53 protein-coding genes, 4 pseudogenes and 1 riboswitch (1 of these 58 cut by a window edge) are annotated in these 56269 nt (G+C 73.0%); of the genes and pseudogenes, 28 read left to right on the top strand and 29 right to left on the bottom strand.

Annotated features, from left to right (window positions below; all coding sequences use genetic code 11):
* Positions 1-426, top strand: partial view of a DedA family protein gene (locus ABTX62_RS03675; protein WP_352114629.1) — the 3' portion only. The gene continues 219 nt to the left of window position 1, outside the view; 426 of the gene's 645 nt are visible here — the last part of the coding sequence; its start codon lies off the left edge, out of view; the stop codon is at positions 424-426.
* Between the two features lie 13 nt (positions 427-439).
* Here the strand turns inward: ABTX62_RS03675 and ABTX62_RS03670 are convergent, their stop codons facing one another.
* Positions 440-967, bottom strand: coding sequence for a gamma carbonic anhydrase family protein (locus ABTX62_RS03670; RefSeq protein ID WP_352114628.1), 528 nt, complete (start codon positions 965-967; stop codon positions 440-442).
* A 111-nt stretch (positions 968-1078) separates the two neighbouring features.
* On the opposite strand from ABTX62_RS03670, the gene ABTX62_RS03665 reads away from it, so the two are divergent.
* Positions 1079-1879 (top strand): acyltransferase, encoded by an 801-nt coding sequence (locus tag ABTX62_RS03665; RefSeq protein ID WP_352114627.1) that lies wholly within the window; start codon positions 1079-1081, stop codon positions 1877-1879.
* A 67-nt stretch (positions 1880-1946) separates the two neighbouring features.
* On the opposite strand, the pseudogene ABTX62_RS03660 reads toward ABTX62_RS03665, so the two are convergent.
* Positions 1947-2803 (bottom strand): annotated as a pseudogene (locus ABTX62_RS03660) (EamA family transporter).
* 98 nt (positions 2804-2901) lie between these two features.
* Here ABTX62_RS03660 and ABTX62_RS03655 point away from each other — a divergent pair.
* Both ABTX62_RS03655 and ABTX62_RS03650 read left to right on the top strand, forming a co-directional pair.
* The gene (locus tag ABTX62_RS03655) at positions 2902-3474 is read left to right on the top strand and encodes a cupin domain-containing protein (RefSeq protein ID WP_352114626.1); all 573 of its coding nucleotides are present in this window, start codon (positions 2902-2904) and stop codon (positions 3472-3474) included.
* Between the two features lie 43 nt (positions 3475-3517).
* Complete coding sequence (locus ABTX62_RS03650; protein ID WP_352114625.1) at positions 3518-4075, top strand: YbaK/EbsC family protein; 558 nt, start codon at positions 3518-3520, stop codon at positions 4073-4075.
* A 1-nt stretch (position 4076) separates the two neighbouring features.
* Here the strand turns inward: ABTX62_RS03650 and ABTX62_RS03645 are convergent, their stop codons facing one another.
* Positions 4077-5123 carry a cation diffusion facilitator family transporter gene (locus ABTX62_RS03645; RefSeq protein WP_352114624.1) on the bottom strand — a complete coding sequence of 349 codons (1047 nt, stop codon included), beginning with the start codon at positions 5121-5123 and terminating at the stop codon, positions 4077-4079.
* A gap of 63 nt (positions 5124-5186) precedes the next feature.
* Between ABTX62_RS03645 and ABTX62_RS03640 the strand changes: the two genes are divergently transcribed.
* Entirely contained in the window at positions 5187-5546 is a 360-nt protein-coding gene (locus tag ABTX62_RS03640) for an ArsR/SmtB family transcription factor (protein ID WP_352114623.1), read from the top strand.
* A gap of 1 nt (position 5547) precedes the next feature.
* On the opposite strand, the gene ABTX62_RS03635 is transcribed toward ABTX62_RS03640, so the two are convergent.
* The gene (locus tag ABTX62_RS03635; RefSeq protein ID WP_352114622.1) at positions 5548-6771 is read right to left on the bottom strand and encodes a 4-hydroxybenzoate 3-monooxygenase; all 1224 of its coding nucleotides are present in this window, start codon (positions 6769-6771) and stop codon (positions 5548-5550) included.
* Between the two features lie 220 nt (positions 6772-6991).
* Positions 6992-7420 (bottom strand): CoA-binding protein, encoded by a 429-nt coding sequence (locus tag ABTX62_RS03630; protein ID WP_352114621.1) that lies wholly within the window; start codon positions 7418-7420, stop codon positions 6992-6994.
* A gap of 83 nt (positions 7421-7503) precedes the next feature.
* Positions 7504-7695, top strand: a riboswitch (cobalamin riboswitch).
* Here ABTX62_RS03630 and ABTX62_RS03625 point away from each other — a divergent pair.
* The 14 genes and pseudogenes from ABTX62_RS03625 to ABTX62_RS03560 form a co-directional block, all read left to right on the top strand.
* A pseudogene (locus ABTX62_RS03625) lies at positions 7680-8102 on the top strand (ABC transporter ATP-binding protein); the annotation flags it as partial. Its footprint overlaps the riboswitch before it by 16 nt.
* Before the next feature lie 170 nt (positions 8103-8272).
* The gene (locus ABTX62_RS03620; RefSeq protein WP_352114620.1) at positions 8273-8989 is read left to right on the top strand and encodes a hypothetical protein; all 717 of its coding nucleotides are present in this window, start codon (positions 8273-8275) and stop codon (positions 8987-8989) included.
* Positions 8986-9546: a SixA phosphatase family protein gene (locus tag ABTX62_RS03615; protein WP_352114619.1), complete on the top strand. Its 561-nt coding sequence runs from the start codon at positions 8986-8988 to the stop codon at positions 9544-9546. The genes ABTX62_RS03620 and ABTX62_RS03615 overlap by 4 nt, the downstream gene beginning before the upstream one ends.
* 9 nt (positions 9547-9555) lie before the next feature.
* Complete coding sequence (locus ABTX62_RS03610; RefSeq protein WP_352114618.1) at positions 9556-10182, top strand: YigZ family protein; 627 nt, start codon at positions 9556-9558, stop codon at positions 10180-10182.
* A gap of 204 nt (positions 10183-10386) precedes the next feature.
* On the top strand, positions 10387-11550 hold the full coding sequence (locus ABTX62_RS03605) for an exonuclease SbcCD subunit D (protein ID WP_352114617.1): 1164 nt from the start codon (positions 10387-10389) through the stop codon (positions 11548-11550).
* On the top strand, positions 11547-14543 hold the full coding sequence (locus ABTX62_RS03600; RefSeq protein ID WP_352114616.1) for an AAA family ATPase: 2997 nt from the start codon (positions 11547-11549) through the stop codon (positions 14541-14543). The genes ABTX62_RS03605 and ABTX62_RS03600 overlap by 4 nt, the downstream gene beginning before the upstream one ends.
* Before the next feature lie 827 nt (positions 14544-15370).
* Positions 15371-15772 (top strand): hypothetical protein, encoded by a 402-nt coding sequence (locus ABTX62_RS03595; protein WP_352114615.1) that lies wholly within the window; start codon positions 15371-15373, stop codon positions 15770-15772.
* Between the two features lie 136 nt (positions 15773-15908).
* Entirely contained in the window at positions 15909-17036 is a 1128-nt protein-coding gene (locus tag ABTX62_RS03590; RefSeq protein ID WP_352114614.1) for a PLP-dependent cysteine synthase family protein, read from the top strand.
* Positions 17033-18331: an MFS transporter gene (locus ABTX62_RS03585; protein WP_352114613.1), complete on the top strand. Its 1299-nt coding sequence runs from the start codon at positions 17033-17035 to the stop codon at positions 18329-18331. The genes ABTX62_RS03590 and ABTX62_RS03585 overlap by 4 nt, the downstream gene beginning before the upstream one ends.
* Positions 18332-18419: 88 nt before the next feature.
* Positions 18420-19640, top strand: a complete 1221-nt coding sequence (locus ABTX62_RS03580) for a DUF1015 family protein (RefSeq protein ID WP_352114612.1) — start codon at positions 18420-18422, stop codon at positions 19638-19640.
* A gap of 211 nt (positions 19641-19851) precedes the next feature.
* Positions 19852-20316, top strand: coding sequence for a hypothetical protein (locus ABTX62_RS03575; RefSeq protein ID WP_352114611.1), 465 nt, complete (start codon positions 19852-19854; stop codon positions 20314-20316).
* Positions 20317-20407: 91 nt separating this feature from the next.
* Positions 20408-21088 (top strand): DUF305 domain-containing protein, encoded by a 681-nt coding sequence (locus tag ABTX62_RS03570; protein WP_352114610.1) that lies wholly within the window; start codon positions 20408-20410, stop codon positions 21086-21088.
* Between the two features lie 132 nt (positions 21089-21220).
* Positions 21221-22084, top strand: coding sequence for a F510_1955 family glycosylhydrolase (locus ABTX62_RS03565; protein ID WP_352114609.1), 864 nt, complete (start codon positions 21221-21223; stop codon positions 22082-22084).
* 93 nt (positions 22085-22177) lie between these two features.
* Positions 22178-22696, top strand: a complete 519-nt coding sequence (locus ABTX62_RS03560; RefSeq protein ID WP_352114608.1) for an immunity 21 family protein — start codon at positions 22178-22180, stop codon at positions 22694-22696.
* 19 nt (positions 22697-22715) lie between these two features.
* Here ABTX62_RS03560 and ABTX62_RS03555 read toward each other — a convergent pair whose 3' ends face one another.
* Both ABTX62_RS03555 and ABTX62_RS03550 read right to left on the bottom strand, forming a co-directional pair.
* Complete coding sequence (locus tag ABTX62_RS03555) at positions 22716-24407, bottom strand: DUF885 domain-containing protein (protein WP_352114607.1); 1692 nt, start codon at positions 24405-24407, stop codon at positions 22716-22718.
* 31 nt (positions 24408-24438) lie between these two features.
* On the bottom strand, positions 24439-24930 hold the full coding sequence (locus tag ABTX62_RS03550) for an Lrp/AsnC family transcriptional regulator (protein WP_283970851.1): 492 nt from the start codon (positions 24928-24930) through the stop codon (positions 24439-24441).
* 66 nt (positions 24931-24996) lie between these two features.
* On the opposite strand from ABTX62_RS03550, the gene ABTX62_RS03545 reads away from it, so the two are divergent.
* Positions 24997-26214, top strand: coding sequence for a trans-sulfuration enzyme family protein (locus tag ABTX62_RS03545; RefSeq protein WP_352114671.1), 1218 nt, complete (start codon positions 24997-24999; stop codon positions 26212-26214).
* 9 nt (positions 26215-26223) lie between these two features.
* Here ABTX62_RS03545 and ABTX62_RS03540 read toward each other — a convergent pair whose 3' ends face one another.
* The 4 genes from ABTX62_RS03540 to ABTX62_RS03525 all read right to left on the bottom strand — a co-directional run bounded on the left by ABTX62_RS03540 (position 26224) and on the right by ABTX62_RS03525 (position 31581).
* A complete protein-coding gene (locus ABTX62_RS03540; RefSeq protein WP_352114606.1) occupies positions 26224-27480 on the bottom strand; it encodes a GNAT family N-acetyltransferase in 1257 nt (418 codons plus the stop codon).
* A gap of 108 nt (positions 27481-27588) precedes the next feature.
* The gene (locus ABTX62_RS03535; RefSeq protein ID WP_352114605.1) at positions 27589-29151 is read right to left on the bottom strand and encodes an alkaline phosphatase D family protein; all 1563 of its coding nucleotides are present in this window, start codon (positions 29149-29151) and stop codon (positions 27589-27591) included.
* A 126-nt stretch (positions 29152-29277) separates the two neighbouring features.
* The gene (gene pdxR, locus ABTX62_RS03530) at positions 29278-30717 is read right to left on the bottom strand and encodes a MocR-like pyridoxine biosynthesis transcription factor PdxR (protein WP_352114604.1); all 1440 of its coding nucleotides are present in this window, start codon (positions 30715-30717) and stop codon (positions 29278-29280) included.
* Between the two features lie 33 nt (positions 30718-30750).
* Positions 30751-31581: an alpha/beta fold hydrolase gene (locus ABTX62_RS03525; protein ID WP_352114603.1), complete on the bottom strand. Its 831-nt coding sequence runs from the start codon at positions 31579-31581 to the stop codon at positions 30751-30753.
* Between the two features lie 1052 nt (positions 31582-32633).
* On the opposite strand from ABTX62_RS03525, the gene ABTX62_RS03520 reads away from it, so the two are divergent.
* Together ABTX62_RS03520 and ABTX62_RS03515 are read left to right on the top strand one after the other, a co-directional pair.
* Complete coding sequence (locus ABTX62_RS03520) at positions 32634-33518, top strand: RNA polymerase sigma-70 factor (RefSeq protein WP_352114602.1); 885 nt, start codon at positions 32634-32636, stop codon at positions 33516-33518.
* A 167-nt stretch (positions 33519-33685) separates the two neighbouring features.
* Complete coding sequence (locus ABTX62_RS03515) at positions 33686-34447, top strand: GntR family transcriptional regulator (RefSeq protein WP_352114601.1); 762 nt, start codon at positions 33686-33688, stop codon at positions 34445-34447.
* 94 nt (positions 34448-34541) lie between these two features.
* On the opposite strand, the gene ABTX62_RS03510 is transcribed toward ABTX62_RS03515, so the two are convergent.
* Both ABTX62_RS03510 and ABTX62_RS03505 read right to left on the bottom strand, forming a co-directional pair.
* On the bottom strand, positions 34542-35684 hold the full coding sequence (locus tag ABTX62_RS03510) for an ROK family transcriptional regulator (RefSeq protein WP_283970859.1): 1143 nt from the start codon (positions 35682-35684) through the stop codon (positions 34542-34544).
* Between the two features lie 88 nt (positions 35685-35772).
* Positions 35773-36198: pseudogene (locus tag ABTX62_RS03505) on the bottom strand (LuxR C-terminal-related transcriptional regulator); the annotation flags it as partial.
* Positions 36199-36223: 25 nt separating this feature from the next.
* On the opposite strand from ABTX62_RS03505, the pseudogene ABTX62_RS03500 reads away from it, so the two are divergent.
* Both ABTX62_RS03500 and ABTX62_RS03495 read left to right on the top strand, forming a co-directional pair.
* A pseudogene (locus ABTX62_RS03500) lies at positions 36224-36331 on the top strand (ABC transporter permease); the annotation flags it as partial.
* A gap of 55 nt (positions 36332-36386) precedes the next feature.
* Complete coding sequence (locus ABTX62_RS03495) at positions 36387-36818, top strand: hypothetical protein (RefSeq protein ID WP_352114600.1); 432 nt, start codon at positions 36387-36389, stop codon at positions 36816-36818.
* Between the two features lie 4 nt (positions 36819-36822).
* Here the strand turns inward: ABTX62_RS03495 and mug are convergent, their stop codons facing one another.
* From mug to ABTX62_RS03455, 8 genes are all read right to left on the bottom strand, one after another.
* A complete protein-coding gene (gene mug / locus ABTX62_RS03490) occupies positions 36823-37371 on the bottom strand; it encodes a G/U mismatch-specific DNA glycosylase (RefSeq protein WP_352114599.1) in 549 nt (182 codons plus the stop codon).
* A 13-nt stretch (positions 37372-37384) separates the two neighbouring features.
* On the bottom strand, positions 37385-38827 hold the full coding sequence (gene purB / locus ABTX62_RS03485) for an adenylosuccinate lyase (protein ID WP_352114598.1): 1443 nt from the start codon (positions 38825-38827) through the stop codon (positions 37385-37387).
* A 92-nt stretch (positions 38828-38919) separates the two neighbouring features.
* Positions 38920-39699: an SGNH/GDSL hydrolase family protein gene (locus ABTX62_RS03480; protein WP_352114597.1), complete on the bottom strand. Its 780-nt coding sequence runs from the start codon at positions 39697-39699 to the stop codon at positions 38920-38922.
* A gap of 81 nt (positions 39700-39780) precedes the next feature.
* The gene (locus ABTX62_RS03475) at positions 39781-40794 is read right to left on the bottom strand and encodes a hemolysin family protein (protein WP_352114596.1); all 1014 of its coding nucleotides are present in this window, start codon (positions 40792-40794) and stop codon (positions 39781-39783) included.
* The gene (locus ABTX62_RS03470; protein WP_352114595.1) at positions 40791-42131 is read right to left on the bottom strand and encodes a hemolysin family protein; all 1341 of its coding nucleotides are present in this window, start codon (positions 42129-42131) and stop codon (positions 40791-40793) included. Before ABTX62_RS03470 ends, ABTX62_RS03475 begins: the two co-directional genes overlap by 4 nt.
* A gap of 153 nt (positions 42132-42284) precedes the next feature.
* Complete coding sequence (locus ABTX62_RS03465; protein WP_352114594.1) at positions 42285-42731, bottom strand: GNAT family N-acetyltransferase; 447 nt, start codon at positions 42729-42731, stop codon at positions 42285-42287.
* A 56-nt stretch (positions 42732-42787) separates the two neighbouring features.
* Complete coding sequence (locus tag ABTX62_RS03460; protein ID WP_352114593.1) at positions 42788-45355, bottom strand: ABC transporter permease; 2568 nt, start codon at positions 45353-45355, stop codon at positions 42788-42790.
* A gap of 4 nt (positions 45356-45359) precedes the next feature.
* Positions 45360-46175 carry an ABC transporter ATP-binding protein gene (locus ABTX62_RS03455; protein WP_352114592.1) on the bottom strand — a complete coding sequence of 272 codons (816 nt, stop codon included), beginning with the start codon at positions 46173-46175 and terminating at the stop codon, positions 45360-45362.
* Positions 46176-46310: 135 nt separating this feature from the next.
* Between ABTX62_RS03455 and ABTX62_RS03450 the strand changes: the two genes are divergently transcribed.
* Positions 46311-46550: a toxin-antitoxin system HicB family antitoxin gene (locus ABTX62_RS03450; protein ID WP_086560028.1), complete on the top strand. Its 240-nt coding sequence runs from the start codon at positions 46311-46313 to the stop codon at positions 46548-46550.
* 4 nt (positions 46551-46554) lie between these two features.
* The gene (locus ABTX62_RS03445) at positions 46555-46929 is read left to right on the top strand and encodes a fic family toxin-antitoxin system, toxin component (protein ID WP_352114591.1); all 375 of its coding nucleotides are present in this window, start codon (positions 46555-46557) and stop codon (positions 46927-46929) included.
* A gap of 1 nt (position 46930) precedes the next feature.
* Here ABTX62_RS03445 and ABTX62_RS03440 read toward each other — a convergent pair whose 3' ends face one another.
* The 6 genes from ABTX62_RS03440 to bioB form a co-directional block, all read right to left on the bottom strand.
* The gene (locus ABTX62_RS03440; protein ID WP_352114590.1) at positions 46931-47605 is read right to left on the bottom strand and encodes a class I SAM-dependent methyltransferase; all 675 of its coding nucleotides are present in this window, start codon (positions 47603-47605) and stop codon (positions 46931-46933) included.
* A gap of 69 nt (positions 47606-47674) precedes the next feature.
* Entirely contained in the window at positions 47675-48577 is a 903-nt protein-coding gene (locus tag ABTX62_RS03435) for an endonuclease/exonuclease/phosphatase family protein (protein ID WP_352114670.1), read from the bottom strand.
* A 40-nt stretch (positions 48578-48617) separates the two neighbouring features.
* Positions 48618-49517, bottom strand: coding sequence for a class A beta-lactamase (gene bla, locus ABTX62_RS03430; RefSeq protein WP_352114589.1), 900 nt, complete (start codon positions 49515-49517; stop codon positions 48618-48620).
* Positions 49518-49601: 84 nt separating this feature from the next.
* Positions 49602-50327: a dethiobiotin synthase gene (bioD, locus tag ABTX62_RS03425; RefSeq protein ID WP_352114588.1), complete on the bottom strand. Its 726-nt coding sequence runs from the start codon at positions 50325-50327 to the stop codon at positions 49602-49604.
* 1 nt (position 50328) lies between these two features.
* Positions 50329-51609 (bottom strand): adenosylmethionine--8-amino-7-oxononanoate transaminase, encoded by a 1281-nt coding sequence (locus ABTX62_RS03420; protein ID WP_352114587.1) that lies wholly within the window; start codon positions 51607-51609, stop codon positions 50329-50331.
* On the bottom strand, positions 51602-52777 hold the full coding sequence (gene bioB / locus ABTX62_RS03415; RefSeq protein ID WP_352114586.1) for a biotin synthase BioB: 1176 nt from the start codon (positions 52775-52777) through the stop codon (positions 51602-51604). Before bioB ends, ABTX62_RS03420 begins: the two co-directional genes overlap by 8 nt.
* 150 nt (positions 52778-52927) lie before the next feature.
* Here bioB and ABTX62_RS03410 point away from each other — a divergent pair, with 150 nt between their 5' ends.
* Positions 52928-54055 carry an 8-amino-7-oxononanoate synthase gene (locus tag ABTX62_RS03410; protein ID WP_352114585.1) on the top strand — a complete coding sequence of 376 codons (1128 nt, stop codon included), beginning with the start codon at positions 52928-52930 and terminating at the stop codon, positions 54053-54055.
* Between the two features lie 51 nt (positions 54056-54106).
* On the opposite strand, the gene ABTX62_RS03405 is transcribed toward ABTX62_RS03410, so the two are convergent.
* Positions 54107-54337 (bottom strand): DUF397 domain-containing protein, encoded by a 231-nt coding sequence (locus tag ABTX62_RS03405; protein WP_352114584.1) that lies wholly within the window; start codon positions 54335-54337, stop codon positions 54107-54109.
* 9 nt (positions 54338-54346) lie between these two features.
* On the bottom strand, positions 54347-55207 hold the full coding sequence (locus ABTX62_RS03400; RefSeq protein ID WP_352114583.1) for a helix-turn-helix domain-containing protein: 861 nt from the start codon (positions 55205-55207) through the stop codon (positions 54347-54349).
* A 213-nt stretch (positions 55208-55420) separates the two neighbouring features.
* On the opposite strand from ABTX62_RS03400, the gene ABTX62_RS03395 reads away from it, so the two are divergent.
* A complete protein-coding gene (locus tag ABTX62_RS03395; protein ID WP_352114582.1) occupies positions 55421-55879 on the top strand; it encodes an ATP-binding protein in 459 nt (152 codons plus the stop codon).
* Positions 55880-56269 lie beyond the last annotated feature (390 nt).

The following is a 56269-nucleotide window of genomic DNA, read 5'->3' as shown; positions in this document are numbered from 1 at the left end:
ATCGGCCGCAAGGGCGGGCGGCCCCTGCTGGCCTGGCTGGGCACCAAATTCCCCAAACACTTCAGCGAGGGCCACATCGCCACCGCCGAGCGCTCCTTCGAGAAGTGGGGCATGGGGGCCGTCTTCTTCGGCCGCTTCGTCGCCCTGCTCCGCATCTTCGCTGGCCCGCTCGCCGGTGTGCTCCGCATGCCGTACTGGAAGTTCCTCATCGCCAACGTCCTCGGCGGCATCGTCTGGGCGGGCGGCACGACGGCGGTCATCTACTACGTCGGCATCGTCGCGGAGTCCTGGCTGAAGCGCTTCTCGTGGCTGGGCCTGGTGGCGGCGGTCCTGCTGGGCCTCACGTCCATGCTCGTGCTCAAGCGCAAGGCGAAGCAGGCTCAGCAGCAGACCCAGCAGGCCGGGACCGTGGCCGCCGCCGAGTAGCACGGCCCTCCTGCTACGCGTGCACCTCGCGGTGCGCCTGGGCGAGCTCGGCGTACATCGTGCCGTTGAGGGTGACCCCCTGCCGCTCCTCCTCCGACAGCTCCCGCCGCACCTTCGCGGGAACCCCCGCCACCAGCGAACCCGGCGGCACCACCATGCCCTGGGGCACCAGGGCCTGCGCGGCGACGAGCGACCCGGCCCCGATCACGGCGCCGTTCAGCACGGTCGCCCCCATGCCGATCAGGCAGTCGTCCTCCACGGTCGCCCCGTGCACCACCGCGTTGTGCCCGATGCTCACGCGCTCACCCACGCTCACGGGAAACCCCGGGTCGGCGTGGAGGGTGCAGTTGTCCTGGACGTTGCTGCTCGCCCCGACGGAGATCGCCTCGACATCGCCGCGCACCACGGCCCCGTACCAGACGCTCGCGCCCGCCCCGAGTGCGACGCTCCCGATCACCGACGCCGTCGGCGCCACGAACGCGGTCTCGTCGATCTCCGGCTCCCTGCCGCCGATGCCCGTGATCATCGCCCGCTGACCCATGTCCGCCTCCCGAACGTCGTAGACAACGCGCACACCGTACGTCACCCGGTAGGGCGAAGATCACAGGCAGGGGACACCGCGGGGTGAGCGGCCGCTGAGTACGGTGAGCGGGTGCCGAAGCGCAAGAACACGTTCTCATCCTGGCGGCGCGGCCTCACACAGCGCGCCGTCCACGCGGGCTGGGCCTGGCTGCAACGGACGGCCTCCGTGACCGCCGAGCACCCCGGCCGGTACCGGTTCGGTGCGATGGGAACAGGTACCAGGCTCGCCTTCCCGCTCGGTACGGTCTTCGGTGAACCGTGGATCCACCTGGGCTCTCACTGCATCATCGGCGAGCAGGTCACCCTGACCGCGGGCCTCATGCCCGACCTCGACCTGGGCCCGGACCCGATCCTGCGCCTCGGCGACGGCGTCGTCCTGGGCCGCGGCAGCCACGTCATCGCTGACACCACCGTCACGATCGGCAGCGACTGCTATTTCGGCCCGTACGTCTACGTCACCTCCACGAACCACTCCTACGACGATCCGCACGAGCCGATCGGCAGGCAGTGGCCGCGGATGGAGCCGGTGGAGATCGGGCCCGGCTGCTGGATCGGCACCGGAGCGGTGATTCTTCCGGGCGCCCGGATCGGGCGGAACGTGGTGGTGGCCGCGGGCGCCGTCGTCCGGGGCGCCGTGCCCGATCATGCCGTGGTGGCGGGCGCGCCGGCCCGTGTCGTGAGGCGGTGGACCCCGGCCGACGGCTGGCAGCCCCCGCTGCGCACCCCGGCGCCCGTCCCGATACCGGAGGGCGTCACCTCCGAGCAGTTGTGTGCGCTGTCGGACCTGGACGAGGAGGCGGCGGCCAGACTGGCCGAGCTGGACGAGGAGGCGGCGGCGGGTCTCGCGGAGCTGGAGCCGGGGTCGTCCTGACCTCCATGAGGGGACCCCTCGGGCGCCCGGACGCAGAGGCGCGCCGCCCCTGGGGTCTGAGCCGGGATCAACCCGAGGCCAGCAGCACCGTGCCCACCAGGGCCAGTCCCGCCCCCGCGGTCTGAACCGCCCGGAGCCGTTCGCGCAGCACGCCCCGTGCCGCCACGGCCGTCACCACCGGGTACAGGGAGGCCAGCACGGCGGCGACCGTCACCGGGCCGTGCTGCGCGGCGATCGAGTACGTGCCGTTCGCGGCGACGTCCGCGAGGCCGATGAAGGCGAGGGCGGGCAGGGAGTGCCAGGGGAAGCCGTTCGCCGGGAGTGCGGGCGTCCCGCGCCGCACCGAGACGTACAGCGCCAGGCCGCCGGCGGCGACATTCGTCACCCGCTGCACGAACAGTGCCAGGAACAGCCCGGTCAGTGTGGTCGACGCCTCGGCGATCAGAGCCATGACCGCGCCGAAGCCGAACGCCGCGAGCAGGGTGAGGGCGATGGCCTGGCGCTGGACGGGAGCGCCGCGGAACTGGGGGCCGCCGGCCAGGCACACACCCGCGACGGCGACCAGGATGCCGAGGAACTGCACCAGGCCGGGGCGTTCGCCCAGCACCAGGCCCACCCCGACCGGCACGGCCACGCCGATCGACCCCAGCGGCGAGAGACGCCCATCGGGCCCAGCGCGAGCGCCTTGTAGAAGGCGAGCATCGCCACCGGCCCGACCAGCCCGGCCGCCACGGCGAACCACAGCTGCGGCCCCGCCTCGCTCCAGCCGCCGGTCGCCACCACGACCGCGCCCAGCACGGCCACCGCGATCGACTGCGAGACGACGACCACCGTGAGCGCGGGCGTGCGCCGGGACAGCAGGCCGCCGCCTAAGTCGGCCAGCCCCCAGAGCAGGCTGGTGGCCAGGGCGAAGAGCGCTGTCATGGGGCGGACACCTCGCAGTACAGTTCAGTGGACGATCAGGTGCAACCACACCATAGTGCAGTTCGCTGTACTGTGTAACACAGAATATTGGACGGAATGTGTCGGACCTCGACCTGCTGACCCAGTCCCTGGCGCGGAGCGTCAAGCACTGGCGCGCGGTGCGCGGCTTCACCCTGGACGTGCTCGCCGCCCGGGCGGGGGTCAGCCGCGGCATGCTCATCCAGATCGAGCAGGCCCGCACCAACCCCAGCCTCGGCACCGTCGTCAAGATCGGGGACGCGCTCGGCGTCAGCATCACCACCCTGCTCGAGCACGGGCAGGCCCCGAACGTCCGCGTCGTCCCGGCCGAGCAGGCCGTACGGCTGTGGCACACCGACGCCGGCAGCTACAACCGGCTCCTCGCGGGCACCGAGGCGCCCGGCCCGCTGGAGATGTGGGACTGGCGGCTCATGCCCGGCGAGAGCAGCCCCTCGGATCCGCACCCGGCCGGCACGACCGAACTGCTCCACGTCACGGCGGGCGAGCTGACCCTCACCGTCGATGGCGTCGAACACCGCGTGCCCGCCGGCGCCAGCGTCCACTTCGAGGCCAACGTCCCGCACACCTACGGCAACACCGGCGACGCGCCCATGGAGATGGTCATGGCAGTCTCGGTGCCGCCCGTGACCTGAGACGCCCGGCCCGCCGCCGGTCCGCTGTTGTTAGCGTGCGCTCATGCGCGCACCCATCGGACACTTCGACAACGCCCGCCCGGCCCCCGCCTGCCTCGACGAACTCACCGCCCCGGTGGCCGACGCCGTACGCCACTGGCGGGGCGGCGTCCCCGCCGAGCACATCGTCTACGTCGACACCGACCCGGAGTGGGCCGACACCGCCACCTTCGTGGAGCACTACGGGCAGGACCTGCTGGAGCGTTCGGCGAACTGCGTGGTCGTCGCGGGCAAGCGCGGCGGGGAGTCCACGCTCGCCGCGTGTGTCGTGCTGTCCACCACCCGGGTCGACGTGAACGGCGCCGTGCGCCGCCGGCTCGGTGCCCGCAAGGCGTCCTTCGCCTCGATGGACACGGCCACCGGCGAGACCGGCATGGAGTACGGCGGCATCACCCCGCTCGGACTGCCGGAGGGCTGGCCCGTCCTGGTGGACGCCGCCGTCGTCGACCTGCCCTATGTGCTGGTCGGCAGCGGCCGGCGGCGCGGCAAGCTGCTCGTCCCGGGCAAGGCGTTCGCGGAACTGCCGGGCGCCGTCGTACTGGAGGGCCTCGGGGTCCGCTGATCTACGCCGCGATGTGATGGGCCAGCCGAAGATGGGGATCGCTCTCGCCCGGGGCCGGCTCGGGATCCGCGTGCACCAGGGCCGTGGTCAGCCGCGGTACCGCGTGCAGCAGCGCGTGCTCGGCCTCCACGGCGACGCGGTGGGCCTCGCGCACCGTCACGTCGCCGTCCACCACGACCGCCACCTCGGCGCGCAGCCGGTGGCCGATCCAGCGCAGCCGGAGCTCACCCACCCCGCGCACCCCGGGTACCTCGGCCAAGGCCCGCTCGGCCCGGTCCACCAGAGCCGGGTCGACGGCGTCCATCACCCGGCGGAACACCTCACGGCCCGCGTCCCGCAGCACCAGCGCGATCGCCGCCGTGATCGCCAGTCCGACGATCGGATCGGCCAGGTGCCAGCCCAGGGCCGACCCTCCGGCGCCCAGCAGCACGGCCAGTGAGGTGAAGCCGTCCGTACGGGCGTGCAGTCCGTCGGCGACCAGGGCTGCCGAGCCGATCGAACGGCCGACGCGGATGCGGTAGCGGGCCACCCACTCGTTGCCGGCGAAGCCCACGAGAGCGGCCACGGCGACCGCCGGGACGTGCTGGACGGGGCGCGGATCCAGCAGCCGGTCCACCGCCGTCCAGCCCGCGAAGGCCGCGGACGCGGCGATCGTCAGCACGATCCCTAGCCCGGCCAGGTCCTCGGCCCGCCCGTAGCCGTAGGTGAAGCGGCGGGTGGCCGCGCGCCTGCCCAGCGCGAAGGCGATCCCGAGGGGCACGGCGGTCAGTGCGTCCGCGGTGTTGTGCACCGTGTCCCCGAGCAGTGCCACCGATCCGGACAGGGCCACCACGACCGCCTGGGCCAGCGCCGTCACGCCGAGGACGGCGAGCGAGACCCACAACGCACGCATCCCGCGCGCGGAGGACTCCAGCGCGGAGTCGACCTTGTCGGCCGTCTCGTGGGAATGCGGGGTGAGCAGATGGCTCAGCCGCCGGCGCAGGCCGTGCCGGTGGTCGTGGTCGTGGTCGTGGTCGTGCGGGTGGGAGTGTTCGTGCCGGTCGCTCACGTGGATCCCCTTTCGGTGCGCGCGAGAGTGGACGTACCCGTCCCGGGGCGCCATTATGTGCGTATGAGCGCACGCATGCACCTGTCATCTGCGCATGACGCGCATCCGCACAGTCCCGGCGACGAGCAGTTCGCGCTCGCCGCCGAACTCCTCGCCTTGTTGGGGGACCGGACCAGGCTCGCGCTGCTGCACGCGCTGACCGGGGGAGAGGCCGACGTCACGACCCTCACGGAAGCGTGCGGGGCGGCCAGACCGGCCGTCAGTCAGCACCTGGCGCGACTGCGCCTCGCGGGCCTGGTGAACACGCGCAAGGAAGGCCGCCGGGTGGTCTACTCACTCCGCGACGGCCATCTGCGCCGGCTCGTCGACGAGGCGCTGAACGTGGCCGACCACCGCCTCAGCGACCGGCCCCCGCACGACTGAGTCAGTACCGCGCCGCCGTTCCGAGGTACTGCTCGGCGAAGGCGGCGGCCGCCACGGGCGAGGTGAACAGGCGGCGCAGCCGGGCGAGCGCGGTGCCCGCGCGGAACGGGTCGCCCGCCGCCGTGCCGTGGTACACCTCGGACAGCCACTGCGAGAACTCCTGGTAGTCCCACACGCGCCGCAGACACGCCTCCGCGTAGCCCGCGAGCCCGCTGCCGTCGCCGGCGGTCAGCCGGGCGGCCAGCGCGTCGCCGAGCAGAAACGCGTCGTGCAGGGCGAGGCTCATGCCTTTGGCGGCGATGGGGGCGACCAGATGGGCCGCGTCGCCGGCGAGGAACAGCCGGCCGTGTGCCACCGGCTCGACCACGTAGTCGTGCATGTCCAGCACGCGCTTCTCGACCAGCCGCCCCTCGGTCAGAGGCGGCACACCGGCCGCCCCGAGGCGCTCCTGGAGCTCGGCCCAGACGCGCTCGTGCGGCCAGTTCGCCGGGTCGTCGCCCGGCGGGCACTGCAGGTAGTAGCGGGTCACCTCCGGGCTGCGGGGCATCTGGCCGGCGAACCCGCGCGCGTGGCATCCGAACAGCACGCAGTCGGCGGACGGCGGGGCCTCGGCGAGCAGGGCCAGCCAGCCGACACCGTAGTCGTGCCGCGCGATGCGGACCCGCTCGGGCGGGAGCGAGGCCCGGCTCACCCCGCGTGCCCCGTCGCAGCCGACGACGAAGTCGCAGTGCACCACGCGGCTTTCACCGGTCTCCGGGCAGGTGTACGACACCCGGGGCCGGTCGGTGTCGAGATCGTGGATCCGCACGTCCCGGACCCCGAAGCGGATCTCTCCGCCCCGGACGTCGGCGTACTCGCGCACCAGGTCCGTCACCAGCAACGGCTGCGGGTAGACGAAGTGGTGGCTGCCCGTCAGCTCGCCGTACGGGAACCGGTAGCGCTGCCCGTCGAAGCGGAACTCGCACGCGGTGTGCAGCTCGGCGCGGTCCAGCAGGTTGCGGGCGAGGCCCCGCTTCTCCAGGCCGCGCACGGCCCATTCCTCGATGACCCCGGCCCGGGGCCGCCGTTCGACGAACGCACGGGTCTCCGTCTCCAGCACCAGGCAGTCCACGGACGCGGCCCGCAGGATGTTGCCGACGGTCAGACCCGCGGGACCGGCGCCCACGACGACGACCGGGAAGCGTTGCGTCGCGCCGGATCCGGCGGACGGGAGGGCGTGGGTCATGCGCACATTATGGAGGCCGGTCCCGGGGGACGGGCACCCGCGCGACGGCCACCTCCTCGACGCCTCGCTCGATCTCCCCGGACCGGGAACCGAGGCGCGGGCCCGTCAGCAGATCGCCGGTGAGAAACGGCGACGACCAGCGACCGCGGCGGCGTACCAGGCGTAGCAGCCGACGAGTTGTGCACCCTTGACCGGGTGCGGGAATGTCGTGGGAAACGCTTCAGGATTCCTGTACGCGGTGATCAGACAGCCGTGGGATCTCGATCGCCGGGCAGCGGTCCATCACCATCTCCAGGCCCGCCGCCCGGGTCCGGTCGTACGCCGCTTCGTCGATGACGCCGAGCTGGAACCAGACGCCCTTGGCGCCCTTGGCGACCGCCTCGTCGGCGACGGCTCCGGCGAGGTCGCTGTTCACGAAGACGTCCACGACGTCCACGTCGAAGGGGATGTCCGCCAGGCTCGCGTACCCCCTTTCCCCGTGCACCGTCTCCGCCTTCGGGTGCACCGGCACCACGCGCTTGCCGAAGCGCTGGAGCACGGCGGCGACGCCGTACGCCGCGCGCCGCCGGTTCGACGACAGGCCCACCACGGCCCAGGTGTCGCCGAGCCCGGTGAGAATCCTGCGGACCGTTGCCTCGTCGCCGTACACCGGCGGCCTCCTCGGAAGTCGTGGACGAGCTGCTCCCGGGTTCAACGGCGCAGGGTGCGCGGTGATTCCCCGGACGGCCTCCGTGACAGCTTGCCGAGGCCAGTGAACCCATGTGCGTGGGCCAGTCAGGGAATCCGGTGCGAACCGGAACTGACGCGCAGCGGTGAGGGGGACGGGCGGGGCCTCGGCCACTGGACTTTCTCGTGGACGTCCGGGAAGGCGCTCCGATCCGGGGGAACCCGCGTCCGAAGACCTGCTGGAGGACGTCGTACGGCTGGGCCGCGTCCCGCACCGCCGGGCCTGGACACCCGCCTCCGCGGACGACGAGCGGGCCGTGCGCGCCGCCCTGGAGCGCACGGACCTCACCGGCCGTTCCGGCCAGCCCTGGCACACCCTCTCGGGCGGCGAACGCCAGCGGGTGCACATCGCCCGCGCGCTCGCCCAGGAATCCCGCGAACTCCTCCTCGACGAGCCCACCAACCACCTCGACATCCACCACCAGCTCGACCTGCTCACCCTCGTCACGGGCCTTCCGGTCACCACCGTCGTCGCCCTGCACGACCTCGACCTCGCGGCGATGTACTGCGATCAGGTCGTGGTGCTGTGCGCGGGGCGGGTCGTGGCCGGAGGCACTCCGGGGGACGTCCTCACGCAGGAGCTCATCGCCGAGGTGTACGGGGTGGCCGACGTCCGCCCTGGAGGGCACGAGGGGCGGCCGCATGTGTGCGGTTCCTGGGGACGCCGGCCTGAGAGGGGCGCCGCACAGGCCACCGGCGGGGGCGATCGCGCCACGGTGGCCCGAAAACGGCGAACCTGCCCGCGTGCGCGTGTCCGCCCGCCTACGCTCACCCCGTGCTGCGCATCATCGACGCCCGAAGCCATGAGCCGGTCGACGCCGCCCCGGCCCGCCGGGGCCTGACCCGTGTCGTGGTGCACGCGCACGGTTCCGACACGACGAACCTGCGGGTGCTGCTCGTCGGGGACCTCCTCGTCCGGGCCCTGGAACTCGGCGGCACACCGGTGTGGGCGCTGCTGACCGGCGGTCGCAGGCAGGCGGAACTGCGTGCGGACGCCGCGACCCTCGGCATGCACCCCTTCGAGGACAGTCCCGACGTCGGCGCCGGACTGGGCGAGGCCCAGGCCGTCCACGTCGTCGCCGAGGACGGGCCGCTGCCCGACGGGGTGCGGATCGCCGTCGCGCCGGTGGAGGTGGACACGCCGGACCACTCTGACCCCACCACCCTGCGCCTGGCGCTGCTCACCCGGCACCACAGCACGCCGGTCCGGCTGGAAAGGGCCTCCCTCGGCGACGCCCGCGACACCCTTGCCCGCTGGCGCACCGCGGTCGCCCGCTGGGCGCGGCAGCCCTCCCGGCCGATCCCCGACGACGTGCGGGGGCGGCTGCGCGACGCCTGGGAGGACGACCTGGACGTGCCCGGGGTGCTGGACGTCCTGCGCCACGTCGAGACCGGGCCGGACCTCGCGGACGGCGCACGCTTCGAGACGTACGCCTACGCCGACCGGCTCCTCGGCCTCGAACTCACCCGCGACCTGGGGTCACCGTCATGATCGAACGCTCCGGGGCGGGTCCGCTGCGCCGTCTGGTCGTGCTGCGGCACGCCAAGTCCTCCTGGCCCCTGGACGTCGCCGACCACGAACGTCCCCTCGCCCCGCGGGGCCGCCGGGACGCCCCGGCGGCCGGGCGGGTCCTGGCCGACGCCGACCTCCTGCCCGACCTCGCGCTGTGCTCCACCGCCGTCCGCGCCCGCCGGACCTGGGACCTGGCCGCGGCCGAGTGGGGCACGCCCCCGCCGGTCCGGCACGACCGCCGCATCTACGCCGCCGGCCCGTCCGGTCTGCTGGCCGTCGTGCACGAGGTGCCCGCCGAGGTGGAGACCCTGCTGCTGATCGGGCACAACCCGGGTGTGGAGGAACTGGTCCTGGCCCTCGCCGACGACGGCCTCGACGACACCCTGGAGCGGGTCCGGACGAAGTTCCCCACCTCGGCGATCGCCGTGCTGTCCTGGCGCGGCACGGCCTGGCGGGACCTCGCCCCCGGCACCGCGCTGCTCACCTCCGTGATCGTGCCCCGGGGCGCCAAGAAGCAGTCCGGGGGCCGCGCATAGGCTGGCCGGATGCAGGACGAATACCGCACGGTCACCGCCGCCGGCGTGCACGAGACCGAGGTCAACCGCTCCCGCTTCCTGTGCGCCCTCGCCCCTGCGGCCACCGAACAGGAGGCCCAGGCCTTCATCGCCGCGGTCCGCAAGGAGCACGCCGACGCGAGCCACAACTGCTGGGCCTACGTCATCGGCGCCGACGCCTCCGTCCAGAAGGCGAGCGACGACGGCGAACCGGGCGGCACGGCCGGAGTCCCCATGCTCCAGATGCTGCTGCGCCGGGACATGCGGTACGTCGTCGCCGTCGTCACCCGCTACTACGGCGGGGTCAAGCTCGGCGCCGGCGGGCTCATCCGGGCGTACGGCGGAGCGGTCGGCGAGGCGCTGGACAGCCTCGGCACCCGCACCCGCCGCAGGTTCCGGCTGGCCACGGTCACCGTCGACCACCAGCGCGCCGGCAAACTCGAGAACGACCTGCGCACCACCGGACGCGAGGTCCGCGACGTGCGCTACGCGGAGGCCGTCACGATCGAGATCGCGCTTCCGGACGCCGACGTGGAGGACTTCAGATCCTGGCTCGCCGACGCCACCGCCGGGACGGCCGGCTTCGAACCGGGCGGAGAGGCGTACGGCGACGCGTGACGCGCGGCCCCGTCCCGGCGGCGTTTTCTCAGTACACATACGGACATGTCCCTTGAATCGGCGCCGGGCGGGCGTGGCTTGCCGAGGTTCGTGGTGGAGCAGGGGCCCGCACGCGTTAGCGTGGTGGGTGCTGACAGCGAGCCGTACCGGCTCGCGCTGGCTGTGCGGGGAAGCAGGGGGAGACATGCGGGTCGGGGCGGGGTCGTGAGACTGCTGCACACGTCCGACTGGCACCTCGGCCGGGCCTTCCACCGGGTGAACATGCTCGGTGCCCAGGCCGAGTTCATCGGCCACCTCGTCATGACCGTCCGGGAGCGGGCCGTGAACGCGGTGGTGGTCTCGGGGGACGTGTACGACCGGGCGGTGCCGCCGCTCGCCGCGGTCGAACTGTTCGACGACGCCCTGCACCGCCTCGCCGACCTGGGCGTGCCGACGGTGATGATCTCCGGCAACCACGACTCGGCCCGCCGGCTCGGCGTCGGCGCCGGACTGATCGGGCGGGCCGGCATCCACCTGCGGACCGAGCCGTCGGCCGCAGGCACCCCGGTCGTACTGCCCGACGCCCACGGCGACGTCGCCTTCTACGGCCTGCCGTACCTCGAACCGGCCCTGGTGAAGGACGAGTTCGGGGTGGAGAAGGCCGGGCACGAGGCCGTGCTCGCCGCCGCCATGGACCGGGTCCGTGCCGACCTCGGCACCCGCCCGCCCGGCACCCGCTCCGTGGTCCTCGCGCACGCCTTCGTCACCGGCGGCGAACCCAGCGACAGCGAGCGGGACATCACCGTCGGCGGCGTCGCCGCGGTCCCCGCCGGGGTGTTCGACGGCGTCGACTACGTGGCGCTCGGGCATCTGCACGGCTGCCAGACCCTCACCGGTCGCGTCCGCTACTCCGGCTCCCCGCTGCCCTACTCCTTCTCGGAGGCCGCCCACCGCAAGAGCATGTGGCTGGTCGACCTGGCCGCGGACGGCTCCGTCGACGCCGAGCGCGTCGACTGCCCCGCGCCCCGCGCCCTGGCCCGGATCCGGGGCACCCTGGAGAACCTGCTCGCCGACCCGGACCTGGCACCGCACGAGGAGGCGTGGGTCGAGGCGACCCTCACCGACCCCGTCCGGCCGGCCGACCCGATGGCCCGGCTCGCCGAGCGGTTCCCGCACACGCTCAGCCTCGTCTTCGACCCCGACCGCGACGAGGACGAGTCCGAGGTGTCCTATGCCCGGCGTCTCGCCGGCCGCAGCGACCAGGAGATCGCGGAGGACTTCGTCGCCCATGTGCGCGGCGCCGGACCCGACCCGCACGAACAGGGCGTGCTGCGGGACGCCTTCGACGCGGTGCGGGCCGACGAGACCGTACGGGAGGTGGCCCGGTGAGGCTCCACCGGCTGGCTCTCACCGCCTTCGGGCCCTTCGGAGGCACCCAGACGGTCGACTTCGACGAACTGTCGACCGCCGGGCTGTTCCTGCTGCACGGACCCACCGGCGCGGGCAAGACGTCCGTCCTCGACGCCGTCTGCTACGCCCTGTACGGCTCGGTGCCCGGCGCCCGGCAGGGCGGCGGCCAGGGCACGACCCTGCGCAGCGACCACGCCGCGCCCGCGACCCGCACCGAGGTCGCCCTCGAACTCACCGTCGCCGGCCGCCGCCTGGAGCTCACCCGCCAGCCGCCCTGGGAGCGCCCCAAGAAGCGCGGCACCGGCACGACACTCGACAAGGCCCAGACCTGGCTGCGCGAGTACGACCCGACGGCCGGCGCCTGGAAGGACCTGAGCCGCTCCCACCAGGAGATCGGCGAGGAGATCACCCAGCTGCTCGGCATGAGCCGGGAGCAGTTCTGCCAGGTCGTGCTGCTGCCGCAGGGCGACTTCGCCCGGTTCCTGCGCGCCGACGCCGAGGCCCGCGGCAAACTGCTGGGCCGGCTGTTCGACACCCGCCGCTTCGCCGACGTCGAGAAGCGCCTCGCCGAGCGCCGCCGCGTCACCGAGGCCCGGGTGCGCGACGGGGACGCGGAACTGCTGGCCGACGCCCACCGCATGCAGCAGGCCGCGGGCGACGCCATGGAGCTGCCCGAACTCGCCCCCGGCGAACCGGGACTCGCCGAGGCTGTCCTGAGTGCCGCCGCCGTCGCCCGCAGCACCGCCCGTGAACAACTCACCGTCGCCGCGTGCACGCTCGGCGCGGCCGAGTCCGCCCAGGCCGCCGCCGGCCGCGCCCTGGACGACGTCCGCGAACTGGACCGCCTCCAGCGGCGGTTCGCGGAGGCGCGGGACCGGGCGGCACGCCTGGAGCACGGAGCCGAGGCCTACCGGCAGGCGCAGGCGCTCATGGAGCGGTCCCGCAAGGCCGAAGCGGTCGCGCCCGCCCTGGACCTGCGAGAATCCGCCGAAGCCGAACACCGCCGGGCCGTGACCGCCGAGGCGCGTGCCCGTGCCCTGCTCCCGGAGGCCTTCGCCGACGCGGGCGCGGCCGGACTCGCCGCCGCCGCACGCCGGGCCGCCGAGGAACTGGGCGGGCTCGACTCGGCCCGCCGCGCCGAGCGGCGGCTGGCCGAACTCCTCGACGAACGCGACGGTCTGAGCCGGCAGGAGCGTGCCGACGCGGACCTCCTCCAGGAGGCGGAGACCTGGCTCGACGGCTGGGAGGAGACGCGCACCCGACTCCAGGACCGGGTGGAGGCCGCGCAGCAGGCCGCGGCCCTGGCCGAGCAGCTCGCCGTGCGGCGCGAGCCCGCCCGGCAGCGGCTCCGGGCGGCCCGCCTGCGCGATCAGCTCGCCCAGGACACGGACCAGGCGGTCGACCGGGTCCGCACCGCGCGGGACGAGACGCTGGCGGCCCAGCAGCACTGGCTCGACCTCAAGGAACAGCGTCTGAACGGCATCGCCGCCGAACTGGCCGCACACCTCACCGGGGGCGAGCCCTGCGCCGTCTGCGGCGCCACCGAACACCCCGCCCCGGCCCGCAAGGTCGCCGGGCACGTCGACCGCGAGGCGGAGGAGCACGCCCTCACCGCCTACCAGCGCGCCGACGAACAGCGCGCCGAGGACGAACGGCGCCTCGGCGTCGTACGGGAGGCACTGGCCGCCGCCACCGCCGAGGCCGGTGACGCCCCCACCGACCGACTGGCCGAGGAAGTCGAGCAGGTGGAGGAGCAGTACGCGCGGGCCCGCGGCGCCGCCGCCGAACTGCACTCCGCGCGGGAGCGGCTGCGGCAGGCCGGGCAGGAGCACGAACGGCGCCTCGCCGCCCGGCAGGAGGCCGCCGTACGGACTGCCGCACGCGTCGGTCACCGCGAGCGGCTGGACAGCGAACGGGCCGCCCTGGAGGAGGAACTGGACCGGGCGCGGGGCTCCCTGGACAGTGTCGCCGCGCGAGCCGCACAGCTGGAGCGGCGGACCGCGCTGCTCACCGACGCCGCCGACGCCGCCCGCGTCGCCGAGGACACCGCCCAGCGGCTCAAGGACGCCGACGCCCGGCTCGCCGACGCCGCCTTCCGGGCCGGCTTCGACACCCCGCAGGCCGCGGCCGACGCCCTCCTCGACAACGCCGCCCACCGCGAACTGCAACGCCGACTGGACGCCTGGCAGCACGAGGAGGCCGCCGTACGGGCCGTCCTCGCCGAGGCCGACACGGCCGCGGCGGCCCGCGCGCCGCAGGCCGACCTGTCCGCGGCGCAACGGGCCGCCGACGAGGCGGCCCGGCGGCTGCGCGACGCCGCCTCCGCCCACGACGCCGCCGGCCGGCGCTGCGTGGAACTCGACCGGCTGTCCGCCCGGGCCACGACCGCCGTGCGGCGGCTGGCGCCGCTGCGCGAGGAGTACGACCGCGTCGCCCGGATGGCGGGCCTCGCCGCGGGTACGTCGGCGGACAACGAGCGCCGGATGCGCCTGGAGTCGTACGTCCTGGCGGCCCGGCTGGAGCAGGTCGCCGCCGCCGCGACCGTGCGGCTGCGCCGCATGTCGTCCGGCCGCTACACCCTCGTCCACTCCGACGACCGCACCGGGCGCGGCCGCAGCGGGCTCGGGCTGCACGTGGTCGACGCCTGGACCGGCCGCGAGCGGGACACGGCGACGCTGTCGGGCGGCGAGACGTTCTTCGCCTCGCTCGCGCTGGCCCTGGGCCTCGCGGACGTCGTCACCGACGAGGCGGGCGGGGTGCGCCTGGACACCCTCTTCATCGACGAGGGCTTCGGCAGCCTCGACGACCAGACTCTCGACGAGGTGCTCGACGTCCTCGACTCGCTGCGCGAACGCGACCGCAGCGTCGGCATCGTCAGCCATGTCCCCGACCTGCGGCGGCGCATCCACGCCCAGCTCGAAGTGGTCAAGAGCCGGTCCGGGTCGGCGCTGCGTCAGCGCGGCGCCGGTTAGTTCGGCGGCCCCGCGCGGTCCTCACCGAGTTCCGGTGCCGGCCGCTCCCGTACGGCGGCGGATCAGGCGGCCTGAGTACCAGCCGCAGCAAACAAGCCATTCATCCGGCGAGTTGACTCAGTGTTTCCGCACGGGTGGTCGATCACTTCCAGCGAGCCGCTAGGATTACGGCATGGTCACGGCTTGGTCGCCCCGGCGCATCGTCAGGACCCGCTCCGGTGCGGGTCCGTTGCCGCGCCTGCTGGCCATGGCCGTGCTCCTGTTCGGCGTCCTCATGACGCACGGCGTGCACGTGCAAAGCGTCACGGGGCACCTCTCCACCGGCGCAACAGCCTTCACCGCACCGCCGGACGGCGGCGTTCGCCCTGCGGGCGTCGAGCCGACGGTGCGGTCCGCCGCGGATGCCGACGATCACCATGGGGGCCACGGGCCGTCTCACCCTGGTGAGCACTGCGTGTCCGGACAGCCTCAGCAGGCTTCCGCCCTGGTACCGCCCTGCTTCGCAGCGTCGGTTCGTGAATCGACCGGTTCCTCCCACGCCTCGACCGTTCGAGGGCCGGCCGCTGGTGGTCCCAAGGACGGTGAGTCTTCCGTGGCTCTCAGAGCAGCCTCCGTGGTGCGGCAGGTCTAGAGGTACGCGGTTCCGCCAACCGGCCTGCCGGATGCCACCGGTTCGGCTGGTACCGCGCGACGAGCGTCCTGTCCCGTGCTGATGATGGGTCGCCACGTTCGTCGAAGCCGTCCTGCCCCACCCATGTCTGCGCCTCACTCCGTGCTCAACGGAGACGTGGCGGCAGCACGGAGGACCTGTGTCGACCCACTCCCGTATGCCCACGCACCCCCTATGGGTCCCCTGCGGCTCGTCGCTGTCGCGCCGATTCGTCTCGGCGATCCGCGGCGCCCTCGTGATGGCGCTCGTGCTCTGCGCCGTCCTGCACGGCGTGTCCGAAGAGGCGCACGCCTCGGTGTCCGCGCCTGTCACGTCCTCGGTGACGGCAGCGGGCATGGACCCTCATGGCCCCCACCTCCCCCACGGGGCCGAGGAGTGCGCCGCGGGCGTGATCGTGCGCGCCGCGGCCCAGCCGGCCACGGAACTCGCTCTGGCCGTCGTACTCCTTGCCGTGTCCGTGGTGGCCGGGAGACCCCTCCTGCGGCGTGGCCGCCGTAGCCGTCGCAGCGCACGCACCGGCCGCCTCGCGCTCGCTCGCACCTCGCGGTGGCGGATCTAGACCACTCGCTCGCAGCCGAAGGACTTCACGGCTGCCGCGCGCCCATGGCCTGAGCGCGGACGCATCGTCCGCTCGTGACCAGGACGCGCGAGATGAACCGCACAGGTATTCATCGAGCGAGAGTGAACACAAAGACATGCAGTCATTGACCAAGGCCGCGACCCCCTCCGGCCGGCCCGCCCTGTCCGGGCTGGTGGGCAACACCCCGCTGCTGCGGGTGTCGGAGCCGCTGGCCCCGGCCGGGCGGGGCTTCTGGGCGAAGCTCGAAGGCTTCAACCCCGGCGGCATCAAGGACCGTCCGGGGCTGCACATGGTGGAGCGGGCCCGTGCCCGTGGCGACCTGCGGCCCGGCGGGCGGATCATCGAGTCCACGAGCGGGACCCTGGGACTGGGGCTGGCTCTGGCCGGGATGGTGTACGGCCATCCGGTCACCCTGGTCACCGATCCGGGTCTTGAGCTGTCCATGACCCGGCTGCTGACCGCGTACGGAGCCCAGGTCAACGTCGTCTCCGAGCCGCACCCCACCGGAGGCTGGCAGCAGGCCCGCCGTGACCGCGTGCAGCGGCTGCTGGAGCAGCACCCCGGCTCCTGGTGCCCGGACCAGTACAACAACCCCGACAACGTCGCCGCCTACACACCGCTGGCTCTCGAACTCGCCTCCGAGATGGGCCACATCGACGTGCTGGTGTGCAGCGTCGGCACCGGAGGCCACTCGGCCGGCGTCTCCCGCGTCCTGCGCCAGCTCTACCCCGAGCTGACTGTCATCGGCGTGGACACCATCGGTTCCACGATCTTCGGCCAGCCCGCCCGGACCCGCCTGATGCGCGGCCTCGGCTCCAGCATCTACCCCCGCAACGTCGCCTACGAGAACTTCTCCGAGGTGCACTGGGTAGCCCCGCACGAGGCCGTGTGGACCTGCCGCCAACTGGCCACCTCCCACTACGCCACCGGCGGCTGGAGCGTCGGCGCGGTCGCGCTGGTGGCGGGCTGGCTGGCCCGCACGATGCCGGCCGACGCACGGATCGTCGCGGTCTTCCCCGACGGCCCGCAGCGATACCTGGGGACCGTCTACGACGACGACTACTGCGCCGCCCACGGCCTGCTGGAGTCGCCGCCGGCACCCGAACCGGAGCTGCTCGGCCGCCTGGACGAGAAGGAGGTCACCCGCTGGACCCGGTGCACCACCGTCGTCGACCCCCTCACGCTGCGAGACGCCCAGGGCGCACCGGCCGTCGAGGCCGGAGCCTCGGAGGAGGACCGGTGAAGGGGCTGCTCACCCAGGTCCGGTCGTACGAAGGCAGCGTCCAGTTGTTGATGGTCAACCAGTTCACCATCAACCTCGGCTTCTACATGCTGATGCCCTATCTGGCCGCCCACCTCTCCGGAACGCTCGGGCTCGCCGGCTGGATCGTCGGACTCGTCCTCGGCGTACGCAACTTCAGCCAGCAGGGCATGTTCCTGGTCGGCGGCACACTCGCCGACCGGCTCGGCTACAAACCGCTGATCGTCGCCGGATGCGTGCTGCGCACCCTCGGCTTCGCGACGCTCGGATTCGTCGACTCCCTGCCTGCCCTGCTCGCCGCTTCAGCGGCCACCGGGTTGGCCGGGGCGCTGTTCAACCCGGCCGTACGGGCCTACCTCGCGGCGGACGCGGGGGAGCGCAGGGTCGAGGCGTTCGCGCTGTTCAACGTGTTCTACCAGGCAGGCATCCTGCTGGGCCCGCTGGTCGGCATGGTGCTGACCGGGGTGGACTTCCGCGTCACCTGCCTGGTGTCGGCCGGGATCTTCGCGGTGCTGAGCGTCGTACAGATCCGCGCGCTGCCCGCCAGGACGCCGGAGGACACCGAGCGGAAGGACCCTCACGCCGGCCAGGGTGTGCTCGCCCAGTGGCGCGGCATCCTCGCCAACCGGCCGTTCGTGCTCTTCTCCATCGCCATGATCGGTTCGTACGTCCTGTCCTTCCAGGTCTATCTGGCGCTGCCGCTGGAGGTACGCCGGCTCGGCGGCGACGGGCAGTTCGGCACGGCGGCGGTCGCGCTGCTCTTCGCCGTCTCCGGACTGGCCACGATCCTCGGTCAGACGCGGGTGACGGCCTGGTGCAAGGCACGGTACGAGCCAGGACAGGCACTCGTGCGCGGACTGGCGGCGATGGGATCGGCCTTCGTGCCGCTGCTGCTCGCCACCGCCGTGCCGGTACCGGAGTCCGGGATCGGACTGTGGCTGCTCGCGGCGGTTCCGCCGACGCTCGCCGCGCTGCTGCTGGCCATCGGCACGATGATCGCCTACCCGTTCGAGATGGACACCATCGTCCGCCTCTCCGGTGACCGCCTCGTCGCCACCCACTACGGGCTGTACAACACGATCTGCGGCATCGGCATCACCGTCGGGAACCTCGGCACGGGCGCCGCGCTCGACACCGCCCGCGCGGCCGGGATGCCCGCGCTGCCGTGGATCACGCTGTGTGCGCTCGGGCTGGCCTGCGCGGCCGCCTTGTACGGCCTGTACCGCACCGGACGGCTGACGGCGCCGTCCTCCGAGCCGCTCGCCGCGACCGCCTGACCCACCCACCGGCCCACCGGCCCAGGGGCGGGGGCACCACACGGTGCCCCCGCCCCTACTGGGCCCTGCCCTTCTCCAGGAGTCCGCCATGCCCGCTCCCGCGGTGCCCTTCCCCGAGCCGACCCCCTTGCAGCTCCGCCCCTTCCGGGCAGTGCGCTATGACGCGGACCGTGTCGGCGACCCGTCCGAGCTCCTCTCCCCGCCCCACGACGACCTTCACCCAGCCCAGATCCGCGCGCTCCGGCGCCAACCGCACCACGTGGCGCGACTGCTGTACGCGGACGCGCCGCAGGACGCCGCCCGCGAACTGGGACGCTGGCTGCGGCGCGGCGTACTCCGCCGGGACGAGCGGCCCGCACTGTACGTCTACCAGCAGCAGCGTGGCGCCCGGATCCTCCAACGTGGCCTGGTCGGGGACCTGTTGCTGCCACGTCAGGCGGGACAACTGCTGCCGCACGAAGACGTGTCGGCTCATGCGGTCCGGCAGCGCGCCGCCCATATGTCGGGGCTCCGCGCCCAACTGGAACCACTGCTGCTGGCCCACCGGGGCACAGAGTCGACGTCGGCACGGCTCGTGGACCACATCACCCGCCGAACACCGGTCGCCGTCGCCCGGACCGGACAGATCACCCACATCATGTGGGCGTGCGACGATCCCGCGGAACTCGCGCTTCTGTCCGGCGGCCTGTCCGTCGGGCAGGCCCTCATCGCCGACGGCCACCACCGCCACGCCGCCTGCCTGCACCTGTGCGCGGACGCGGCAGGCCCGTGGACCAGCAGCCTCGCCCTCCTGGTCGATACCGTGACGTACCCTCTGCGGCTCTCCGCGATCCATCGAGTACTGCCGGCACTGGAACCGGAGAAGGCCGCACGCAGGGCGGCCGAAGTGGCCCGGGTACTCCCGTTGCCGGGAGGGCCGCGTCCGCCCGGGCCCGGTGAACTCGTACTCACCGGCGGGGGAGAGGCCTGGAGCATCACACATCCCGACCCTCGAACCCTGGAAGAAGCCCTGGTGGGTCATCCCCGCCAGTGGGCGCGGCTCCCCGCTGCCGTCAGCGACCACCTGCTGCTCCGTCACGCCTGGTCCGTCCCCGACCTGCCCGGTGCCGTGACGTACCTCCACGACATCCGCCAGGCCACGACCGCCGTGTCCGCAACGGGGAGTGGCAGCGCGCTCCTGTTGCCCGTGATCAGTCGGGACACGGTGTGGGAACTGGCCGGTGCCGGCGTGTTGTTGCCGCGGAAGTCCACCTCGTTCGGTCCCAAGCCGACGGCCGGTCTGGCCATGCGCGTGCTGGGCCTGTCGTAGTGCCGTTCCGGCGGTCTCGACGGGGATGTGCCGCCATGTCGAGATGTGGGATCACCGAGGCACGCGGACCGCACCCTGGGGAGAGACGGCCGATGAGGAGAGGCCTCCCGAAGCACCCTCCTGCCTGCGAGGGCCGGTGCGAGGGCCGGTGGGGGCGGATGAGCGACCGGTGGGGCGCCGGTCCGTGAATCGACTGAGTAGCATGTCCGGCATGTTGCGTGTGAGCAGTCGGCTGCGTGTGGGAGGGGCCCTCGGGTACCTCCTGCTGGTCGCCGCGCTCACCTTCGGCGTGTTCGCCATGCACACGATGGGTCATCCCGAGCACTCGTCCGGCTCAGGGGCAGGCGGCGCACCCCATGCGGTCGCCGGCGCGCACCAGGACGTCATGGCCCAGGAGACCGCCCGGACCGGTACGTCCACGGAGCCCGTGGCCATGGCGGACCACGGGGCGGTCGCGCCGCCCGAAGCGACCGCGGACGGGCCCATGACGGGCATGGACGTGCTGTCCGTTTGTGTGGCGGTGCTCACCGGATGGCTGCTGTGGTTGTTCCTGTGCGCGGCGGCCCGCCGTAAGGAGCGGCTGACGGCCCTGCTCGCCCGAGCGATGGCCGTGATGGGCCCCCTCCCGCCGCCACCCAGACCTCTCCTCGCTCAGCTGTCAGTCCTGCGGATATAGGCCGGAACCGCGGCGCGGGCTTCGCATGCCCACGCACACCGCGCGTACCAGCACCTTCACCGCAGAACTGATCAAGCGAGGTATTACGCACATGACCGCCCACAACCCTGCCCTGCGTCGTCGTCTTCGTCGTCGTTCGGCCATCGTGAGCACTGTCGTGGCAGGCGGGCTGCTGCTCGCCGCATGCGGCGGGGACGACACGGAGGGCATGGACCACGGGAGCGGCAGCTCCGCCTCCGCCACCTCCACCCCGACGGCGGGTGACAACCCGGCGCCCGGCGCCTTCAGCGACGCGGACGTCGTGTTCGCGCAGATGATGATCCCGCACCACGAGCAGGCCCTGGAGATGTCCGAGCTCGCGGACGGCCGTGCTGCCGACGCGGAGATCAAGACCCTGGCCGCGGACATCGAGAAGGCGCAAGACCCCGAGATCCGGACCATGAAGTCGTGGCTGAAGGCCTGGGGCAAGCCGGAGTCCGCCCAGGAGAGCATGCCGGGCATGAACCATGGGTCCGGTGGCATGGACCACGGCTCCGGGATGTCCGGGATGATGTCCGAAGAGGACATGAAGAAGCTCAAGGCCGCCAAGGGCACCGAGTTCGACCGGATGTTCGCGGAGATGATGATCGAGCACCACAAGGGTGCCATCACGATGGCGGAGGACGAGCAGAAGAAGGGCCGTAACGACCCGGCCAGGAAGCTCGCCGCCGACGTCGTGAAGACCCAGTCCGCCGAGGTCGAGACGTTCGAGAGGATCCTCGACCGGCTCTGATCCACATCCGGCCACTGACCGCCCGGGGCTCCCAGGCCCGCGCCCGGGGAGCCCGGGCGGTCATCCCCCCTTGTTACCGTCACCGTGATCGGCCGTCGCCGCTCCGGTGCGCCCGCACGCCTGCGAGGAATCATGAACAAGCGTTGTGCCGCCATGGCGGCCACGGCCCTGGCTCTCACCCTTTCCCTGGTTGCCTGCTCCGACCGGGGAGACGACACGGACTCGACCGGCTCCACCGCTTCCGGGAAGACCGTGAGCCACATCCACGGTCTCGGTCTGGACCCCGCCGACCAGCGCCTGTACGTCGCCACCCACGAAGGCGTCTACACCCCCGGCGCCGAGGCGGAGCCGGAGCTGGTCGGAAACAGCAAGGACGACTTCATGGGCTTCACCGTGGCGGGCGCGAAGACCTTCTATGCCAGCGGCCACCCGACCACCGGGGGCAACAAAGGGCTCATCAAGAGCACCGACGCGGGCAAGACCTGGACGTCCCTGTCCTTGTCCGGCGAGTCCGACTTCCACGCCTTGGAGTTCGCACACGGCACGGTCTACGGCTACGACTCCACCAACGGTCTGGTGCGCACCACCAAGGACGGCGTCTCCTGGAAGGACGGCGCGCGGGTGGAAGCCGCCGACATCGCGGTCAGCCCGCGGGAACCCGACCTCGTGCTCGCCACCACCGCCGACGGCGTAGCCCGCAGCGCCGATGGCGGCAGCACCTTCGCCAAGGGTGAGAAGCCGGTGATGGCCTTCCTCTCCTGGGCGGCGAAGGACGCCTTGTACGGCATCGACACCTCCGGCGCCGTACACCGCAGCAGTGACGGCGGCAGCACCTGGAAGAAGGCCGCCACCGTTCCGGGCGGCCGGCCCCAGGCTCTCACCGCCGTCGACGCCGAGCACATCCTGGCAGCCACCCAGAGCGGGGTGTACGAGTCGAAGGACGGCGGCAAGGCGTTCACGAAGCGCCTCGCCGTCGAGTCGAGCGGCGCCCACTGAGCGGTATCTCCCCACGCGGAGACTGCGCACCGGCTGGGCCGTCCGGGAAACCCCCGGTCGGGGGCCGGGTGTTGACCCTGTAGGTTCTGCGCCATGGTGCGATACGCGGAGCCGGGCGCGGTGGAATGGGTGGAGTCGGGCGGCGGGCCGCTGATAGCGGTACCGGAGCCCGTCCTGCCGTTCTGGGCGGGCGCCGACGGCGAGGAGACGGCCTCGGACTACGACCGGGCCTGCGAGGTGGACGGCCACGTCGGCCTCCTCCCGGTCGGCGACTGCACCGCCCTGGTCCTGGGTGACGAGCCCGCCTCGACCGCCTATCTGCCGGACCACGGCGTGTTCGTCCGGTGGTGCGCCGGCGACTCCGAGGACGAACTCCTGGCGAGCGTCCCGGCGGCGGCCGCCACGGCGCAATGGGGACCGGAGACGACCTGGAAGGTGCCCGGCCCCGTCCGCCTCTTCGACGCGGCCTGGCCCGGGACGGACCTCACGGGCACCGACCAGGTACGGGTGGTGCTGGAACCGGGGAGGTACGCGGTCCGCGCGGCGAGGGTCCAGCCGGGCCCGGAGACCTGGCTGGACCTGATCGAGCTGCGCCTCCAGGCGCCGCGGTAGCGACGCCCCGCAAGGGCGCCTACAGCCGGGACAGTTCGTCCACCAGGTCGTCCAGCCCCAGGGAGCCCTGGGACAGCGCCGCCATGTGCCACGCCTTCGGGTCGAAGGCGTCGCCGTGCCGCGTGCGGGCGTTCTCGCGGCCGAGCAGCCAGGCCCGCTCGCCGAGCTTGTAGCCGATCGCCTGGCCCGGCATGGACAGGTAGCGCGTCAGCTCGCTCTCCACGAAGTCGGCCGGGCGGCTGCTGTGCGAGCCGAAGAACTCCTGGGCCAGCTCGGGCGTCCAGCGCTCCCCGGGGTGGAAGGGGGAGTCGTCCGGGATCGTCAGCTCCAGGTGCATGCCGATGTCGATGATGACGCGCACCGCCCGCATCATCTGCGCGTCCAGGTAGCCGAGCCGGCGCTCCGGGTCCGTGAGGAAGCCCAGTTCGTCCATCAGCCGCTCCGCGTACAGCGCCCAGCCCTCGGCGTTGGCGCTCACCATGCCGACGCTCGCCTGGTAGCGGGAGAGGTCCTGCGCCACGTGCTTCCACTGGGCCAGCTGGAGGTGGTGGCCGGGAACGCCCTCGTGGTACCAGGTCGACACCAGGTCGTAGACCGGGAAGCGCGTCTCGCCCATGGTCGGCAGCCAGGTGCAGCCCGGCCGCGAGAAGTCGTCCGAGGGGGGCGTGTAGTAGGGAGCGGCGGCGCTGCCCGGAGGGGCGATGCGCGACTCCACCCGGCGCACCCGCTCGGCCAGGTCGAAGTGGGTCCCGTCGAGCGCGTCCATCGCCTCGTCCATGAGGCTCTGCAGCCAGTCGCGGACCTCGTCGACTCCCTCGATGTGCGTGCCCTGCGTGTCGAGGTGGGCCAGTGCCTCCCACGGTGTGCCCGCGCCCGGCAGGATCTTCTCGGCCTCTCTCCTCATCTCGCCGAGGAGGCGGTGGTACTCGGACCAGCCGTAGGCGTACGCCTCGTCCAGGTCGAGGTCGGTGCCGTTGAAGTAGCGCACCCAGCGCGCGTACCGCTCCCGGCCCACCACGTCGGGCGCGCCCTCGATCGCCGGCGTGTACACGTCCCGCATCCAGTCGCGCAGCCGGACGACGGCCTCGGTGGCCGAGCGGGCGGCGGCGTCCAGCTGTGAGTGCAGGGACTCGGGGCCGGCGGCGGCGTACTGCTCGAACCAGCCGTGGCCCTCGCCGTCGGCGTCGGCCCATTCGCCGAGCTGCCCCACGAAGGTGGCGGTGGCGCGGGGGCCGCCGTACAGCTTCCGCTCCAGGCCGAGCGCGAGGGACCGGCGGTATCCCTCCAGCGCGTCCGGGACCGCGCGCAGCCGCTCGGTGATCGCCGCCCAGTCCTCCTCCGACTGCGCCGGCGTCACGGTGAACACCTGCCGCACCGCATGGGCGACGGAGCTCAGGTTGCTGACGGAACGCAGGCTCTCGTCGGCCTCGTGCACCGCGAGTTCGGCGCCCAGCCGCTCGCGCAGCAGCCGCGCGCACCGGCGTTCGATGTCACGGTCCGCGCCGGGCAGCCGCTCGGCCTCGTCCAGCCGGGCCAGCGTCCGGCGTGCCAGCTCCGCGAGCGCCTCCTGGCCCGCGGGTGAGGTGTCGGGCAGCCTGCTCGAACTCTCCTTGTCGCCGAGGAACGTACCGGTGATCGGATCGAGGGCGACGAGCTCGTCGACGTACGCGTCGGCGACCTCACGGGGCAGCGGGCTCTTGATCTCAGACATGCGGCCATCCTCGTACGACGGACCGCACACGTCACGCGGATTGAGCCGAGGGCGAAGGCGGCAGCAGCGGCCCGCACTCCCACTGCTGGAAGATCAGCCGGGTCTCCACCCGCGCCACCTCCCGGCGCGAGGTGAACTCGTCCAGCACCAGCCGCTGGAGATCGGCCATGTCGGCGACCGCGACATGGACCAGATAGTCGTCCGGGCCGGTCAGGTGGAAGACCGTCCGCGACTCCGGCAGGGCCCGGATCCGCTCCACGAACGGCCCCACCAGCTCCCGCCGGTGCGGTCTGACCTGCACCGACAGCAGGGCCTCAAGTCCGCGCCCCAGCTTGGCCGGATCCAGCTCCAGCCGGTGACCGAGGATGACGCCCGAGCGGCGCAGCCGCGTCACCCGGTCCAGACAGGTCGACGGCGCCACCCCGACCTGCGCGGCGAGATCCCGGTACGTCGCCCGGGCGTCGTTCTGCAACAGCCGCAGCAGATGGAGATCCACCGGATCGAGTACGACGGATTCGGCCATGGGCCGAACGTAGCACGGGATATCGTGCCGACGACCCGGCCGATGTTCACCCTTGCCCCCATGGACATGGACACAACGAGCACGCGCGCCCACGACGACGTACGCACCGCACCGCGAGCCCTCGCCACCGAGGCCGTGCACGCCGGGCGGGACGACCTCGCCCGGCAGGGGCTGCACGCCCCGCCGATCGACCTGTCCACCACCTACCCGTCCTACGACAGCCGCGGCGAGGCGGCCCGTATCGACGCCTTCGCCACCACCGGCGCCGAGCCCGACGGCCCGCCGGTCTACGGACGGCTGGGCAACCCGACCGTCGCCCGCTTCGAGACGGCTCTGGCCCGCCTGGAGGGCACCGAGGCGGCGGTGGCGTTCGCCAGCGGCATGGCCGCGCTGAGCGCCGTCCTCCTCGTCCGTGGCTCGATGGGCCTGCGGCACGTCGTCGCCGTCCGTCCCCTCTACGGATGCAGCGACCATCTGCTGACCGCCGGGCTGCTCGGCTCGGAGGTGACCTGGACCGACCCGGCCGGGGTCGCGGACGCGCTGCGCCCCGACACCGGTCTGGTCCTGGTCGAGTCCCCGGCCAACCCCACCCTCGCCGAGGTCGACCTGCGGGCCGTCGCCCACGCCTGCGGCTCGGTGCCGCTGCTCGTGGACAACACCTTCGCCACACCCGTCCTGCAGCGCCCCGCGGAGCAGGGCGCCCGGCTGGTCCTGCACAGCGCCACCAAGTACCTCGGCGGGCACGGGGACGTGCTCGCGGGCGTCGTCGCCTGCGACGAGGAGTTCGCCGGCCGGCTGCGTCAGGTGCGTTTCGCCACGGGCGGCGTCCTGCACCCGCTGGCCGGATATCTGCTGCTGCGCGGTCTGTCCACCCTGCCCGTCCGGGTCCGGGCGGCCTCCGCCACCGCCGCCGAACTGGCCCGCCGCCTGGTCGCCGACCCGCGGATCGCCCGGGTGCACTACCCGCGCATCGGCGGCGCCATGGTCGCCTTCGAGGTGCACGGCGACCCGCACGAGGTCATCGCCGACGTCCGCCTGATCACCCCGGCGGTGAGTCTGGGCAGCGTGGACACCCTCATCCAGCACCCGGCCTCCATCAGCCACCGCATCGTCGACGCGGACGACCGCAGGGAAGCGGGGGTGAGCGACCGGCTGCTGCGCATGTCGGTGGGTCTGGAGGACGTGGAGGACCTGTGGTCGGATCTCGACCAGGCCCTCTCCGGCCCTCAGGGGGGCGGGCGGAACCGCGCGACGAGCCGCACCGCGCCCGCCCCCGTCGGCTGACGACGACGGCTACGGCGCCGAGGTGCTTCCCAGACCTTCCGCGCCCGACGCGACGACCTCGCCCAGCCGTGCCGTGATGACCAGCGTCCCCTCCTCGACCTGGTAGTCGAGAGGCAGCCCGAGCCCGCGCATCGCGGCCACCATCCCCGTGTTGGAGGCCTGCGTCACGGCATACACACTCGAGCAGCCCGCCTCGGCGGCCATCCCGGCCAGTCGCCCCAACAGCTGCGCGCCGACGCCCCGCCGCTGCCACGCGTCCTCGACGAGCAGCGCGACCTCCGTCTCGTCCCCGTCCCACAGGAGGTGACCGAGCCCGACGATCCGCCCGGAGGCCGTCTGCACGGCGAGGGTGCGGCCGTAGCGCGGACTGAGCAGGTGGTTGAGGTACCGGTCGGCGTCCCGCACGGGCCCGTGATAGCGCAGCCTCAACGTGTGCGGGGAGCACCGCTCGTGCATCGCCCTGGCCGCTTCGAGGTCGCGTGTGTCGGCCCGCCGCACGGTGATGTCGCTGCCCTCGGCGAGGGTGAGCTGGTCCCGCCCGTGCGGGAGACGCGGCCCGAGCCGGGCGTCCAGTTCCACCAGGGCCCTGGCCCGGGCGAACTCGGTCGGGGTGAACGGCAGATACGGCCGCTCCACGGTGATCACTCCGCCTTCGGGAGCGCGCAGCCGCATCACCGTGTCGTCGAGCGCCCCCTCCACCGGAAGGCCGCCCGGCGCCCGGCCGGCGCCGGCCCGAGCGGGCTGGGAACGGATCGTGCACCGGCCCAGCAACTGCCGCAGGGCGAGCGGGAGCTCCGCCGCGTCCAGGGCCGTGCGGGCGGCCAGCCCGAGGATGCGGGTCGGCGCGTCCACCAGGTCGTGGGCGTCGGCCCGCTCGATCCAGGTGTCGGCGCCACCGGCCGACTCGACGGCCGCGGTGATCCCGGCCGCCGGCAGACCGGCCGGGCCCCGCAGCAGGAACTCGTCGACCGTGCCTTCGGCCAGCGGGTGCGTCTGGAGGCTCAGGATGTCGACCCTCTGCCCGGCCAGGGCCGCGCAGAGGGTCGCCAGAGACCCCGGTTCGTCCTGCACCGTGGTCCGCATCCGCCACAGGGTGTTCGCCCCCGGCACCGGCTCCGGCGCCGGGGACCCGGTATCACGCGTCGGCGGTGCGTGTTCGTGGCGTCGTGTTCGCCAGGTCCGGAACGTCTCGGAGATCCGCTGCCACGGTGTGGCGGGGCGGGAGTCGGCGTCGTGGTGCGGCACATGAGTCACTTCTCGCGTCATGCACCCACTGTGAAGGAACGGTGTTGCGCGATCGAGAACGTTCTGTGACTGCCGGGTAAAGGGCGGGTTTTCCCTCTTTGTCGACGCTTCAAACTTTGCGTTCCGTACCTACTGGCCGACCCGGCCCGGCTGGAGCACCTGCGTGAACAACACCGTGCCGTCCTGCTCCCGCAGACGGACCGTCAGCTCTCCGCTGTGGCCGTCGACGTCCACCTCGCCGAAGAACTGGAAGCCCCCGGCGGGCGAGACGTTGGCGGTCGTCGGTGCCTTCACGAACACACGGTCCGGTCCGAAGGTTCCGTCCAGCGCGTTCGCCGGGAAGGCACCGGCGTTGAGCGGACCCGAGACGAACTCCCAGAACGGCTCGAAGTCGCTGAAGACCGCCTTCGACGGCTGGTAGTGCTGCGCCGAGGTGTGGTGCACATCGGCGGTCAGCCACACCGTGCCCGTGATCCGCCGGTGCTTGACGAACCGCAGCAGTTCGGCGATCTGCAGCTCACGGCCGAGCGGCTTGCCGGGGTCGCCCTGCGCGACCGCCTCGATGTTCGGCGCGTCCGGGACGACCAGGCCGATCGGCATGTCGGAGGCGATCACCTTCCACACGGCCCGGGAGCGGGACAGCTCGCGCTTGAGCCACTGAAGTTGCTCGTGGCCGAGAATGCCCTGCGGATCCACCGGCTGGTCGTTCGGCGAGTTGGCGTTGCGGTAGGTGCGCATGTCCAGGACGAAGACGTCCAGCAGCGGACCGTGATGCTGCACGCGGTGGACACGGCCGCCGGGGCGGCGCAGCGTGGAGATCGGGAAGTACTCCGAGAAGGCCCGGCGGGCACGGGCGGCGAGCACGTCGACGCGCTTCTCGGTGTACCGGGCGTCGGTGAGGATCTCGCCCGGGTACCAGTTGTTGGTGACCTCGTGGTCGTCCCACTGGACGATGGACGGGACCCGGGCGTTGAAGGCCCGCAGGTTCTCGTCGAGCAGGTTGTACCGGAAGTTGCCGCGGAACTCCCCGAGCGTCTCGGCGACCTTGGCCTTCTCCTCGGTGGTGACGTTCCGCCAGGTCCGGCCGCCGGGCAGGGCCACGGTCTCGGTGATCGGGCCGTCGGCGTAGACGGTGTCGCCGCTGCACAGGAAGAAGTCCGGGTCGAGGGCGGCCATCGCGTTGTAGATCGTGTAACCGCCGAACTCCGGGTTGATGCCCCAGCCCTGCCCGGCCAGGTCGCCGGACCAGACGAACCGCACACCGTCGCGGCGCTTGGCCGACGCCGTGCGGAAGGTGCCGGTGACCGGCTCGCCGGTGCGGCGCGGGTCGTCCGGGTCGGCCAGCAGCACGCGGTAGTGGATCTGCTCGCCGGACGGCAGGCCCCGCAGCCGGGTCGTGCCGGTGAAGTCGGTGCCCGGACCCAGCCGTGGGCCGTGCCATCTGCGGGCGGCGCGGAACGACTCGGTCGCCGACGTCTCGACGATCATCCGGGCCGGACGGTCGGAGCGCACCCACACCAGCCCGGAGTCGCAGGTCACGTCTCCCGCCTGCACACCCCACCCCGCCGTCGGGCGCCCGGAGCGCGCGAACGCGGGTGCCGCGCCGAGAGCGGTGGGCAGGGACAGGGCCGCCGACGCGGCGAGGGAGCCACGCAGGACGCTACGGCGCCCGGGCAACGGACGGTGTGACATGGATGTGCCTCCAGGGACTCGATCCGGCCAGTGTGCAGAGCCACACCTACTGGCACGCCGCAGCGCACACACGAACCCCGAGTGAACAACTGCCCGCGGGAGGAGGGAACCGGCGAACCGGCCGGATCATCCGGCCGCGGCCTCGGCCATCAGCCGTACGCCCTCGGCGATCCTGGCGGGCGGCACATGGGCGTACCCCAGGACGAGCCGAACCTCCTCGGCACCCTCCGGTTCGGTCCGCGGGTGGGCGTACGCCGACAACGGGCGTACCGCCACTCCCGCCTCCGCCACCCGCGCGAGGAAGTGCTCCTCCGGTCCGCACCGTTCCGGCAGTGTGGCGATCACATGCAGGCCCGCGGCGATCCCGGACACCCGGGATCCGGGGAAGTGCGCGTCCAGGGCGGCGACCAGCGCGTCACGCCGCTCGCGGTAGGCGCGCTGGCAGCGGCGCAGCTGGCGGTCGTAGTCGCCGCGTTCCAGGAACCGGGCGAACACCGCCTGGTCGAGGGCGGGGTGGCCGAGGTCCATGGTGCGTTTGCGTTCGACGATCTCCTGCGCCCAGGACTCCGGCACCAGCAGCCAGCCCAGCCGCAGGCCCGGGGCGAGGGACTTGCTGACCGAGCCCGTGTAGGCCACGCGGTCCGGGTCGAGGCCCTGGAGCGCGCCGACGGGAGCACGGTCGTAGCGGAAGTCGCCGTCGTAGTCGTCCTCCAGGACGATGCCGTCCACGGCCCGCGCCCAGTCCAGCAACTCGGCGCGACGCCGGGCCGAGTAGGCGATGCCGGTGGGGAACTGGTGGGCCGGGGTCGTCACCACGGCCCGTAGGCCCGACGCCCGCAGTGGCCCGGGGGCGACCCCCTCCTCGTCCACCGGCAGCGGTACGACGCCGACCCCGGCCGCGCCGTACAGCGCGTCGTGCTGGGGACTGCCCGGGTTCTCCACGCCGACCGCGCGCACCCCGCGCGCGTGCAGCGCGAAACCGAGCAGGGTCGTCGCCTGGGCCACCCCCGAGACGACCACGATCCGTTCCGGGTCGGCCACCACGCCCCGCCGCCGGGCGAGCAGTTCGGCCAGCGCGCCGCGCAGCCGCGGCAGCCCGCGCGGATCGGGGTAGCCCAACTCCTGGTGCGGCAGTTCCGCCAGCACACCGCGGTGCGCGGCGGCCCACGCCGCGCGCGGGAACAGGGCCAGGTCCGGTGTCCCGGGCACGAAGTCCGCCCGGGAGCCGGGCGATCGCGGAGCGAGGTCGTGCGCCCGCGGCCGTGCGGCCCGGACGGCCGCGCCCACCCACGTGCCGGCGCCCCGGCCGCTGCGCAAGTAGCCCTCCGCCGTCAGCTGCTCGTACGCCTCCGTGACCAGCCCGCGCGACACCCCGAGGTCCGCCGCGAGGTCCCGGCTCGACGGCAGCCGGGTGCCCGGCGTGAGCCGGCCCGAGCGGACCGCCTCGCGCAGCGCCGCCTGCAGGGAACGGCCCCGTGTGCGTGCCGGTGCCGACGCGGCGGGGAGCAGCAGTTCCCAGGCGGCGGACGCGCCACCGTCGCCCGGGACGCTCTGCGTTGGTCTCATGGGGGGAGACCTTAAGCCGTCCCCGGCGTGGGGTCAGCGGCTGCCGTCGAGCACCACCCGGGCCACCAGCGCCGGGTCGTCGTTCATCGGGACGTGGCCGCAGCCGGGCAGCCGCACCAGCCGGGCCCCGGGGATGACGCCCTTGGCACGCACGCCCTGACGGGGGATGAGCAGCCGGTCCCGGTTGCCCCACGCCACGGTGACCGGCGTGCCCACGATGTCGTCGGTGAACCGCACGGTCCGGCCGGAGCGCAGCGTCTCGGAGAACCCCTGGGCCCGGGCCAGCGCGAGCGTCTCGGCGACCACGGCCTCGGGGGACCGGCGGCCCGGGCGGGCGTAGATGGTGCTCGTCAGCAGGGTGCGGCCGATGGCCGGGCGGGCCAGTCGCTCCACCAGCGGCGGCGGCATCCGCCGGGCGATCTGCCGCATCGTCATCAGCACCGTGAAGGCGTAGCGGCGCTCGGCCGCGTTCCAGAACCCGGCGGGGGACAGGGCGGTGACCGAGCGGACGAGGCGCGTGCGGGCCAGGTCCAGGGCCAGCAGGCCGCCCAGCGAGTTTCCGGCCACGTGCGGCCGTTCGATCTCCAGCGCTTCGCACAGGGCCGTGAGGACCGCGCTCATCGTGGGCAGGTCGTGGGCCATGCCGTCCGGCAGCGCCGGCGACTCGCCGCAGCCGGGCAGGTCCACGGCGATCACATCACGCTCGGCCGCCAGCGCGGGGATCACCGGATCCCACACCTGGCGGTGGTGACCGATGCCGTGCAGCAGGAGGAGCGGCTCGCCGCTGCCCCGGCGCGTGTAGGACAGGGTCACGCTCTGCTCGCCCTGCGCGGAGGCGACGTTGAAGGAGACGGTGGCGGACATGGGGTGCTCCTCGGCTGTACTCGCTGACGGACGCCGTAGACAGCTTGTCAGCAATTACTACCCGCGGGTAGCCCCATGGTGGCGTCACCTTCACGGCCCTGGGCCGCTCAACGCGACCGGCGCGCTTCCCGGTTGAACTCACCGTGCCCGAACGGCCGGAACAGGCCGGCCCGCAGGGGGCAGCCACATGTCCACGCCGGGTGCAACGACCGATGTCGGCATGACAGCGCGCGGGGGCCCTCTGCCGCCCCGCGCGCGTGCCGCCCGGTTGCCCCCGAGATCGAGCACGCGCCCGGTTGGCGGCCCCAACTCCCCGGGCCGGGCCGTCACCTGCTCCTTGGCGCCCGGGCCCTCTCCGCACACGAAGACGTTGTGCTCTCCCGGCACACGGTCCGGTTCCGCCATCACCCGGCAGCCGGCCGTGTTGAGCGTCTTCACCACGCGTGCCCGTGCAAGCGCCCGCTGGTCTGCTCACCCCTGCTGTCCGACCCGACGGGGGCAGCCGCAGCTCACCCTCCGCGAACGCAGCGGATCGGCCACGTCCACGAGGACTTCCCGCCGAGGTTGTCCGTCCCTCCGCCTCCCGCGCGGTGAGCGCCACCCGTCCTCCGGCCGCGTTCACCACGACCTGCCCGAACTCCGCCGCCTCCGCGAACGCAGCGGATCGGCCACGTCCACGAGGACTTCCCGCCGAGGTTGTCCGTCCCTCCGCCTCCCGCGCGGTGAGCGCCACCCGCCCTCCGGCCGCGTTCACCACGACCTGCCCGAACTCCGCCGCCTCCGCGAACGTCCCCACGCCCGCACCGGGCCCGGCGGCGGACCACCGCACGGCGGCCGTGTCGTCCCTCGTGCGCGAGCCCGGCCGCACCTCCTGGCCCGGCTCCACCAGCGGTTCGCCGAGCGTGCGCCCGACCTGTCCCCGTGCCCGGCGCCGCGTACCGCATCGCCACCTCCCGGCCGTACCGCCGTTCACCGGTGTCCTATCGGCCAGTCTGTCCGGGAAGAGAAGGTTCCGCCTGGACAGGGCCGCAGCGGTGGGCTGGGATGGAGCCGTGACCACCGAGACCGCGACCGATGTCTTCGAAGCACACCGTCCCGTCCTGCTGGGCGTCGCCTACCGCATGCTGGGGCGCGTCGCCGACGCGGAGGACGTGGTCCAGGAAGCCTGGCTGCGCTGGTCCGGCGCCGCTCGCGACGACGTGCGCGAACCACGCGGCTACCTCGTGCGGATCACCACCCGGCTCGCCATCGACCGGCTGCGCCAGATCAAGGCCCGCGACGAGACGTACGTCGGCCCCTGGCTGCCCGAACCCTACGTCACCGACTTCGGCGACACCGTCCCGGACACCGCCGAGCGCGTCGTGCTCGCCGACTCCGTCTCCCTCGCCGTCCTCGTCGTACTGGAGTCGCTGTCGCCGCTGGAGCGGGCCGTGTTCGTGCTGCGCGAGGCCTTCGGCTTCCCCTACGCCGACATCGCCGCCATGCTCGACCGCGGCGAACCGGCGGTGCGCCAGCTGGCCGGGCGGGCCCGCAAGCACGTCGGGGAGCGGCGCCCGCGCTACGAGGTCGACCCCGCCCGGCGCCGCGACCTCACCGAGCGGTTTCTCGCCGCCGCCGCCGACGGCGACCTCGAAGGCCTGATGGCGCTGCTCGCCCCGGAGGTGCGGCTCGTCGGCGACAGCGGCGGCACGTCACGGGCGCCGCTGCGGGTCCTGCGGAGCGCCGACAAGGTGGGCCGCTTCCTCGTCGGCGCGGCGCGCAAGGGTGTCGCGGACTTCTCCGTCCGTTTCCTGGAGCTCAACGGCGGCCCGGCCGTCCTCGTCCTGTCCGGCGGCAGACCCGACTCCGTCTTCCAGATCGACGTCGCCGACGGCCGGGTCCAGGCCGTCTACATCATCCGCAACCCCGACAAGCTGCGGTCACTGGCCGCCGCGTGACCGGACGACCCGGGCCCGCCGAGGCCCCCGACCACGGGCCGTGAACGTTCCCGACCATTGGTCTTGACCAAGGATCAGGGCCGCCCTATGGTCGCAGAGAAGTGCAACAACCTTTAATAAACAAGGGCGCTGAAACGCCGCCGACCACGGCTATCGCGGAGGACAGGGTGGGGACCACGCAGCTGGAATCGGTGCAGGAACCGAAGTACTGGCATCTCAAGACGGTGCTCAGCCAAGCGCTCGACTCGGAGTTCTCGGTGGGGGAGATCCTTCCCAACGAGCGCGACCTCGCGGCCCGCTTCGGCGTCGCCCGCGCCACGCTCCGCCAGGCCCTGGAGCAGCTCGAACTCGAAGGCAGGCTGCAGCGCCGCCGCGGAGTCGGGACGACCGTCGCGCCGCCCCGCATGGGCGTCTCGCTCGGCACCGGCCCGCACACCTGGCCGGGCGGCCCCGAGGACGCCTGGCAGCCCGTCGACTGCACGGTGGCGGTGCCGCCCGCGGCGGTCGCCGAGGCGCTGGAGACCGGCGAGCAGGAGTCCGTGCACGTCGTGCGCCGCTCCCGTGTCTCGCACGGCCGGCCCGTGGCCGCGGAACTGCTCTACGTCCCGCGGTCCTCGGTACCCGACCTCTCCGGCATCGACGCGCCGTCCGCGGCGGCACACGCGCGTGCGGTGCTGCGCGAGCTGCAGCGGCTGGAGCCGGAGCGGCAGGAGAACGCGGTGGAGCTCGGCTCCGCCGGCGCCGACGAGGCCAAGGAACTGGACCGGCTGCCCGGAGCGCCCGTGCTGGTGGTGACCACGCGGTTCGTCGCCGAGGGGCGGACGGCCGCGTTGTCGGTGGCGACCTATCGCGCCGACACGTGCCGGTTGACCTTCGGCGACTCGGGAGACGTGGAGATTCACGCCGGGCTTCAGCGGCAGGCTTCCTGACCCGGACGCCGTGGGCCGTGCGGTGAGCGGGGCTGCGGGTCCGTCGTGGCCTGTCGCGCGGTTCTGCGCGCCCCCGGGGGGAGGGCGCGGCCGCTCAAGGACGTTCCACGGTGAACAGCTGTTCCTCCACGTGGTCCAGGGCCAGGCGCAGGGCGCCCGTCGCCACGGCCGCGTCTCCCAGGCTGGAAAGGGTCACCTCCGGGGGGCGCAGACAGTAGCGCGCGAGTTCCCGGCGCAGGGGTGGCAGGACGCCGTCCAGACCCGCCGCCCAGCCGCCGATGACGACCAGCTCCGGGTCCAGGGCGAGGACGAGGGCCGCCACGTCGTGGACCAGGCGCTGGATGAAGCGGTCGACGGCCGCGCGGGCCCGCTGGTCGCCGCCGCGGGCCTGGGCGAAGACCTCGGCGACGGCCTGCTCGTCGAGCGGGTGCAAGGGCTCGTCGGTGGTCGACAGGAGCGTCTCGGGCGTCACCCCCCGGCCCAGCAGATGCAGCGCGCCGATCTCGCCGGCCGCTCCGCCGTAACCCCGGTGCAGCCGGCCCCCGATCAGCGAACCGGCGCCCGGGCTGAGCCCCGCCAGCACGAACACCACGTCGTCCGACTCGGTGGCGGCGCCCTTCCAGTGTTCGGCGACGGCCGCGGCGTTGGCGTCGTTTTCGACCAGCACCGGGCACTTGAACGACCGGCTCAGCCGCTCGCCCAGCCGCAGCCCCGTCCAGCCCGGCAGCGCCGTGCCCAGCCGCACCGTGCCGTCCGCCTCGACGATCCCGGGCGTGGCCACGCCCACGGCCCGCAGCGAGCCGCGTGCGACACCGGCCCGCCGCAGCAGCTCCGCGACGGCCCCGCGCAGCCGCTCCAGTCGCTCGTCCGCCCCCGCCGTCTCGGGGACCTCCTTGGCCTGGGCGCCGATCACCCGGCCGTCCAGGTCGGACAGCAGCGCGGCCACCCGGTGCGCCCCGATCTCCAGCCCCAGCAGATGCCCGGCCTCCGCCCGGAAGCGGAACCGCCGCGCCGGGCGCCCCTGCCGCCGGGCGGCGCCCTCCTCGGCGGCCTTCTCGACGACGAGCCCCGCCTCGATGAGCCCCTCGACGACGCCCTCGACGGTCGGCCGGGACAGCCCCGTCACCCGGGTGATCTCGGTCAGCGTCGCGCAGTCCGTGGCACGCAACGCGTGCAGCACCACCGCGGAGTTGATCCGTCGCAGCAGCGAGGGGTCCCCGCCGGTCAGCCGCCCCACCGTCCGTCCTCCCAGGTCGTGCGCGTGTTGGCCGGATCGTACTTCGGTACGGCACACCCCGGCGAGGGGCAGGCGCCGGCTCTCGCGGTCAGCCCGGCGCCACGAAGCCCGACTCGTACGCCGCGATCACCGCCTGGGTGCGATCGCGCGCCCCCAGTTTCGCCAGCACCGAGCTGACGTGCGACTTCACGGTCTCGGTCCCCACGATCAGCCGGGCGGCGATCTCCGCGTTGGACAGGCCCCGCGCCATCAGCCGCAACACCTCGGTCTCGCGCTCGGTGAGCTGGGCCCGCTCCAGCAGCGCCCGAGCCGCACGGTTCCCTCCCGTGTCGCCGTACTCGGCGGCGAGCTGCCGCACCGAGGCCGGGAACAGCAGCGACTCGCCCTCGGCGATCAACCGCACCGCGTGCACGATCTCGGCGGGCCGGGCACGCTTCAGCAGGAACCCGTCGGCTCCCGCCCGCAGCGCCTCGTACACGTACTCGTCGTTCTCGAAGGTCGTCACCACGAGGATGGGTGCGTCGGCGGCCAGCTTGTCGAGCTACGACGGCACCCTCGGGCCGTGGTCGGGGCTCGCGGTGACCGGGCTGTGGACGGCCGCCGCCTTGCTGGCCGGGGCCTGGAGCCTGCGACGCAGGGACGCCTGACGGCCGACCGGATGACGGCCCGCCAAGTGTCAGTGGGGGCGGGTTTACTGGAGGCATGAACATCGCACGGCACATCGCCCTCATCGACGAGCTGTGCTGCCGCCCCTTTCCGGCGGAGCACGGCCCGTCGGACGTCGGTGTCTCGGGGCCCGGTCACCACATCGCGGTGTTAGAAGCCGCGACGGACGGCGACCCGGCGGCCCGCGCGATGACGATCGACCAGTACGAGAAGGACCGGGACGCCGTCTACGAGCTCCTCGCCTCCCGCTGGGGCGACACCGCCCCGTACAACCTGCAGACCGTCCTGCTGCGCACGGCGGGGGAGGAGATACCCCGCCCCTGGGCCGAGTTGAGCGCGCGGGCGAGCGTGGCCCACCTGTGGGAGGTGGAGGGCACGGGCCGCTGGGTCGCCGTGGCGGTCGCGGACCGGGACCCCTCGCGGGAGGTGCAGTTGCTCGCCCTGATCACGCAGACGGACCCGCCGTAGCGGATCAGTCCTCGGTGGCGGCCTCCCGCAGCCGTCCGAACTCCTCCGCCATCGTCTCCAGCGTCCAGTGCGCGTTCAGCCCGCTCGGATTGGGCAGCACCCACACGCGCGAGTGGCCGATCGTCCGCGGCTGCGGACCCACCCGCGCCGTGCGGTCGTCGAACGCGGCGCGGTAGGCGGTCACCCCCACGACGGCCAGCCAGCGCGGCCGCAGCCGTTCCACCTTCGTCGCGAGCAGCCGCCCGCCCTCCCGGTACTCCGCCGCGCTCAGCTCGTCGGCCCGGGCCGAGGCCCGCGCCACGACGTTGGTGATGCCGAGCCCGTACGACGGCAACTCCTGCTGCTCCGACGGCTTCAGCAGCCGCGGCGTGAACCCGGACCGGTGCAGCGCCGGCCAGAAGCGGTTGCCGGGGCGGGCGAAGTGATGACCCGTCGCGGCTGTCATCAGACCGGGGTTGATCCCGCAGAACAGGACACGCAGGCCCTCCGCGACCACGTCGGGCACGACGCGGTCGCGGGCGGCCTGAAGCTCCTCGGGCGTGAAACGCGCCATCACGGGCGGCGTGTCAGAGGATCGCCCCGGGCGTGTAGCCCGCGGCCCGGGGGTGCTGCTTCACGATCTCCTCGATCCGGGCGACGACGGCGGCGACCTGGTCGCCCGCGGCGCCGGTGAAGGACAGCTTGTCGGCCATCAGCGCGTCGAGCCGGTCGCGGTCCAGCGGGATGCGCGCGTCGGCGGCCAGCTTGTCGAGCAGTTCGTTGCGCTCGGCGCCCCGCTCGCGCATGGCGAGCGCGGAGGCGACGGCGTTCTCCTTGATCGCCTCGTGCGCCAGCTCCCGGCCGACGCCCGCGCGCACGGCGCCCATCAGCACCTTCGTGGTGGCGAGGAACGGCAGGTAGCGGTCCAGTTCCCGGGCGACGACCGCCGGGAACGCGCCGAACTCGTCGAGCACCGTCAGGAACGTCTCCAGCAGACCGTCCAGCGCGAAGAACGCGTCCGGCAGCGCGACCCGACGCACCACCGAGCAGGACACGTCGCCCTCGTTCCACTGGTCGCCCGCCAGCTCGCCGGTCATCGAGGCGTAGCCGCGCAGGATCACCATCAGGCCGTTGACCCGCTCGCAGGAGCGGGTGTTCATCTTGTGCGGCATCGCCGAGGAGCCGACCTGGCCGGGCTTGAAGCCCTCGGTGACCAGCTCGTGCCCGGCCATCAGCCGGATCGTCTTCGCCAGCGACGACGGGGCCGACGCCAGCTGCACCAGTGCCGTCACGACTTCGTAGTCCAGCGAGCGCGGGTAGACCTGGCCGACCGAGGTGAAGGCCTGCGAGAAGCCCAGGTGCGTGGCAATCCGCTGCTCCAGGTCCGCGAGCTTCGCGGCGTCCCCGCCCAGCAGGTCCAGCATGTCCTGTGCGGTGCCGACCGGCCCCTTGATGCCGCGCAACGGGTAGCGGCCCAGCAGCTCCTCGACGCGGCCGTGGGCGGCCAGCAGCTCGTCGGCGGCGGTGGCGAAGCGCTTGCCGAGGGTGGTGGCCTGCGCGGCCACGTTGTGCGAGCGGCCGGCCATGACCAGCTCGCCGTACTCGCCGGCCAGCTTGCCGAGCCGGGCCAGGACGGCCACCGTGCGGTCGCGCATCAGCTCCAGCGAGAGGCGGATCTGCAGCTGCTCGACGTTCTCGGTGAGGTCGCGGGAGGTCATGCCCTTGTGCACGTGCTCGTGCCCGGCGAGGTCGTTGAACTCCTCGATCCGTGCCTTCACGTCGTGCCGCGTGACCTTCTCGCGCTCGGCGATGGAGGTCAGGTCGACGGTGTCGAGGACACGCTCGTAGTCGGCGAGCGCCGCGTCCGGCACCTCGATCCCGAGGTCCTTCTGGGCCCGCAGCACGGCGAGCCAGAGCTGTCGCTCCAGCTTCACCTTGTGCTCGGGCGACCAGAGCGTGGCGAGCTCGGCGGAGGCGTAGCGTCCGGCGAGGACGTTCGGGATGCGGGGCTTGGCGGGAGCGGAAGTCACGTGCACGGATTCTACTGGCGATTCGTGCAGGCCAGCGCCCCGGGTGTCCTTGTCGGAACCTACGAGAGGGCCCCGGCCGCCTCCACCTGCGCCTACGCCCGGTCCTCGTACGGCAGCAGCTCCGGCCGCTTGGAGGGCAGGCCGTCGCCCGAGGAGCGGCCCGTCAGGCGGCGGGCTATCCACGGCAGGAGGTGCTGCCGGGCGAAGCGTGCGTCGGCCACGCGCCGCATGACCCAGCCGGGCGGCAGCGTCGCGGGCATCGGCGTGTGCCAGTCGGCGTCCTCGGGGTCGTAGCCCAGCGTCTGCCACACCGCCTCCGCGACCCGGCGGTGGCCCTCGGCCGTCAGGTGCAGCCGGTCCACGTCCCACATCCGCGGGTCGCTCAGGGACGGGGCTCCGTACAGGTCGACGACGATCGCGCTGTGCCGGGCGGCCAGCTCGTCGACGCAGGCGAACAGCTCCTCCATGCGCGGCCGGAACCGCTCCAGGACGGGACCCTGCCGGCCCGGGCTGCGCATCAGGACCAGCTGCCGGCACGCGGGGGCCAGCTTCTCCACGGCTTCCTCCAGCAGCCCGCGCACCCGGCCCATGTCGCACTTGGGCCGCAGCGTGTCGTTGAGCCCGCCGACCAGGGTGATCACGTCGGCGCCCATGGCCGCCGCGACGTCGACCTGCTCGTCGACGATCTGCCGGATCAGCTTGCCGCGCACGGCGAGGTTGGCGTACCGGAAGCCGGGCGTGCGGGCCGCCATCCGTGCGGCGAGCAGGTCGGCCCAGCCCCGGTAGGTGCCGTCGGGCATCAGGTCCGACATGCCCTCGGTGAAGGAGTCGCCGACCGCGACCAGGCTGCTGTAGGTGGGGTTCGTCTGCATGGCGACGGAAATGGTATCCCGTGCACATACCCAGCAGTCGGTCGGCCTCCAAGGCCCGGGCCGCGGGCTCCGCCGCCCGTCTCATGCCCGTCGGCCGAACAGCTCCCGCAGGACGTCCTCCATGCTCACCAGCCCTGCCATGCGCCCGTCCGCCCCGACGACGGCGGCGAGGTGCGTACGGCTGCCCCGCATCGCCGTCAGGACGTCGTCCAGTGGTGTGCGCTCCACCACGCGCGCGATGGGCCGCATGTCGCGCAGCCGGAACGGCACGTCACGCCCGAGGGCCTCCAGGGCGTCCTTCACATGGAGATAGCCCACGATCCGCCGCCCGTCGTCCACCACCGGGAAACGGGAGAACCCGGACTCCGCCGACAGCCGCTCCAGCTCCTCCGGTGTGACGCCGACGCGCGCGTACACCACGCGCTCCAGCGGCAGCACCACGTCCCGCACCGGACGGCGGCCGAGCTCCAGCGCGTCGCGCAGCCGCTCCCGGGCCCGTTCGTCGATCAGGCCGGCCTCGCTGGAGTCCTTCACGAGCTGCGCGATCTCCGCGTCCGAGTAGGAGGCGGTGACCTCCTCCCGGGCCTCCACGCGCAGCAGCCTCAGCAGCGCGTTGGCGAAGGCGTTCACGGTGAAGATCACCGGGCGCAGCGCCCGGGACAGCGCCACCAGCGGCGGTCCGAGCACCAGCGCGCTGCGCACCGGCTCGGCCAGCGCGATGTTCTTCGGCACCATCTCGCCGAGCAGCATGTGCAGATACGTCGCCAGGGCCAGCGCGATCACGAAGGACACCGCGTGGCCCGCCCCCTCGGGCACGCCCACCGCGTGGAACACCGGCTCCAGCAGATGCGCGATGGCCGGTTCGGCCACGACGCCCAGGACCAGCGTGCACAGGGTGATGCCGAGCTGGGCCGTCGCCATCAGCGCGGACACGTGCTCCAGGCCCCACAGCACGCTCTTGGCGCGTCGTTCGCCCCGGTCGACGTGGGGCTCGATCTGGCTGCGGCGCACCGAGATCAGTGCGAACTCGGCGCCGACGAAGAAGGCGTTGACGACCAGCGTCGCCAGTCCGATCAGCAGCTGGACGGCGGTCACAGCTCCACCCCCGTCTCGTCGGGCTTCCGGTCGCCGAGGGGGGCGCGCAACCGGACCCGGGCGGCCCGGCGTCCCGTGGCGTCGAGGACCTCCAGGTGCCAGTCGGCCACCTCGAGGGTGTCACCGGCGGCCGGTATCCGGCCGAGCACCGTGGCCACCAGCCCGGCGAGCGTCTCGTAGGGACCCTCCGGCGCGCGCAGCCCGACGCGTTCCAACTGGTCCATGCGCGCGGAGCCGTCGGCCGAGTACAGCGGGTGCCCGGCCTCGTCCCTGCCCGCCGGGGCCAGGTCCGGGGTCTCGTGCGGATCGTGTTCGTCGCGCACCTCGCCGACGACCTCCTCGACGATGTCCTCCAGCGTGGCCACGCCCGCCGTGCCGCCGTACTCGTCGATCACGACGGCCATCGTGCGCTTGCCGGAGAGCCGGTCCAGGAGCCGGTCGACGGTGAGCGTCTCCGGGACCAGCAGCGGCTCGCGCATCAGCTCGGAGACGTAGATCCGGGTGCGGCGCTCGGCCGGCACCGCCAGCACGTCCTTGACGTGCGCCGTCCCGACGACCGAGTCGAGCGTCCCGCGGTAGACGGGGAACCGTGACAGGCCGGTCGCGCGGGTCGCGTTGGCCACGTCCTCCAGGGTCGCCTGCACCTCCAGCGCGACGACCTGCACCCGGGGCGTCATCACGTTCTCCGCGGTCAGATCGGCGAGGTTCAGGGTCCGCACGAACAGCTCGGCGGTGTCGGGCTCCAGGGCGCCCTCCTTGGCGGAGTGGCGGGCGAGGGCCGCCAGCTCCTGCGGCCCGCGCGCCGAGGCGAGCTCCTCGGCGGGCTCGACACCGATCCGCCGCACCACCCGGTTCGCGGTGTTGTTGAGATGCGTGATGAAGGGCCGGAAGGCGGCGCTGAACCAGCGCTGCGCGTTGCCCACGGTCTTGGCGACCGCCAGCGGCGAGGAGATCGCCCAGTTCTTGGGCACCAGCTCGCCGACGACCATCAGGAACACCGTCGACGCGCCCGTGCCCAGCACCAGCGCGACACTGCGCGACGCCGAACGGGAGAGGCCGAGGTCCTCCATGGGCCCGGCGATCAGGGCGGCGATCGACGGCTCGGCGAGCATGCCGACGACCAGGTTCGTGACCGTGATGCCGAGCTGCGCGCCGGAGAGCTGGAACGTCAGATTCCGTACGGCCTTCAGGGCGCCTCGCGCACCTCGTTCGCCGCGCTCGGCGGCCCGCTCCAGCTCGCCGCGCTCGACCGTGGTGAGCGAGAACTCGGCCGCCACGAAGGCGCCGCAGGCGAGCGAGAGCAGGATCGCCGCCAGGAGGAGGAGCACTTCGGTCATCGGTTCACCCCTGTTCCATGGTTCTCCGGGAAGGGGCGGAACGCGCGGTGTCGCGCACGGGGAGGCTCGCCCATGGGCGGACGCTCACGACCTTTCATGCAGACCGAGTGGCCATTCAAGGGTAAAGGATGGATAAAACTCCTCCCCGGTCGATCACGAGGCCGGGGGCGGCGCCTGGCCGGTGAGCGGCTTCACCCAGCGCCGCCACTGCTCCTCGGGCCCGTAACCGGCGGCGCCCCACGCCCGGTGCGCGGTCGCGTTGCGGGTGAGCACCATCGCGTCCGCGCGGCGCCCGCCGAGCCGCACGAACCGCTCCTCCGCGGCGGTGAGCAGCGCGGACGCGATCCCCCGGCGGCGGTGGTCCGGGTGCACGGCCAGCCGGTACAGATGACAGCGCCAGCCGTCGAACCCGGCGATCACCGTGCCCACCGGCTCGCCGCCGCGCTCCGCGAGGATCAGCGCCTCGGGGTCCCGTGCGACCAGCCGCTCCACGCCGCCGCGGTCGTCACTGATGCTCGTGCCCTCGGCGGCCACCTTCCAGAAAGCCAGGACGGCGTCGAGGTCCCCGGGCGTCGCGGCCCGGATGCGCAAGTCGGTCATCCCGTGATCACACCACTCGCGCCGGCCCGGGTCGGCGCCGTTTCACCATCCGGACGTCACTGGTGCGCGATCGCCGCCAGTACGTTCATGCGGGACGCGCGCAGCGCCGGCAGCAGCGCCGCCACGACTCCGACCACCGCCGAGCCCACCACCACCAGCACGATCGTCAGCCACGGGACCGCCAGGGCCGTCATGCCCTGGAGCGCCAGGACCCGGTGCGTGCAGACACCCCACACCAGCCCCAGCACGAGCCCCAGGACCGCCCCGAACACGGCGATCACCACCGACTCCAGCCGGATCATCCGCCGCAGCTGACGCCGGGCCAGCCCGATCGCCCGCAACAGGCCGATCTCCCGGGTGCGTTCGACGACCGACAGCGCCAGGGTGTTGACCACGCCCAGCACCGCGATGATGATCGCCAGGCCCAGCAGCGCGTACACCAGGTACAGCAGCACGGCGATCTGGTCGTGGACCAGCTGCTTGTAGTCGGCCAGGTCCCGCACCTGCACCTGCGGATACGGGTCCAGGGTCTTCTCCAGGCTCGCGCGCAGGTCGTCGTCGCCGGTACCGCCCGAGGCGTTGACGTAGAGCGCGGAGTCCTGCCCGCCCGGCGCGTACCGCTCCAGGGTGCCCAGCCCGAAGTACAGCCCGCCCTGGGTGCCGAACCCCTCGGCGGAGTCCTGGTCGGTGAGCGCGCCGACCGTCAGCTCGGCCGAGCGTCCGCCCTGGAACTCCACCGGGAGGGTGCTGCCCACCCGCACGCCGTGGTCGCGCGCGAAGTCCCGGTCCATGGCCATGTGCCCGTCCGCCAGCGCGGCCGCGGAGTCTCCCCGCACATAGGTGATGTTGGCGACGTCGTCGAGCCGGGGGTCATAGCCCGCGGCGGTCGTCTCCACCCGGTCGCCGTCCGGGAGCCGCACCGCGACGGGCGTGAACCGCCCGCGCACCACGAGGCCCACGCCGTCGGTGCCGCGCACTTTGTCGGTGACCTCCCGCGGGAACGGCTGGAAGTTGGTGTTCTGGATGACGAAGTCGGCGCCCAGCGTCCTGTCGATCTGCCGGTCGAACGACGCGGTCATCGACTCACTGGCCACCGACATCCCGCCGACCAGGGCGATCCCCACCATCAGGGCGGCGGCGGTGGCACCGGTGCGGCGGGGGTTGCGCAGGGCGTTGCGCTGACTCATCCGGCCGATCGACCCGAACAGCGCGGGAAAGGCCGCGCCGAGCACCCGGATCACCGGCCGCACCAGCAGCGGCCCGGCGACCACGGTCGCGATCAGGGTGAGCACCACGCCGGACCCCAGCAGGGACGCCGCCGTCGCCGTCCGCTCCGAGACCGCGCAGCCCACGAGCGCCGCCGCACCGGCCGTACCGACGATCCCACCCGCCACCGCGCGCGTCCGCAGCGGCCGGCCCACCCCGGCGACCTCCGCGTCCGAGAGCGCGGCCATCGGTGAGACACCCGCGGCCCGCCGCGCCGGGAGGTAGGCGGCGACGAAGGTGACGCCGAGCCCGACGCCATACGCCGCCACCGGTGTCACCCAGCGGATCTCCATCTCGTCGGCGTCGATGTTCATGCCGAGCAGGCCCATCAGCGCGATCAGACCGGCGGCGAGTCCGATGCCCGCGGCCAGCCCCAGCGTGGAGCCGACCAGGCCGAGCAGCAGGGCCTCGGTGAGGACCGAGCGCCGGACCTGGCGCCGGTCGGCGCCGAGCGCGCGCAACAGCCCCAGCTCCCGGGTGCGCTGGGCGATCAGCATGGAGAAGGTGTTGACGATCAGGAACACGCCCACCAGCACGGCGATCCCGGCGAAGCCGAGCATCACGTACTTGATGACGTCAAGGAACCCGCCCAGTTGCTCGACATCCGACTGTGCCTGCTCGCCGGCCGTCCGGTAGTCGTAGGCCTGCGCCCCGAGCGCGTCCGCCACCCGCTGCTTGAGCTGAGCGTCGCTGACGCCCTCCGCCGCGTCGACCGAGATGCCGGTGGCCGTCCCCGGCCGGCCGAGCAGCCTGGTCTGCGCGGTGGGGGTGTCGACGTAGATCAGCGCGGAGCCGGGGTTGGTGGTCGTGAACGTGACGATGCCGACCACCCGCACCTCGAACGACCCCGGCGGCGCGATGACGGTGAGGGTGTCGCCGATGCGCACGTCCCTGCGGCCGGCGGTCTCGGAGTCGAGCAGCGCCTCGGCGGGGCCGTGCGGGGCGTGGCCCGAGGTCAGCTCCACGGGGCTGCGCTCGTACGGGTTCCAGGCGTACCCGAGCGTCGGCGCCCCGGTGGTCGGGCCCACCGGCTCGTTCTGCTCGTCGACGACCGTGAGGCCGTTCACCTTCACGTCGGCGCGGGCCGCCGCGACCCCGTCCACCTGCCGGACCCGTTCGGCGAGCGCGGCCGGCAGGGTGGCCGTCCGGCCGGAGGGCACCGCCTCGTCGAGGCCCTCCTTCGGGCTGACCGTCACATCGGCCGCCGTGGAGGCGAACAGCCGGTCGAAGGTGCGGCTGACGGTGTCCGAGAAGATCAGGCTCCCCGTGACGAACGCGACGGACAGCAGGACGGCGAGCGCCGAGAGCAGCAGCCGCCCCTTGTGCGCCAGGAAGCTCCTCAGGGTCGCCTTGAGCACGGGCTCAGTTCTCCTCGGACGACGCCGGGGCGTCCTCGTACCGGGTGCGGATCACGTCGAACCTCTTCATCCGCTCCAGGACCGCCTCCGCCGTCGGGCGGCGCATCTCGTCGACGATCCGGCCGTCCCCGAGGAAGAGCACCAGGTCGGAGTGGGCGGCGGCGCCCGGGTCGTGGGTGACCATGACGACGGTCTGCCCGAGCCGGTCCACCGCCTCGCGCAGGAAGGCGAGCACCTCCAGGCCGGCGCGCGAGTCCAGGTTGCCGGTCGGCTCGTCCGCGAAGATCAGCTCGGGCCGGGAGGCCAGGGCCCGGGCACAGGCCACGCGCTGCTGCTGACCGCCGGAGAGCTGCGACGGCCGGTGCCCGAGCCGGTCCCTCAGCCCGAGGGTGTCGATCACCTGGTCCAGCCACTTCTCGTCGGGCTTGCGGCCCGCGATGTCCATGGGCAGGGTGATGTTCTCCAGCGCGTTCAGGGTCGGGATGAGGTTGAACGACTGGAACATGAACCCGATCCGGTCGCGGCGAAGCCGCGTCAGCTCACGGTCCCGCAGCCCCGTGATCTCCGTGTCGCCCAGCCACACCTGACCGGCCGAGACGGTGTCGAGCCCCGCCAGACAGTGCATCAGCGTGGACTTCCCGGAGCCCGAGGGCCCCATGACCGCGGTGAACCGGCCCCGGACGACGTCCACATCCACCGAGTCGAGCGCGAGCACGGCCGTCTCGCCCGCGCCGTACGCCTTGGTCAGACCGCGGGCGCGGGCCGCGATCCCGTCGGCCGGCGCGAGGCCGGGAACGTGCTCCGCAGCAGGTGTGGACAAGGCCGCCTCCTCTGGGTGGACGTCAGGACCTCCTGGCCCTGACCGAGGGTAATGTGATCCGGCCCACACTCGGTATCCTCCGCGGGTCGGACTCCGCCCTTGCCGGTGCTAGCACCCGCGCGCTAGCGTCGTGGTATGGCCAAGACCCAGCTGAACGTGCGCGTCGACGAGGGCACCGCCCGAGCCGCGCGAGAACGCGCCCTGGCCCGCGGGATGAGCGTCAACCGCTACATCGAGGAGCTGGTCCGCCAGGACACCGGCGAGGTGGGCCACACCTTCGTGGAGGCCGCCGCGGACTTCATGAAGCAGTACGAGTCCGTCTTCGCCGAGGAGTTCGGCGGGGACCGTGAGGGCACGCGCGAAGGACGCCACTGAACCGTTGGACAACCTCGAGATCGACCTCGCCTGGCTGCTGATGCTCGCCGAGCAGAAAACCCCCGGAGACCCGCAGGTCACCGACTGGGGAGCCCTCGTCGCCGCCGTCGCCCGGCACCGCGCCGCCGTGTTCGACGTCCCCGTCTACGACAGCCCGCACGCCCGCGCCGCCGCCCTGCTCCAGCTCCTCCTCCACGTCCCCGCGCTGGAACGCTCCAACGCCCTGTTCGCCTCCGCCGTCGCCTACGCGTACCTCGTGGCCAGCGGCGCCAAGGTCGTCACCTCACCCGAGCAGGTCCGCGACCTCGCCCGGCTGGTCAAGAGCGGCGTGGCCTCCGTACGGGAGATCGAGCAGGAGCTGCGCCGATGGAGCCTGTGACTCACCCCTCGGCAGGGCGCCACGCCGTGCCGAGCACGCAGTAGGAGGTGGGCAGCGTCGGCCCCTGTTCGGGCATGAGCACCCGCCGGTAGGGGCCGAGTTCGAACCCGGCGTCCCGCAGGGCCCGCACCGGCTCCCGCGCCACATGGCAGCCCCCGCTCAGCACCGGCCACACCGTCCGGTCCAGGGCCTGCTGGGTGAAGGTCATCGCCCGGCCGCCGCCCCGGCCGTGCTCGAAGAACCGCACCTCGCCGCCCGGCCGCAGCACCCGCCGCAGCTCCCCGAGCGCCCGGGGCACGGCCCGCACACTGCACAGCACCAGCGACACCACGGCGGCGTCGAAGCCCTCGCTCTTGACCGGCAGCGCCTCGGCCACCCCCGGCGCCACGTCCACCGGCACCTCGGCGCGCAGCGCGGCCTCCACGGCCAGCTGCCGCAGCCGCCGCTCCGGTTCGATGGCCACGACCTCCGCGACGGTGCCCGGGTAGTGGGCGAAGTTCAGCCCGTTGCCCGCGCCGATCTCGATCACCCGCCCGGACAGCCCGCCGAGCAGTCTCCCGCGGATCCGGCCCATGCCCATCCGGGTCTCGGCGGCCACACTGGCCCGGGCGTAGCAGCGGGCGAACAGCGGATGGTGCACGGCGTCCCGTGGCACCGCGGCGGAACGGAACGGCATGGCGACCTCCCTGACGATGCCGGGCCTACCCCGATTCTCCCCGTGACCGGCCCGGCGCACCCCTGCCGTCTACCGCAGGCGTACGCGGCCCAGGACCGGACGGTGGTCGCTTCCGGTCGCCGCCAGTGCCGACACCTCCGCCACCTCCACCCCTCTCCCCAGCACCTGATCGATCCTCGCCACCGGCAGGGCGGCCGGCCAGCTGAACGCGAACCCCGAGGGCGGGGCGTTCAGCCGGGAGGTGAGCGGCCCGAGACCGCGGTCCCGCACCGTGCCGTTGAGGTCGCCCACCACCAGGAGCCGGTCGGCCGGATCGTCGGCTACCAGGGCTCCGAGCAGGGCCGCGCTCTCGTCACGGGCCGCCGACGCCAGGCCCGCCGGGCCGAGCCGGACGGACGGCAGGTGGACCACGTACACCGTGATGCTCCCGCCCGGCGCGGACACCGTGGCCCGCAGGCCCCGCTGCCAGCTCGCCGGGAAGCCCTCGGGCCGGATGTCCACGGGCCGCACGTCCGACAGGGGATGGGCCGACCAGAGCCCGACCGTGCCGTGGACGGCCCGGTGCGGGTGCGAGTCGCCCAGGACGTTCTGGTAGACGGGTCGCGCGGCGGGCGTCAGTTCCTGCACGGCCACCAGCCCCGCACGGGCGGCGCGCAGCGCCCGCGCGGTGCCGGAGGGGTCGGCGTTGTCGTCGGCCACGTTGTGCTGGACGACGGTCAGGTCGTACGGGCCCGGGGCCCGGGTGGGGGAGAACCACATCCCGCCGAACATCCAGAGCCAGACGGCCAGGGGCGCCAGGCAGGCGAGGAGTCCCGCCCACGACCGCTTGAGCAGCGCGAGGCAGCCGAGCACGGGCACGCTCAGCCCGAGCCATGGCAGGAACGTCTCCAGCAGGCTCCCCGGCCGCCCGGCCCCGTTGGGTACGGCGAAGTGCAGCGCCTGGAGCGCGGCGGCACCGGCCGCACCGCACATCAGCCGCACGTCCCACCGCGACCTGCCGCCGACGGTCACGCTAGGCGAGTTCCGCCGCCACCAGCGCGGCCGTCCGGGCCACCAGCGGGTTGTCGGCCACGGCCTCCTCCTCCGGCTGGGTGGTCAGGACGGACAGCGCGATCGGCGGGCCGTCCGGCGGCCGGACGACGCCCACGTCGTTGTTGGTGCCGTACCGCCCGCCGCCGGTCTTGTCGGCGATCAGCCAGTCGGCGGGCAGGGCCTTGCGGAACTTCTCGGTGCTGGTGGTGTTGCGCAGCAGCCAGTCCGTGAGCCGTGCCCGGTCCCGGGGCTCCAGCGCGGTGCCGAGCACCAACCGGGCGTAGGTCGTGCCGACGGCACGCGGGGAGGTCGTGTCGGTCACGCGCCACGGCTCCGCCGAGTTGAGCTCGGGCTCCCACCGGTCGAGCCGGGTGACCCGGTCACCGATCGAGCGGCAGAAGCGCGTGACGGCCGTCGGCCCGCCGAGTTCCTTCAGGAGCAGGTTGCCCGCGGTGTTGTCGCTGAAGCGGATGGTGGCGTCGCACAGTTCGCCGACGGTCATGCCGGTCGCGACGTTCTTCTCGGTGATCGGGGAGTACCCGGACTTCGTGACGTAGTCCTGCGTGTAGCGGACACGGCGCGCCAGGAACTCGCCGTCGTGGTCGAGGTCGCGCAGGACGGCCGCGGCGGCCAGGGTCTTGAACACCGAGGCCATCGGGAAGCGTTCGTCCGCCCGGTACGCCACCGTCCGGCCGGTGCGCAGGTTGCGGGCGTACACGCCCAGCCGGGCGGTGTGCTCCCGCTCCAGTTCCCGCAGCCTCGCGGTGACAGCGCCGGTGCCGGATGACGCGTGGGCCGTGCCGCCGCCCAGCGAGAGAGCGGCGGCCGTGCCCAGCGCGAGAGCCGTGCGGCGGGACGGGCGTGATCTGTTCGTGTGCAAGGTGGTCCCTTCGGAGGCGATCACGTACGTAGGTCAACACGCGATCACGTCCGGTCCGGTTTCACCGCGTGCCCGAACGGGCCCTCACCACGCCTCGGGTGCCTCCCGTACCCGGAACGCCTCCGCGTCCCACGAGCCGTCCAGCCGGGGGGCCAGCCAGTGCGGCGCGGATGCCCGGAAGGCGGCGGGGGAGAGGGCGGCCGACCCCGCCGGAACGGCACCCAGCAGCGGCGCTCCGGCCACGTCCGGCAGGTCCGCGAGATTGCAGCGCGCGGCGAGGCCGGGGGCGGCCGGCCAGCTCCCGATCACGATCCCGGCCATCTCCAGGCCCCGAGAGCGCAGTTCACGCGCCGTCAGCTCCGTCGTGTTCAGGGTGCCGAGTCCCGCCGGCGCCACGACCAGCACCGGCGCCGACAGCAGCCGGGCGGCGTCCGCCAGGGTCCCACCGGCCGCGTCGAACCGTACGAGGAGTCCGCCGGCCCCCTCGACCAGCACCAAATCGTGCTCGGTGGCCAGCTTGGCGGCGGCCTCCGCGACCTCGTGCGGATGCACCGGGGCCCGGCCCGCCCGGCGTGCGGCCGTGGCGGGGGCCAACGGCTCGGGATACCGGGCCAGTTCGGCCGTGGTCAGCGGCCCCGCCAGGCGCGCCACCTCGGCGGCGTCGCCCGGCTCGTCCGGCCGTACGCCCGTCTGGGCGGCCTTGAGCACGGCCACCGACCGGCCGGCCGCCAGCGCCGTCGCGGCGACGGCGGCGGTCACGACCGTCTTGCCGACCTCCGTGCCCGTGCCCGTGATCACCAGTACCGGCATGTCATCCCTCCCGCGCCGCCGCGCACACGGCCCGGGCGATCCGCGCGAGGTCCGCGTCGCCCGTCACGTACGGCGGCATGGTGTAGATCAGATCGCGGAACGGCCGCAGCCACACGCCTTCGTGCACGGCCGCCTCGGTCGCCGCCCGCATGTCCACCGCGTGATCCAGCTCTACGACCCCGATCGCGCCGAGGACCCGGACGTCCTTCACCCCCGGCAGGTCCGAGGCGGCCGAGAGTCCGTCCCGCAGCCCCGCCTCGATCCGCTTGACCTCCGCGGTCCAGTCCTGCCCGAGCAGCAGCTCGATCGAGGCGCAGGCCACGGCGGCCGCCAGCGGGTTGCCCATGAAGGTGGGGCCGTGCGCGAGCACCGGCACCTCGCCCCGCGAGATGCCGTCGGCCACCCGCGCGGTGCACAGCGCCGCCGCCATCGTCAGGTACCCGCCGGTCAGGGCCTTGCCCACGCACATCACGTCGGGCGTCACGGCCGCGTGTTCCGCCGCGAACATCGTGCCCGTACGGCCGAAACCGGTCGCGATCTCGTCGAACACCAGCAGTACGCCGTGCGCGTCGCACGCATCGCGCAGCACCCGCAGATACGCGGGGGAGTGGAACCGCATCCCGCCCGCGCCCTGAACCACCGGCTCGACGACCACCGCGGCCAGCTCACCGGCGTGCCGCTCGATCAGCGATCGCAGGTGCTCGGCGTACGCCTCCTCGTACTCCACCGGGGGCGGGTCGGCGAACACCTGGCGTTGCAGCACCCCGGTCCACAGGTCGTGCATCCCGCCGTCCGGATCGCACACCGACATGGGCTGCCAGGTGTCGCCGTGGTAGCCGCCGCGCCAGGTCAGCAGCCGCTGCTTGCCGGGGCGGCCCAGCGAGCGCCAGTACTGCAGGCACATCTTGACCGCGACCTCGACCGACACCGACCCGGAGTCGGCGAGGAAGACATGCTCCAGGCCTTCGGGCGACATGTCGACAAGGAGCTTCGCCAGGCGTACGGCGGGCTCGTGGGTGAGCCCCCCGAACATCACGTGGCTCATCCGCCCCAGCTGCTCGCGCGCGGCCTCGTTGAGCACGGGGTGGTTGTAGCCGTGGATCGCCGACCACCAGGACGACATCCCGTCGACCAGCTCCCCCGAACCGTCGGCGAGCCGCAGCCGCACTCCGCTCGCCGACTCCACGACGAGCGGTTCCTGCCGCCCGGGCATCGGGCCGTAGGGATGCCACACGTGCCGCCGGTCGAGTTCCAGCAGCTCGGCGACCGTGCGCTCAGGCATTGGGCGCGAGGTCGGTCCCGGCGCCCCGGCGGCGCACGGCGACCAGGTCGGTCCGGGGGTCGGCGCCGGTACGGGCGTCGGCGACCTGCGGTTCCTCGCCGGATCCGCACGCCCCGCCACCCCCGGAACCGCACACTCCGCCACCGTCGTGGCAGCCGCCGGCGGCCCGGTGCTCCGGAAGCGTCACCCGGTCGGTGCCCTCCACCTCGAACCCGGCGTCCGCGATCATCTCCAGGTCGGCCTTGCCGGCCTGGCCCTCACTGGTGAGGTAGTCGCCCAGGAAGATCGAGTTGGCCAGGTGCAGGGCGAGCGGCTGCACCGTGCGCAGATGGACCTCACGTCCACCGGCGATCCGCACCTCGACGTCCGGGCAGACGAACCGCGTCATCGCCAGGATCCGCAGGCATCGCTGCGGGGTCAGGTTCCACTCCTTGCCGAGCGGAGTGCCCTCGAACGGGATCAGGAAGTTGACCGGAACCGAGTCCGGGTCCAGCTCACGCAGCGAGAAGACGACGTCCACGAGGTCCTCGTCCGTCTCGCCCATGCCGGCGATCAGCCCGGAGCAGGCGGACAGACCGGCCGCGTGCGCCTTGTGCACGGTGTCGACGCGGTCCTCGTAGGTGTGCGTGGTGGTGATCTCCCCGTACGTCGCCTCGGACGTGTTGAGGTTGTGGTTGTAGGCGTCGGCGCCCGCCTCGCGCAGCCGCTCCGCCTGGCCGTCGGAGAGCAGACCGAGGCAGGCGCACACCTCGACGCCCTCGTTGTTCTCCTTGATCGCCCTGATCGTCTCGGAGACCCGGTCCACGTCCCGGTCGGTCGGGCCGCGCCCGCTGGCCACCAGGCACACCCGCTTGGCCCCTCCGGCCACACCGGCCGCCGCCGCGTCGGACGCCTGGCCGGGCTTGAGCCAGGTGTACTTCAGGATCCCGGCCGTCGAGCCGAGCCGCTGCGAACAGTACGAGCAGTCCTCGGGGCACAGGCCGGACTTGAGGTTGACGAGATAGTTCAGTTTCACCCGCCGGCCGAACCAGTGCCGCCGCACCTTTCCGGCCGCGGCCACCACATCGAGCAGGTCGTCGTCGGACGTCGCGAGGACGGCCAGTGCTTCGTCGCGGGTCGGCAGCTCGCGCCGAAGCCCCTTGTCCACCAGCGTGTTCAGCAGGTCCATGGAAGCCGATCCTGTCCTACGGAGGCACCCGGGGCCAAGGAGGCTTCGTACAACAGAGTCGCTACGAGGTGTGGGTATCGCCACACACTGACCTGCTGGTCGTCCCGCTAGTGTCTGTGCACTGCCTACAAATTCCCCGGAGGACCACCCATGGCGTTCGGCTGGATCGACGAGCAGGCCCAGCGGCGCCGCCGCGCCGGACTCGTACGGATTCTGCGCCCCCGTCCGGCCGCTTCGCCGCTCCTCGACCTGGCGAGCAACGACTACCTGGGGCTGGCCCGTCACCCCGAGATCACCGAGGGCGCGGCCCGGGCCGCGCGGACCTGGGGCGGCGGCTCGACCGGCTCCCGGCTCGTCACCGGCACCACCGAACTGCACACGGAGCTGGAACGGGAACTGGCCGACTTCTGCGGTTTCGAGGCAGCCCTGGTCTTCTCCTCCGGTTACGCCGCCAACCTCGCCGCCGTCACCGCGCTGGCCCCGCACGGCTCCCTGATCGTCTCCGACGCGGGCAACCACGCCTCGCTCATCGACGGCTGCCGGCTGGCCCGCGGCACCACCCAGGTCGTGGCGCACGCCGAGCCCGACGCCGTGCGCAAGGCACTGTCGGCGCACGAGGGCACGGCGATCGCCGTGTCCGACACGGTCTTCTCGGTCGACGGCGACGCCGCCCCCCTCACCGCGCTGGCCGAGGCCTGCCGGGAGCGCGGCGCCGGACTGGTCGTCGACGACGCCCACGGCCTGGGCGTCCTGGGCGACGGCGGCCGGGGCGCCCCGTACGCGGCGGGACTCGCGGGCGCCGACGACGTCGTAGCGACGGTCACCCTGTCCAAGTCGCTCGGCAGCCAGGGCGGAGCCGTCCTCGGCCCCGCCCGGGTCATCGACCACCTGGTCAACGCGGCCCGGACGTTCATCTTCGACACCGGACTCGCCCCCGCCGCGGCGGGGGCGGCCCTGTCGGCCCTCCGGCTGCTGCGCCGCGAGCCGGAACGGGCCGCACGGGCCCGCGCGGTGGCGGCCGAACTGCACGCACGCCTGACCGCCGCGGGACTGGAAGCGGTACGTCCGGACGCCGCGGTGGTCTCGGTGCGGGCGCCCTCTGCCGAGGACGCGGTGAACTGGGCGGCGAAGTGCCGCGCGGCGGGCCTGGCCGTGGGCTGTTTCCGTCCTCCCTCCGTGCCCGACGGCATCTCACGGCTCAGGCTGACCGCCCGCGCTGACCTGACCGGTCAGCAGATCGCACGCGCTGTACGGCTGATCGGCGAGACGCGACCATGAGTCGGCGTGACACGGCCGTGTGTCGCACGATGTCGGTCTGATCGAACGCGGTTACATGCGGTCCACCCCGGCCGCGAACGCCGCCCAGCTCCCCGGAGAGAAGAGCAGCGCGGGTCCGGCCGGGTCCTTGGAGTCGCGCACGGCGAGCAGTCCGGCCCAGGGCGGGGCATCCGGACGCGCGGTCTCGACGCAGTTGTTCGCGCCGGTGCTGTAGCTGCTGCGCAACCACCGCACACCGTGCAGTCCGATGCTTGAGGGGACGTGACGAGGCAGTGCACGCATGGTGCCTCCTTACGCGCCGGCGGCTGTCCCGGCGATGAAATCCAACGAGTCCTCGGGCGAAAGGGCGTGGATCTGAAGGGCGTTGAAGGCCTCCGTGTAGGCCTGGAGGTCTTCTTTCCGTTCGAGGTAGAGGCTACTCGTCAAGTGGTCGAGAACAACCACATCCAGATCAGAAGTGCTCGAAAATGACAAGATAACGAAAGGGCCGGTGACGCCGATGTGCGCCCCGGCGGCGAAGGGCAGCACCTGCAACCGCACTTGGGGGAGCCGGGCGGCCTCGACCAGTCGTTCCAGCTGGCGGGCCATGACCCCGGGTCCGCCCACCTCCCGGCGCAGCACCGCCTCGTCCAGGACGGCGCTCAGTTCCAGCGGGGGATCCGCGCGCAGCACGTCCTGCCGGGCCAGTCGCACCTCGACCAGCGTGTCGAGACGGTCCTCCGAAAGCCCCTCCACCGCGGCCTTCGTCACCGCGCGGGCGTACTCGGGTGTCTGGAGCAGGCCCGGGACGACGGTGGTCTCCAGCGTGCGCATCGCGCCGGCCTGCGATTCCAGGCTGATGAAGTCCCGGTAGGTCGGCGGCAGCACCCCGCGATAGGCGTGCCACCAGTGATGACGTCCACCGCTCTCGTCGGGCCCCGCCAGCACCATGAGCAGCTCGCGAAGTTGGGAGTCCGCCACGGAGTAGGCGTCGAGGAGTAACCGCACATCGGCCGGTTTCACCCCGCTCGTGCCCGTCTCGATCCGGCTGACCTTGGACTGGTGCCAGCCCACCAGCCGGGCCGCCTCACCGCTCGTGAGCCCCGCCGAGGAGCGCAGCGCACGCAGTTCGGCGCCCAGTTTCCGGCGGCGCACCGCGGGACCGTGCTGCATGGGCTCCTCCTTACTCCTTCCGAGCCACCCAAATACGGTTTCGCGTCGCAGAGTTCACCGCTTTGAGCGACAGATATATGCATATCTTGGTGGATCGCCGTCCTTCGAGGGCGTTCTGATGGCAGTCTGGCGACGAAGCACCAGTCCGGGACCGTACTCGAACCATCCGCTCCGTGTCGGACTGCGGTCCCGTGGGAAAGGGACGACGTCGCCATGGCAGACCATTTGGAAGCATCCGTCACTCTGCCGAGCGATCCCGCCTCGGTCTCCGCTGCGCGCACCTACGTGGTGGGCACGCTGGCGGAGTGGGGCCTGCCGGCGGACACGGAAGTGTCCGACACCGTCCGGCTCATCATCTCCGAACTCGCCACCAACGCGGTCCAGCACACCTTCGGCCAGTCACCGACGTTCACCGTGGACCTGGAGCTCGATCGCGACGAGCGGCTGCGTATCGGTGTCACGGACAGTCACCCGCGCTTCCCCAGACGCCTGCCCGCCGCCGTCCAGCAGGACAACGGCCGCGGGCTGGTCATCATCCGCTGGCTGACCGCCGAGTGCGGTGGCCGGCTCCGCATCCGCCCCACCCGCGAAGGCGGCAAGACCATCTCGATCGAACTCCCGTGGGCCGCTCCGGTCCAGCCGGTGACCACGATGGTCCGGCAGGAGCCGTGACCGCTTGTAGCAGGACCGAAAAACCTCCCCAGCGAATGCCCTGAGCTACCCGGGCCGACGCGACCGGCATCCGCGCCCCCCCGCGAGCCGCGGCGCCCCCTTCCGGCCGCCCGCGAGCCATGGCGCCCTCCGGCGCCGCCTCCGAGTCAGGTGCTTCCTCCGGGCCCCCTGCGAGCACGCCGCCCCTGCGAGCACGCCGCCCCTTCGGGCCTCCGTGCGAGCTGTGGTGCTTCCTCCCGCATCGCCTGCGAGCCGCGGCACCCTCTCCGGGTCACCGCGCGCGTCACGGTGCCTCCTCCGGGCCGCCTGAGAGCACGCCGCCTCCTCAGGTCCCTTGTGAGCCGCGGTGCCTCCTTCGGGCCTCCCCACGAGCCCCGGACGCGCTCATCG

The sequence above is a fragment of the Streptomyces sp. NPDC096046 genome (assembly GCF_040303285.1).
GTDB lineage: Bacteria > Actinomycetota > Actinomycetes > Streptomycetales > Streptomycetaceae > Streptomyces.
Note: the sequence above shows the minus strand (reverse complement) of the source record. Positions and strands in the feature narration are given on the sequence as shown.

Bases quoted from the DNA above. Each gene is read 5' to 3' on its own strand.
- ABTX62_RS03435 (WP_352114670.1), bottom strand. From the start codon at position 48,577: ATGTGCGGTGCGGCCGGTGCCGCCGCGCTCCAGGCGCTGCACTTCGCC.
- ABTX62_RS03610 (WP_352114618.1), top strand. From the start codon at position 9,556: ATGCAGGACGAATACCGCACGGTCACCGCCGCCGGCGTGCACGAGACC.
- ABTX62_RS03595 (WP_352114615.1), top strand. From the start codon at position 15,371: ATGCCCACGCACCCCCTATGGGTCCCCTGCGGCTCGTCGCTGTCGCGC.
- ABTX62_RS03570 (WP_352114610.1), top strand. From the start codon at position 20,408: ATGACCGCCCACAACCCTGCCCTGCGTCGTCGTCTTCGTCGTCGTTCG.
- ABTX62_RS03560 (WP_352114608.1), top strand. From the start codon at position 22,178: ATGGTGCGATACGCGGAGCCGGGCGCGGTGGAATGGGTGGAGTCGGGC.
- pdxR (WP_352114604.1), bottom strand. From the start codon at position 30,717: ATGAGACCAACGCAGAGCGTCCCGGGCGACGGTGGCGCGTCCGCCGCC.
- ABTX62_RS03555 (WP_352114607.1), bottom strand. From the start codon at position 24,407: ATGTCTGAGATCAAGAGCCCGCTGCCCCGTGAGGTCGCCGACGCGTAC.
- ABTX62_RS03565 (WP_352114609.1), top strand. From the start codon at position 21,221: ATGAACAAGCGTTGTGCCGCCATGGCGGCCACGGCCCTGGCTCTCACC.
- bioD (WP_352114588.1), bottom strand. From the start codon at position 50,327: ATGCCGGTACTGGTGATCACGGGCACGGGCACGGAGGTCGGCAAGACG.
- ABTX62_RS03640 (WP_352114623.1), top strand. From the start codon at position 5,187: ATGAGCGCACGCATGCACCTGTCATCTGCGCATGACGCGCATCCGCAC.
- ABTX62_RS03635 (WP_352114622.1), bottom strand. From the start codon at position 6,771: ATGACCCACGCCCTCCCGTCCGCCGGATCCGGCGCGACGCAACGCTTC.
- ABTX62_RS03575 (WP_352114611.1), top strand. From the start codon at position 19,852: ATGTTGCGTGTGAGCAGTCGGCTGCGTGTGGGAGGGGCCCTCGGGTAC.
- ABTX62_RS03535 (WP_352114605.1), bottom strand. From the start codon at position 29,151: ATGTCACACCGTCCGTTGCCCGGGCGCCGTAGCGTCCTGCGTGGCTCC.
- ABTX62_RS03410 (WP_352114585.1), top strand. From the start codon at position 52,928: ATGGCGTTCGGCTGGATCGACGAGCAGGCCCAGCGGCGCCGCCGCGCC.
- ABTX62_RS03495 (WP_352114600.1), top strand. From the start codon at position 36,387: ATGAACATCGCACGGCACATCGCCCTCATCGACGAGCTGTGCTGCCGC.
- ABTX62_RS03545 (WP_352114671.1), top strand. From the start codon at position 24,997: ATGGACACAACGAGCACGCGCGCCCACGACGACGTACGCACCGCACCG.
- ABTX62_RS03395 (WP_352114582.1), top strand. From the start codon at position 55,421: ATGGCAGACCATTTGGAAGCATCCGTCACTCTGCCGAGCGATCCCGCC.
- ABTX62_RS03525 (WP_352114603.1), bottom strand. From the start codon at position 31,581: ATGTCCGCCACCGTCTCCTTCAACGTCGCCTCCGCGCAGGGCGAGCAG.
- ABTX62_RS03615 (WP_352114619.1), top strand. From the start codon at position 8,986: ATGATCGAACGCTCCGGGGCGGGTCCGCTGCGCCGTCTGGTCGTGCTG.
- bioB (WP_352114586.1), bottom strand. From the start codon at position 52,777: ATGGACCTGCTGAACACGCTGGTGGACAAGGGGCTTCGGCGCGAGCTG.
- ABTX62_RS03580 (WP_352114612.1), top strand. From the start codon at position 18,420: ATGCCCGCTCCCGCGGTGCCCTTCCCCGAGCCGACCCCCTTGCAGCTC.
- ABTX62_RS03590 (WP_352114614.1), top strand. From the start codon at position 15,909: ATGCAGTCATTGACCAAGGCCGCGACCCCCTCCGGCCGGCCCGCCCTG.
- mug (WP_352114599.1), bottom strand. From the start codon at position 37,371: ATGGCGCGTTTCACGCCCGAGGAGCTTCAGGCCGCCCGCGACCGCGTC.
- ABTX62_RS03465 (WP_352114594.1), bottom strand. From the start codon at position 42,731: ATGACCGACTTGCGCATCCGGGCCGCGACGCCCGGGGACCTCGACGCC.
- ABTX62_RS03400 (WP_352114583.1), bottom strand. From the start codon at position 55,207: ATGCAGCACGGTCCCGCGGTGCGCCGCCGGAAACTGGGCGCCGAACTG.
- ABTX62_RS03450 (WP_086560028.1), top strand. From the start codon at position 46,311: ATGGCCAAGACCCAGCTGAACGTGCGCGTCGACGAGGGCACCGCCCGA.
- ABTX62_RS03420 (WP_352114587.1), bottom strand. From the start codon at position 51,609: ATGCCTGAGCGCACGGTCGCCGAGCTGCTGGAACTCGACCGGCGGCAC.
- ABTX62_RS03550 (WP_283970851.1), bottom strand. From the start codon at position 24,930: ATGGCCGAATCCGTCGTACTCGATCCGGTGGATCTCCATCTGCTGCGG.
- ABTX62_RS03405 (WP_352114584.1), bottom strand. From the start codon at position 54,337: ATGCGTGCACTGCCTCGTCACGTCCCCTCAAGCATCGGACTGCACGGT.
- ABTX62_RS03540 (WP_352114606.1), bottom strand. From the start codon at position 27,480: ATGACGCGAGAAGTGACTCATGTGCCGCACCACGACGCCGACTCCCGC.
- ABTX62_RS03440 (WP_352114590.1), bottom strand. From the start codon at position 47,605: ATGCCGTTCCGTTCCGCCGCGGTGCCACGGGACGCCGTGCACCATCCG.
- ABTX62_RS03650 (WP_352114625.1), top strand. From the start codon at position 3,518: ATGCGCGCACCCATCGGACACTTCGACAACGCCCGCCCGGCCCCCGCC.
- ABTX62_RS03670 (WP_352114628.1), bottom strand. From the start codon at position 967: ATGGGTCAGCGGGCGATGATCACGGGCATCGGCGGCAGGGAGCCGGAG.
- ABTX62_RS03480 (WP_352114597.1), bottom strand. From the start codon at position 39,699: ATGCAGACGAACCCCACCTACAGCAGCCTGGTCGCGGTCGGCGACTCC.
- ABTX62_RS03470 (WP_352114595.1), bottom strand. From the start codon at position 42,131: ATGACCGAAGTGCTCCTCCTCCTGGCGGCGATCCTGCTCTCGCTCGCC.